Below are 57,671 nucleotides of genomic sequence, written 5' to 3'. Positions count from 1 at the left end.
GGTCGCCGGCAGGGTCTTCCCGCCGCTGGCGACGAGCGCCTCGCCCCGGCCGACCAGCACGGTCTCCGGGATCGGGTTGCCCGCCGGGTCCACTCCCCCGGTGGTGACGACCTGGACCCGGAGCACCACCACGTTCGCCGCCCCCAGCCGGGCACCGTCGGCCTCCACCGCGGGGGTGCTGCCCTCCGCGCGCAGCCACCGGGCCTCCGGCGCGCTCCAGGTCCACTGCGGGCGGCTGACCCCGGAGAGGGTCAGCGACAGGGTGGTCGCCGGGGTGCCGGCCAGGACGGCGCCGGCCTGCTCGGCGGTGGAGGCCAGGTCGAACTGCGGCGCCGGGTCGGTCAGGTGGGCGGCGTCGGCCTGGGCCAGCAGGGCGGCCGGGTCGGCGTAGACGTTGTGCGGGGCGCGGCGGGTGGTGGTCCGGGCGAAGCCGTCGTCCCCGGCGTCGAAGGTGAGCACCTGCAGGCCGGCGTCGGCCACGTCGCCGACGTAGGCCGCCTGACCGCCGGAGGCGGCGAACAGGCCGCGCAGCGGCGCGGCGATCGCCGGGTCCATCGGCCGGACGGAGCGGATCGGGCCGAGCTGGGGCGGCAGGGTGGAGTGGTAGACGGCCACGTACCGGGAGATGCCGCCCTCGACGACCTGCTCCCAGACGACGTCGGCGGCCCCCAGCCCGGTCTGCGGCCGGGCGTCGACGGAGTTCTCGATCTTCACCGCCAACGCCGGCCGGGCGGGCACCGCACCGCTCTCCAGCCCGGTCAGCGGCCAGTACACCGGTGGCGGTGGCGGCGGCGGGGTGGCCGACGGCGGTGGTCCGGCGGTGGCCGCGACGGCGGCGTCGGAGCCACCGGCGCAGGAGACCGTGCCGCTCAGCGCCAGGCCGACGACCAGCGCCGCACCGACCCGCCGACGCACCCGGCCCGGGCGGGGCCGGGTGCGCGCGGCGGTGCTGCGGGCAGCGGGGAGAGGACGGGCCACGGCGGCGCTCCTGCGGGGGCGAGGGAGGTGACCACCCGGCTGACGGCCGGCGCCGACGCTAGGTCGGTGCGGCCCCCGGCCCCGGCCGCCGCACCGCGCCCGGCCGGGGCCGGTCCACCCCGGCGTCCCAGCCGCCCCATCTGCCCCGGGGGTCAGTCGCCGGTGTAGGCGGCGACGCCGAAGTGCTGCTCGCCGTCCTCGTCCTCCTGCACCAGCACGGTGTAGGCCTGGCCGCTGATCACGGCCGAGCAGGTGTCGCCGTCGCACTCGACGGTCTCCACCGCGGCACCCTGTCCGGCGACCATGGCGGTGAACGCGGCCTCGGTGTCGGCGTTGCGGTCCTCGACGCCGGAGCGGTAGTACGTCAGCCCGGCGATCGCCAGGGCGGCCACGATCACCGCGACCATCACCGTGATCAGCAGGGTGGTGTGCCGGGTGACCCAGCCGGGCTCGGTCCCGGTGCCGTCCGCGGTCGGGGTGTCGGTACCGGCGGCACTGCTGCCCTCGGGGTACCCGGTCGCCGCGGTCGGCTCGCTGCCGAGCTGGCCCGTCGTCGCGGTCGACGGCGTGGGCTCGGTCGGCGGGGTGGGGTCGGTGCTGCTCATCGCGTGCGTGCCTCGTTCGTGTCCGGGGGTGGGGAGCGCGCGCCGGCGACCGTGCGCGGCGCGGGTGGGGTGGCCGGACGTCGATCGCGGTGCGGCCCGGAGGCCGCCCCGACCGTCCGGTCGCTGGTCCGACAGTGCCACAACGAGCTGACCGGGCGACCGAGGCGGCCGGGTGCACAGCTGACCGGCGGGCACGGCCGCCGGGGTGTCGCGCCCGGCGTGTCCCGGCCGGCGGCACACTCGGCGGTGACCCACGACACACGGGCCGACCAGCGGGGATGCGGATCGGGTCCGCACGCAACGGCCTGGTCGGCCGTCCGGCAGCCCTCGACGACGCCGCACCCGGCTGCCTAGGTTCTCCGCACCCGCCGCAGGGACGGGACCTGCGGCTGCCCGACGAGGGGACACCGATGTCACTCCGCACGCGCCGAACCGGCTTGGCCGTCGCCACCGCGGCCACGTTCGCCGGCTCCGTCCTGCTGGCTGCTCCGGCGAACGCCGGCGGCCCGGACCTGGAGGAGTTCGCCACCGAGGTGAAGACCCGGGAGGTGGTGGAGCACCTGGAGGAGTTCCAGGAGATCGCCGACGAGAACGGCGGCAACCGGGCCAGCGGCACGCCGGGCTACGACGCGTCGGGGGACTACGTGCAGGAGGAGCTGGAGGACGCCGGCTACGAGGTGGAGCGGCAGTACTTCGACTTCACCTCCTCGACCACCCGCACCGAGACGCTGACCGTCGGCGGCGCCCCGGTCGAGGTGCAGGCCCTGGAGTTCTCGCCGTCCGGCTCGGTGTCCGGGCCGCTGTCGACGATCGCGGCGGGCGACGCGACGCCGGGCTGCGAGGCCACCGACTTCACCGCGGCCACCGCCGGGACGGTGGCGCTCGTGCCGCGCGGCGCGTGCACCTTCGCGCAGAAGCAGCAGAACGCCGCCGCGGCCGGGGCGGTCGGGGTGCTGGTCGTCAACAACGTGCCCGACGAGCCGGTCAACGGCACCCTCGGCCAGGGCGCCACCGGCATCCCGGTCGGCGGGGTGACCCAGGCCGTCGGGACGACGCTGCTCGGCCAGCTGGGCCAGACCGCGGTGCTCGACATCGTCGTCGACGTGGTGGAGACGACGACCTTCAACGTCATCGCCCAGACGCCCTGGGGCGACCCGGACAACGTGATCATGCTCGGGGCGCACCTGGACTCGGTGCCCGAGGGGCCGGGCATCAACGACAACGGCAGCGGCTCGGCGGCGATCCTGGAGACCGCGGTCGAGCTGATGGACGAGGACCCGACCCGCAACGCCGTCCGGTTCGCCTGGTGGGGCGCCGAGGAGTCCGGGCTGGTGGGCTCCACCGAGTACGTGGCGTCGCTGACCGAGGCCGAGACCGCCCAGATCACCGGCTACCTCAACTTCGACATGGTCGGCTCGCCGAACTACGTCATCGGGGTCTACGACGCCGACCAGTCGACCTACGAGGCCCCGGTCGAGGTGCCGGAGGGGTCGGCGACGCTGGAGCAGGTGTTCACCGACCGGTTCGACCGGACCGGGCAGCCGTGGGTGGACACCGAGTTCTCCGGGCGCTCGGACTACCAGGCGTTCATCGAGGCCGGCATCCCGGCCAGCGGCCTGTTCACCGGCGCCGACGACATCAAGACCGAGGAGGAGGTCGCGCTCTTCGGCGGCACGGCGGGCATCCCGCACGACCCGAACTACCACACCCCCGAGGACGACCTGGGCAACGTCGACCGGCGGGCGCTGGAGATCAACAGCCAGGCGATCGCGTACGTCACCCTGGCGCTGGCCTCCGACCCGACCCCGCTGGACCTGACCGACAACGGCAAGGGCCACGGGAAGGGCCACGGCAAGGGCCACGGCAAGGGCTCGGGCCACGGGCAGCGCAACGGCCACGGCGGCGGGGACGACGTGGGGCACCACGCGGCGGGCTGACCGCAGCACCTCGGGACAGCGGGGCCGGGCACCGACCGACGGTGCCCGGCCCCGCTGCCGTCCGCGGCGGTCAGCGCGCGGGCACCAGCCCACCGAGCCACTCGTCGAAGGTGACCCGGCCGTGGTCGGCGTCCGGGCCCGGCACGAGGCTGCCGTCCCGCATCCGCCGGCCGGCGGCGCCGGGCAGCGGCACCCGGAGCACCCGGCGACGCCGCCCGGTCGCGGCGAGGTACCGGCGCACCAGGTCGGCGAGCTCGGCCTCCGCCGGCCCGCCCAGGTCGGCCACCCGCCCGCGCGGGGCGCCGGTGGCCAGCTCGACCAGCGCGTCGGCGACCTCGCTGGCGGCGACGGTCGCCGCCCGCATAGCCGGGACGACGACGAACGGCCCGACCGCCGTGCGGCGCACCAGTTGCGCGGCGAACTCGTGGAACTGGGTGGCCCGCAGCAGCGTCCACGGCACCGGCCCGGCGGCGACCAGCCGTTCCTGGGCGACCTTGCCGGCGTAGTAGCCGCTGGTCTCCCCGTCGATGCCGACGATCGACAGCGCCACGTGGTGCCCGACGCCGGCGGCCTGCTCGGCGGCGAGCAGCTGCTCGGTCGCGCGGGTGAAGAAGTCGACCGACTCCCGGGTCCGGGTGGTCGCGACGCTGGTGACGTCGATGACGGCGTCGGCGCCGGCCAGCGCCGCGGGGAGCCCGGCGCCGGTGACGACGTCCTGGCCGGTGCCCCGGGAGAGCGGGACGACGGTGTGCCCGGCCGCGCGGGCCCGGGCGACGACGTGCTGCCCGACCACACCGGTGGCCCCGGCGATGGCGAGCGTGAGCTGCTGCGGAGGTGTCATGCCCTCCTGACGACGCAGCGGGCACGGATGTGAGGTCGGCGGCTGGCAGGCTGCCCGCGTGACCGTGATCGACCACCGGCAGCACCTGACCGGCGTCGCGTACCGGATGCTCGGCACGACGGCCGACGCCGAGGACGCCGTCCAGGAGACCTTCGCCCGCTGGTACCGGCTGAGCGAGACCGAGCGGGCGGCGGTCGACCGGCCGGCCGCCTGGCTGACCCGGGTGCTGAGCCGGGTGTGCCTGGACGTGCTCGGCTCGGCGCGGGCCCGCCGGGAGCGCTACGTCGGCGAGTGGCTGCCCGAACCGGTGCCGGCCGACGCGGTCGACGACCCGGCCGAGCGGGCCGAGCTCAGCGACTCGGTGGGGCTTGCCCTGCTGGTCGTGCTGGAGACGCTGACGCCGGCCGAGCGGGTCGTGTTCGTGCTGCACGAGGTGTTCGCCGTGCCCTTCGGTGAGATCGCCGAGGCGGTCGGGCGCAGCCCCGCGGCCTGCCGCCAGCTGGCCACCTCCGCCCGCCGCCGGGTCGACGCGGCCCGCGCCGGCGCACCGGCGCGGGCCCGGCGCGACGAGGTGGTGCGCGCCTTCGCCGCCGCCTGCGCCGGCGGCGACCTGAGCACCCTGGTGGCGCTGCTCGACCCGGACGTCGTCCTGCGCTCCGACGGCGGCGGCCTGGTCAGCGCGGCCCGCAACCCGGTGCGCGGCGCGGTGCACGTGGCCCGGTTCCTGCGCGGACTGCTGGCCAAGAACCCCGACGTCGTCCTCGAGGAGGTCACCACCGGCGACGGCGTCGGCTACGGGTGGCGGGACGAGAGCGGCATGCGCGGGGTGCTGACCCTCGGTGTCGCCGGCGACCGGCCCACCGACGTGTGGATCGTGCTCAACCCGGAGAAGCTGCGGCACTGGCGGTGAGCCGGGCGGGCGACCCTCCCGCCTCAGTCGTCACACCCCCGCCGAGGCTCCCGCGCACCGCGGCTCCGCGGAGGTAGACAGGCCCCATGGGCGACTCCCCGTGCCCGCAGCACGCCGCGGACGCAGACCTGCGGGTCTCCGTGGTGCTGGACTGCGTGCCGGTGGTCGGTGAGACGCTCGCCCGGGCCGGGGTGCCGGTGCTGGCGGGGGTCAGGCTCTCCGGCGGACCGGTGCGCGAGGCACGGGTCACCGCGACGGTCACCGCCGCCGACGTCGTCCTCGGCGCCCCGGTCGAGCGGGTCGTCGACGTCGTCCCCGGCCGGAGCACGGTGCTCACCGACCTGGTGCTGCTCGACCCCGCCGTCCTGGCCGCCGTGCGTTCGGCCGGCAGCGGCACGGTCGAGGTGCGGGTCGAGCACGACGGGGAGCTGGTGGGCCGCGGCTCGGCGGCGGTGCGGGTGCTCGCCGCCGGGCACTGGCTGGCCGCGCCGGTCCCGCTGGGGTTGGAGCTGCTGGCCGCGCACGTGCAGCCGGACTCCCCGGCCGTCGCGGGGCTGGTCGGCGCGGCCGCCGACCTGCTCCGCCAGCGCACCGGTGACGCCGCGGTCGGCGCGCCGCCCGGCGGTGTCCGGCGGATCGACGAGACGGTCGCGGCGGTCGTGGAGATGGTGCGGCGCCGGGCGGTCCGGCCGCAGTCGCCGACGACCAGCTGGGCCGACGTGCCGCAGCGGGTGCGCACGCCGGCGGAGGTGCTCGAGGAGCGCGTGGGCAGCAGCCTGGACACCACGCTCACCCTGGCCGCGGCGCTGGAGCACGCCGGCGTCCGGCCGCTGGTCTGGGTCGCCGCCGACGGTGGCAGCTGCCCCGGGCACGCCTTCCTGGGCTACTGGCGCACCCCGCGCTGCGCGGACAGCACGGCCACCACCGAGGTGAGCGGGCTGGTCGAGCTGGTGCACGCCGGCGAGATCGCCCTGATCGAGACGACGATGCTGGCCCACACCGCCGAGCCGGCCACCTTCGGCGACCTGCACCGCACCGCGGCCGCCGCCTGGCTCGCCGGCGACCTGCACCGGGTGCTCGGGGTGACCGACGTGCACCGGGCCCGGTTGGACGGCGTCGCGCCGCTGCCGCTCCCGGAGCCGCTGACCGGCCGCCGTCCCGCCCGCGACACCGCGCCGCGCACCAGCGGGACGACGACCGCCCTGCTGGACCTGGACCGGCACCGGGAGGCGGCGTTGCCGCTGACGGTGCCGCCCGGCCGGCTGGCCGCGCTCGCCGAGACGCTGGACCGGGGCTCCGCGCTGACCCTGCTGCCCACCGACCAGCTGGGCGCAGCCGCCCGGCGGCGCGGCATCCGCTCGGCGCGGGACCTGCCGCCGCACCAGCTCGGCGAGCTGCTGCTCGAGCACGGTGGCGTGTACGCCGACGTCGACTCGGCCGAGTACGCCCGCCGGCTGGGGCTGGTCGCCGACCGGGTGCGCGAGCTGGCCGACGGGGCCGGGGAACTGCACCTGGCGCTGGGCTCGGTCGGCTGGGAGGTCGACGGGGAGGCGGTGCGCTCACCGCTGCTGCTGGTGCCCGTCGTGCTCACCCGGGTGCCCAGTTCCGGCGCCTACCGGCTGAGCGCGGACCCGGCCGGCGCGGTCGGCCCGAACGGCTGCCTGCTGGCCGAGCTGCGCCGGCGCACCGGGGTCGCCGTGGCCGGCCTGGACGACGGCAGCGCCGTGGACGTGGCGAGCGCGCTGCCCGCGCTGCGGCAGGAGCTCGCCCAGCGCGGGCTGCCGTACCGGGTCGAGCCGACCGCCGACCTCGCGGTACTGCCGGCGGCGGCCCATCGGGTGCGGCAGGACGCCGAGCGGCTGGGCGCGGGCGCGCTGCGCAACCCGCTGGTGCCGGTGCTGCTGCGACCCGGTCAGCCGTTCGCCGACCCCGGCCCGGCCGACGCCGACCTGGCCGAGCTGAGCGCGACCCTGCCGCTGCCGGCCGACACCGACCAGCTGCAGGCGATCGCCGACGCCCTCGCCGGCCGGACGTTCGTGCTGGAGGGCGCGCCCGGCACCGGCCGCACCCAGACCGTCGCCGACCTGCTCGTCGCCGCAGCCGGCCGAGGTCAGCGGGTGCTCGTGGTGGCCGGCCGGCCGGAGTCGCTGGACGCGGTGTCCCGGCGGCTGCACGACGTGGTCCGGCTCGCCGCCGAGGCGCCGTCCACCGCCGACGCCTCCGCCGGCGACAGCCCGTCCCGAGCAGACGCCGTGGCCACCGCGGGCGGGGTCGCGCACGCCGGCCCGGACCCGTCGCCGGGAGGCCCGCCCACCGTCCCGCCGTCGTTCGCGGACGGCGCGCCGGAGGCGGGCGAGCACAGCGCCGCCCCCGCCGAGCTGCGCGCGGCCCGGCACGCGGTCGCCGAGCACGTCACCCGGGTGCACGCCCCCAACTCCGCCGGCCTGTCGCTGGCCGCCGCGCACGCCGGGGTGCTGTCGGCCGCCCGGGACCTCCCGACGCTGCCCCTGGCTCCCGCGTTCGTCGCCACCGCCTCGGCCCGCACCACCGCCGCGGTGCGGCAGCTGCTCGGCGCGCTGCCCGAGGTGGCCGACCGCGCCCGCCCCCGGCCGGGTCACCCGTGGGGCTTCGTCGACTCGGCCGACGCCGACCCGGTCGCCGTCCAGGCCGGCGCGGTCGCCGTCGACACCGCGCTGCGGGCGCTGCCGCCCGCGGGTCCGCTGGCCCGGGTGGTGGCTGCGGCACGGACCCCGGCCGACCTCGACGCGGTCGCCACCGTGCTCGCCGGCCCGGCCGTGCCGCTCGCCGACCTCGACGCGGTGCGCAGCCCCGAGTGGGCCGACCAGGTCACCGAGCTGCTCACCGACGTGGCGGCGTTCACCTCCGCCGTCCACCCGGTGTTGGACGTCGCGCTGCCGCAGGCGCTGGACCTGCCGCTGGCCGGCATCGCCGACGACGCCCGGCAGGCCGCCGCGTCGGGCCGGTTCGGCCGGGTGAAGCGGCTGACCGCGGTGCTCACCGAGCTGGCGCCGGCGCTACGCCCGGACGCGCACGTGGAGCCGGCCGATGTCCCGGTGCTGGTCCCCGAGCTGGTGGAGCTGCAGGCCACCGCCCGCGAGCTGGCGCTGCGCTGCGCGACGATCGCCGGGCTGGCGGTGCCGTGGAACTGGAACCCGCTGCTCGACCCGGGCCTGGTCGAGCGGGAGGTGACGGCGGTGCGCCGGGTCGCCGCGGCGCTGGACGGCGCACCGGCGTTCACTCCCCCGTTGCGCCGTTTCCTGGACACCGCCCCGCCGGCCGACCCGGCCCGCGCGGTCGCGGTGCGCCGGCTGCGGGCGGCGCTGGCCGCGCTGCCGCGGGCCTGCCAGGGCTCGCTCGAGCAGCTGGTCGCCTGGGCCGGCGACGACGGCCTGGTGCGCCGGTGGGAGGAGACCCAGGAGGAGCGGGCCGTCGAGCAGTTCGGCCTGCCCTCGCTCGGGCACTGGCTGGACCTGCTGCGGCACGTGCACCTGCTGGACGCTGCCGGCCTGACCGAGGCGCGCGCGGCCCTGCTGTCCGGCCGCGTGCCGGCGGCGGATGCGCTCGCCTCGTTCGACCGTGGCGTCGCCGAGGCCTCGTTCGCCGAGCGGTCCGCGGCCGGCGGGGCTGCTGCTGCGGCGCCGGAGGAGGCGGTGCGCCGGTCACTGGCCGCCGCCGCGCGTGCCCGGACCGAGGCGGCGGTGCGGGCCGCCCTGCCCGCCGACACGGGGTTGCCGGCCGGCTGCGTGCTGGCCACGCCCGACGCGGTGGCGCGGCTGCTGCCGCCGACGGCGGGTTCGTTCGACCTGGTGGTGGTCGACGACGCCCAGTCGCTGCGGGTGGCCGATGTGCTGGGCGCGCTGGGTCGCGGCACCGCGGCGGTGGTCGTCGGTGACCGCGGTCAGCTGCCGCCCCGGGGTGCACCCGACGAGCCGGCCGACGAGGGCCTGCTGGCCGCGTGCCTGCGGGCCGGGGTGCCGCGGCGGGAGCTGACCTGGCACCACGCCGGCCGGGACGAGGCCCTGATCGCGGCGACCGTGCACGGCGGCCGGCTGCGGACGGTCCCCGGCGCACCGGCCGGGCCGGCGGTCTCGCTGGTACGGGTGGACGGGGACTTCCTGCGCGCCGGGGAGCAGCGGGAGACCAACCCGGTCGAGGCCCAGGCGGTGCTCGCCGAGCTGCGGCACCGGTTCGCGGCATCGCCGGACGACGTCCCGTCGGTCGCCGTGGTCACGCTGCACGCCCCGCAGGGCCGGCTCATCGAGGGCCTGCTGCGGGCCGACGGCGACCCGCGGCTGACCGCGGCGCTGGCGGACGGCGCGCTGCTGGTGCGGGACGTGGAGTCGGCGCAGGGCGTGACCGCCGACGTCGTCCTGCTGTCGCTGGCCTGCTCGGACGACGAGCACGGGCGGCTGCCGCTGGACCTCGGCCCGCTGAGCCGGGCCGGTGGCGAGCGCCGGCTGACCGTGGCGATGACCCGGGCGCGCCGGCAGCTGGTGCTGTTCGCTTCGTTCACCCCCGAGCTGCTGCGGCCGGAGGTCACCGGGCAACCGGGCGTGCGCCGGCTGCGCGCCCACCTGGACCTCGCCGAACACGGCTCGGCGGCGCTGCCCTGGGCCGGCGGGCAGGCGCCGGCACCGGACCCGTACCGGGAGGACGTCGCCGCTGCGCTGCGCGACCGCGGTCTGGTGGCGCGGACGGACGTCGGCCCGTCGTCGTCCACGGTCGACCTGACGGTGGCCCGGGCGGATGCGCCGGAGCAGCCGCTGCTGGCGGTGCTGCTCGACGGCGCGGCGTGGGCGGCGCAGCACCCGGTCGACCGCGAGCTGACGTACCTGGAGCTGGAGACGGCGCGCGGGTGGCCGGCGGTGCAGCGGGTGTGGCTGTCCGAGTGGCTGGCCGAGCGCGAGGCGGTGCTCGACCGGCTGGTCGCTGCCGTGGCCGGCGCCCACCCGCCGGTGCCGCTGCTGAAGCCGCTGGAGGTGCCGGTCACGCCGGTGGCCGAGCCGATCGCCGAGCCCCTGGACCTCGACGACGAGGACGACGGGCCGGTGGGTGAGCCGGTGCGGGTCGCGGCGCTGCCGGTCGTGACGCCGGCGCGGCTGCCGGGCGAGGAGCTGTTCCGGCCGTGGACGCCGAAGCCGGTGGGTGAGCCGACGACGCTGCGGCAGCTGGCGAACCCGGAGGCCGCGCGGCTGGTGCGCCGGCTGCTGACCGCGGGGGTGGCGGCGGAGGGGCCGGTCCACCGGGAACGGCTGGCTCGGGTGACCGCGGCGGCCTGCGGGGTGCCGCGGGTGAACGCCGCCCGGATCGAGTCGATCCTGGCGCTGCTGCCGGGGGGTGATGCGGAGTTCCTGTGGCCGGCGTCGGTGGACCAGGCGTCGTGGACCGCGTTCCGCCGGCAGACGGCGAGCACCGAGCGAGCCCTGGAGCACGTGCCGCCGCAGGAGGTCGCCAACGCGATGGTGGCGCTGTGCCGGTCGGCGGCCGGGCTGACCCGCGACGAGCTGTTCTCCCAGACGCTGGCGGTGTTCGGTCACCGCCGCCGGCACCCGGTGCTGATGCCCCACCTGGAGACGGCACTGGCCCAGGCGGTGCGGGCGGACCGGATCACCCGTGGCGGCTCGGGCCAGCTGCTCACCGCGGTGACGGACGACGCGGCACCGGGTGAGCTGGTGGTCCCGGTGGCCGGGCTCCCCCAGGTCCCCGTGGCTGCGGCGCCTCCGGCCCTCGTCGATGCGCTCCCGCATGTCCGTGAGGACCACACCTCGCCCGATGCCCCGGCCTCCCGCGAACCGGCCGCCACGGCTGGGTTCGGCCTCTTCGGCGTCGGTGGCGTCAGCCCGGCGCGTGCGGCGGCTGACCCGGAGGACGCGGGTGATCTCGCCGACCTGGCCGGCCGCAGCGAGACCAGCAGCGTGCCCGAACCGCGGGCAGCCGTGGACGAGCCCGTCGTCGGCTGACCCACGGCTCTCACCACCCGAGCCAGCAGGGCTCGGGTGGCGAGGACAGCTGCCCGCGATCACACGAGCAGCGGTGGTCCGATCAGGATCTCGGTGCCGTCGGGTCGCCAGGTGCGCCATCGCCCACCGGGATCTCGTTCGACCCGGAACCCGTGGTGGACCTTGGTGTGGTGCCGTTCGCAGAGAAGCGCTGAGTTCTCCAGCGACGTCTCGCCGCCGTGCAGCCAGTGGATGAGGTGGTGCACGTCGCACCACCACGATGGGGCGCCGCAGCCGGCGAACACGCAGCTCTTGTCACGGCGCTCGACGGCCTTGCGCAGGCCCGGGGTGACCACCCGGTGGTCCCGCCCCAGGTCCAGCGGCACACCGTCGGGGCCCATCACGATCCGGGAGATGCTGCCGTCGCAGGCCAGCCACCGGGCCCGGGCGGCGGAGATGCTGGCCCCGAACCCGGTGCGCGCAGCACCCGGGCCAGTGGCCGGGTCGACCGCATCGTCCAGGCTCAGCTGCAGCACCACGTGCGGCTTCACCGTGCGCAACGTCGGCAGACCGCCCGAGGCCAGCTGGTTGTCACACAACTGCACGAGCGCATCGGCGTTCTGCTGCGCCCGGGTCCGGGTGTCCCCCTTGGGGCGGCCGGCCTGCACGATCGACTCGATCGCCGCCTGCACCTTCTCCCCACCCACCGCGTCAAGATCGAACCGACCCGTGATGCTGCCGTCAGCGTGCTTGGCGATCGTCAGCCGCCTGCCCTCAGTCGGATCGGGCTCGATGCCGTCGGGGTCCAACGCGTCCTCGAAGGCCCGCACCGCCACCGCCAGCGACTGGTGCGGTGACCCCACCGCCACCTGCGCCCACACCCGATCGAACGCACCCAGGTCCACGTCCTGCTCGGCCGCCCGCGCTCGCTCCGGCTCACCCACCGCCGACGCCACGACGTCCATCTGTGCCGCCGTCACCGCACCCTCGGCGAACCCCGCCGCCAGCGCCGGGAAGTGCTCCAACGCCCGCCCCGACCGCACCACCCGCGACGCCTCTGCCGCCGAGAGCCGCGCGTGCCCGATCAGCCACGACCGCATCGACTTCAACCCATCGTGCTCAGCGGCCTGCGTGGTCTCCCCGTGCCGCACCGTGCGGGTCAACTCCGCCGCCACCCGGTTCTGCACCGCCACCAGCAACGCCGTCCGGTCCAACACCCCACCGTCACTCAGACCGTGCAGGTCATCGGTCGCCAGGGCGTCCAGAGCCGACATCAACTCGCTCACGACACCTCCCGACCGGTTCGAACGTGTGTGCGAAGAATACCGGCTGGGGAACCGCCGAACAACCCGAATCCGCAGGTCAAAGCCCTGTCCACAGATGTGACTCACGGCTTGACAAGAGCCGATCGGGACGTCGGCGCACCTCCGAGCACGTGCTCGCGACCCGCCGCCGTCGGCCAGGCAGGTGACGCCCGCCCACCAGCACGGCGTCCGAAGTGATCGGACCGCCCAGCAGCCCGACCACAACTCGTCAGACGCCCTACGGCGGCGCCGGTTCCTCGGCCAGGGTCGAGCGCCGGAGCGCCCTGCGGCGACGCCGGATCCTCGGCCAGGGTCGAGCGCCGACTGCCCACCGGCTCTCCGGGGGACCCGGGCCAGATCGCCCGCCGTCCACCCAGGAGGCCCGGGCCGGGTCTCGGCGCCGCCCATCGGCTCAGCGAGCGCACGACCCAGAGCGGGTCGGGCGCCACTGATCGCCTCGGCGAGCGGGAGCAGCCGGCGCCGGACCTGGCACCGACGGCCGGCTCAGCCCTGCGCCGCCAGGTCGACCGCCTCCCCCATCGGCAGCCACCGGACCCGCTGCCGCACCTCGTCCGGCGCCCCCGCCAGCGCACGCTCGACCCCGGCGCGGCCCTGCACGAAGTGACTCCAGCCCTCGTAGTGCACCGGCACGACGGTGCCGGCGTCGAGCAGCCCGCACAGTCGCACCGCCTGCCGGCCGGTCATCGAGTACCGCAGCGGACCGGTGACCGGGAAGCGCACGCCGCCGAGGTGCAGCACCGCGGTGTCCACCCGGAGCCGCTGCGCCACCTCCCGCAGCCCGCGGAACAGCACGGTGTCCCCGGTGATCCAGAGGCCGCCGTCGTCCTGACCGGCCGGGCGCACCAGGAACCCGACGACGTCCCCGGCGACCGGCCGGCTCAGCGGCGGTCCGTGCCGGGCCGGCGTCGCCACCACCTCCAACGACGGCCGGCCAGGCCCGGTCAGCACCGTCGCCTCGCCGGGCCGCAGGCCCCGCGCGCCACCACCCAGCCGCGCGGCACCGGAGGCGGTCGTCACCACGACCGGCACCGAGGGGAGCAGGGCCCGACCGGCGTCGTCCAGGTTGTCGGCGTGGTGGTCGTGGGTGAGCAGGACGGCGTCCACGGCCCCCAGCTCGCCCGCCGGAACGGCCGGCCCGGTCACCTTCCGCGAACTCGTGCCCCAGCCGAACCGGTAACGGCGACCCGGCGGGTCGAAGGTCGGGTCGGTGAGCAGCCGCCAGCCGTCGACCTCGACCAGCAGGGTGGGGCCGCCGACGTGGGTCAGCCTCACTGCGCCCCGGTGGCCATCGTGCGCGCCCCGCTCGCGTGCGCCAGCGCCCAGTCGAGCACCTCGTCGGCGATCTGCTGCCAGCCGGGCTGGGCCGGCAGCAGGTGGGCGTAGCCCGGGTACTCGCGGTGCTCGGTGACGGTGTCGCCCTTGTAGTGCGCGGCGTTGGAGCGCTGCACGGACGGCGGCATGATGTGGTCCTCGCCGCCGGAGACGAACAGCAGCGGCGGACGCGCGGGGTTGCGGTAGTCGACGTGGGCGTCCTGCGGTCCGGGCATGAAGTTGGCGAGCACCGAGCTCCACAGGATCGAGCCGGGCGCCGGGATGGCGTAGCGCTGGTAGAGCCGCCGCGACTCCTCGGCGTCGAAGGTGTTGGTGAAGGCGTAGTGCCACTGCTCCTCGGTGAGCGGGACGGCGCGGTGCCGGTTGGCCGGGTTCTTGAACGCCGTCCACGTCGAGCGCAGCTGCGACAGCGGCAGCACCCGCACCCCCTCGGTGGGCGCGGAGTTGAGCGCGACGCCGACCGCGCCGAACCCGCGGTCGAGCAGCAGCTGGGTGATCGTCCCGCCGGCGGAGTGGCCGATGAGCACCGGCGGGCGGTCGAGCGCGCCGATCACGCCGGCCAGGTGCTCGACGATCTGCGGGAGGGTCACCTGCGCGATCGGCGTCGGGTCGGCGTTGAGCGCCTCGACCTCCACCTCGAAGCCGGGGTAGGCCGGGGTGAGCACCCGGAGGCCGCGTGCCTCGTAGTGCGCCTTCCACTCCTCCCAGCTGCGTGGGGTCACCCAGAAGCCGTGGACGAGGACGACGATGTCAGGTGCGGACGGCGCGGTCATGGCGTTCTCCTCGCGGTCGGGTGCGTGGTGCCAGCGACCCTGGCAGCGCGCCGCCACCCCGGATCGGCCGTGTCTGCACGCCTGTGGTCCCTGCGTGCCAGGGCGCCTTCCCGACCGCGCGCCGCTCTGCCACGCTCGACCGCGACCCGATGGGGACGCGCCGGCCCTGGGAGCCGTTGATGCTGCTGCTCGACACCCGCGACATCGCGTGCACCGACCGCGTCGAGGCCTTCCGCGTCGCCATGCAGGAGGCCTCGGTGCCCTGCCGCGTGCAGCAGCGGACGTCCCCTGAGCGGATGTACGCGCGGATGCACCTGTTCCCCCTCGGCCGGGCGGCGGTCTTCACCACCGATGCCTCGGCGTTCCGCCTGACCCGCACACCGCGCCACGTGCGCCGGGAGAGCCCGGCGGTCGTCGCGCTGGCCTTCCAGGCCCAGGGCTGCGGCGAGTTCAGCCAGCTCGGGCACGAGCAGCTGGTCCGGGGCAGCGACCTGATGCTGGTCGACCTCACCGCGCCGTACTCGTTCGGCTGCTCGGTGGGCGGCGGCTCGCGGTCGTTCCAGGTCCGGTACGAGCAGCTCGCCCTGCCGGTGGACGTCGTCCGGCGCGCGTCACCACGGTTGCGGGCCAGCCGGCTGCACGGCCTGGTCCGCGCCCACCTGGAACAGGTCTGCGCCCGCGTCGGAGACCTGTCGGGCGACCCCGGCGCCGCCGCCCTCGGGACGGCGACGGTCGAGCTGCTGCGGGCGCTGATCGTGTCGGCCGCCGGCGATGCCCGGCTCAGCGGTGCGGTGGGCGAGGAGACGCTGCTGACCCGGGTGCGGGCGCACATCGGCCAGCACCTGACCGACCCGCAGCTGACGCCGGAGTCGATCGCCGGCGCGCACGCGGTGTCGGTGCGCCACCTCTACCGGGTGTTCAGCGACGCCGGCCTGAGCCTGGAGCAGGAGGTGATCGGGCAGCGCCTGGAGCTGGCCCGCGCCCAGCTGGCGTCGCCCGCCGGCCGTCGCCGGTCGATCGCCGCGGTCGCGCGCGCCACGGGCTTCGTCGACCCCAGCCACTTCGGCCGGCGGTTCAAGCGGGCCTACGGCGTCACCCCACGGGAGTGGCAGCAGCACCTCCGGCGCTGAACCGGGCCGGCACGGGCGACGAGCACCGGGCCGCCGCGAGTGCTGCGACCTCGTGACGATCTCCGCCCACGCTTGACCCACTCGCGCCGCCTTCGGGAGGTTGGAGGGGCGAGGTACCACCCCTGACCGGCCGCCGCGCGGCCCGACGACGCGCTGCGCGCGGCCGGTCGGGGCACCCCGACACGAGAGGAACCTCCCCATGCTCACGTTGACCCCGCAGGCGGCCACCGCGATCCGCGGCATCCTCGACCAGACCGAGCTGCCCGACCAGGGCGGGTTGCGCATCGCCGACGACCCGAGCGGCGAGTCCCTGGCGCTGGGCCTGGCCGCGGTGCCGGCCGAGGACGACCAGGTCGTCGACCAGGACGGCGTCCGGGTGTTCCTGGACCCGAAGGCCGCGACGCTGCTCGGCGACAAGACCCTCGACGCCGTCCCGGACCCGTCCGGCAAGGTGCAGTTCGGGATCACCGACTCCCCCGGCTGACCACCCGCACGACTCCCACGACCGCCCCGTACCGGCCCTGCCGGTGCGGGGCGGTCGTCGTCCCGGGCGAGCATCCAGCGGTCATCACCCGCTCACGCACCGTTCAGGCACGCGCGTCGCGCGGCAGATCGCCAGGCCGCTGACCCCCGGGACGACACGCCGGAGGGCCCGCGAGCGCCGATCACGGCACCGCAGGTCGGCTCCGGCGAGTCGTGTCGCGGGCGGCAACGGGCGGTCTCGTTTCGGGCCTCGCAGGGCCCGATCCGGCCCCCAGCGGGCGACCGGGAGCCCGCTTACGGTCGTCCCGCCCGACGGGTTCGAGCCGTCACCGCTCCTGGTGACAGCCCGGCGGGCACCGCCGAACCGGGCGGCCGCCACGACACGGCGGCCGTGAGCCCGGGCCGGGGACCCATCGCAGTTCTGGGGTGAAGCGCGGGCCAGCACGGTCGCGCCGGGCGAGTTCCCCGCCCGAACCCGTCAGCTAACTCGGTAGGCGGTCGAGGAGAACCAGGAGAAACGTCGTCCATGACGACCATGCACAGCTCGTCCCGCCGTTCCCCCCGAGCCGGACGGCGGGCGTTGATCGCCCTGTTCGCCGGCGCCGGAGTCGTGCTCACCCCGCTGACCGCGCAGGCCTCGGCCGGCGGCAGCGCGCCGCCGGTGGCCGCTCCGGTGGCCCCCGTCGTGGCCCCGAACGTCGCGGCCCAGGTGGCCGTCGACACCGCGCTCGCCCAGCAGGGCAAGCCGTACGTGTGGGCCGGCGCCGGCCCGAACTCCTACGACTGCTCGGGCCTGACCCAGTACGCCTTCGCGGCGGCCGGCGTCTCGCTGCCGCACTCGTCGCGGATGCAGTCGACGATGGGCACGCCCGTCGACCGCGCCGCCCTGCAGCCCGGTGACCTGGTGTTCTTCTACCACCCGGTCGGTCACGTGGGCATCTACATCGGCAACGGCCAGATGGTGCACGCACCGACCAGCGGCGACGTCGTCAAGATCGCGAACGTCGACCAGATGTGGGGCTACCACTCCGCCCGCCGGCTGGTCTGACACCCGGAGGGCGGAGATGGCCATCTCCGCCCTCGTAGGACCGCTGGTGTCCCGGTTGCGGCCGGGGCACCAGCGGGGCCTCACCAGCGGTAGGTGCAGCTTCCGCTGGCGGTCTGGCCGGTCGCGTCGGTGACGACGGCGGTGACCTCGAAGCTGCCCTCGGCCGCGTACGTGTGCGAGAAGACGGCGGACAGGTGCTGGTCGTCGTGGGTGTAGACGTCGCCGTCGCCGTAGTCGATGGTCACCGAGTACGGCGCGGTGGCGGTGACGTCGTGGCCGAACAGCGGCGAGGCACCGAACCCGCCGGGGCAGGTGATCGCCAGCGTCGGCGCGGCCGCCACCGGAGCGGCCTGCTGCGCCTGCGGGGTGGCCGGGGCGGCGTCCAGCGCGGTGTCGGCCACCGCACCCGGGCTGCCGGCCGAGAGGACGACGGCGGCGCCCAGGGTCACCGCACCGACACCCAGCACGACCGCGCCGGCCGGCCGGCCGACGACCTGCAGGCGGGGGGCCTGGCCGCGCACCAGCGCGACCGCGCCGACGGCGGCGAGGACCACGCCGAGCACGCCGACCGCTGTGGGCAGCCCGCCGGCGACCGCGACCAGGACGACCAGCAGCGACAGGAGCGTGCCCGCGCAGACCAGCGTGCGGTCGTGCGCCGGCGCACCGGTGGGCGCCGTGCCGGTGGGTGCCGTGCCGGTGGGTGTCTGGGCCACGCCGCTCCTCTGCTCGAGCGCCCGGTGGCGCTGCTCAGGGGAGACTGCCGACCAGTGGACCGGCGGCGGGTCAGGCCGGCGGTGTCGCGCGACGCCTGCGTCGGACGGGTGCACGAGTGACTCGCGGGACGACGGTCAGGCGGCCAGCGCGACGGGGGCGGACGCTCCCCAGCCGGGCGGGAAGGCGCGGGCGCGGGCACCACCGCGGGCGACGAGGAACGGGCGGGCCAGCCGCTCCTTCTCGATCTGGTCCCAGGCGGCCAGCAGCTCGGAGACCCAGCGGGCCAGGGTGAGCGCGCCACTGGCGAGCGGGTCGCCGGCGGTGACCCGGGTCGGGCGCAGGGCCATCCGCGGCCAGCGCGGGGCGACCAGGCTGCGGCGGGACGACGGCAGGGCGGCCAGGTGCGCGGCGAAGGCGGCGTCCAGCGCGCTGGTCTCGGCGACGATCGCCATCGCGAGGGCACCGACGTCGGCACCGCGGCCGAACCGCGCAGCAGCCTCCTCGGTGGTGACCAGCACCCGGCCGGTCAGCAGCGGAGAGATCCGCGGGTCGTCGGCGGGGAGCACCCAGGCGCCGGCCATCGTCGACTCCAGGCCGTCACCGACGCTGACGTGCCAGCCCACGACCCGGTCCTCGACCGGCTGGTCGATCACGACGATCCCGCGCATGTCGCACTCCTCGTTCCCCGATGACCACGTTCCCCGGTGATCACTCGGGTGCAGACTGGAGCACAGCGAGTCGCGAAACGCGCACGGCGCGTGCCCGTTGCCGAGTCGTCACACCACCCGGCACAGCAGTCACACCCGGCTCAGCGAGCCCCCGCCCGGGCGGCCAGCTGTTCCGGGGAGAACGCCAGGTCGAGGGCCTCCCGGCCGGCGCCGAGCAGGGCGGCCTGCTGACCGACCCGGCTCACCACGATCTCCAGGCCATCGGTGATCATCGGCGGGCACTGCGCGTAGATCGCCGAGCGGACGCCGGCGACGAAGGCCTCGGCGCTGCTCAGGTGCCCGCCGATGACCAGCCGCTGCGGGTTGAAGAAGTTGAGGATCGTCGACAGCACCGTGCCGGTGCTGCCTCCCGCCTCGCGCAGCAGCTGGGTGGTCAGCGGGTGCGCGTCGCGGGCGAGGTCGAGCATCCCCTCGGTGCCCGACGAGGCGACCCCGCGCTCGGCGAGCTGCTCGACCAGCGCGGCGCCGCTGGCCACCGCGTCCAGGCAGCCGACCCGCCCGCACGAGCAGGGCACCGGCGGGGCGCCGGGCACGGTGGTGTGGCTGATGTCGCCGGCGAACCCGCCGCTGCCCCGGTGCAGCGCACCCCCGACGACGACGCCGCAGCCGATGCCCGAGCCGACCTTGACGAACACCATGTCCTCGGGCGCGGAGCCACCGGCGGCGTGCTCACCGAGCGCCATGAGGTTCGCGTCGTTCTGCACGATCACCGGCACGTCCAGCCACTGCCCGGCGATCGCCGCGACGTCCGCGCCGTTCCAGCCGGGCATCCGGGCCGGGGAGACCACCAAGCCGGTGCGCACGCTGACCGGTCCGGGCACGCCGACGCACATCGCGAGCAGGGGCGGGGCGGCGTCCAGCCCGGCGACGGCGTCGGCGATCGCCGTCGCCACCGTGCGCAGCACGACCTCGGGGCCGTCGGCGATCACGATCGGCAGGTGCTGCTCGGCGACCTGCCGGCCGGCGGCGTCCAGGACGGCGATGGCCGCGTGCCGCTCCCCCAGGCTGACCGCGGCGACCAGGCCGGCCGCGCCGCGCATCTCCAGCCGCCGCGGCGGTCGCCCGCCGGCCGACGGCCCGCTGCCGGTCTCCACCAGCCAGCCGCGCCGGATCAGCATCTCCACCCGGGCCGCGGCGGTGGTCGCCGACAGGCCCGTCTCCCGGGCGACGTCGGCCCGGGAGGTGGCGCGGCCGAGCCGCACCAGCGACAGCACCTCGCTCGGGGAGGTGGCCGACCGGTCAGCGGCGGTGCTGGACATGCCGGTCAGTGAAGCAACGGCCGCCGTCCGAAGCAACGGGCACTTACTCCGGAAGTGGAAATACTTGATGGACTTCTCGTTGTAACGATCGCCACTTAGCCTTCCCCCAACGTTCAGGGTCGATCGTGAGGAGCAGGGCGATGAGCACGCCGATGGTCAGCATGCGTGGCGTCGAGAAGCACTTCGGCGACCTGCACGTGCTGCGCTCGATCGACCTGGACGTCGCCCCGCGCGAGGTGGTCGTGGTCATCGGGCCGTCCGGCTCGGGCAAGTCGACGCTGTGCCGCACGATCAACCGGCTCGAGCCGATCGACGCCGGCGAGATCCGCGTCGACGGCGAGCCGCTGCCCGAGGAGGGCCCGCAGCTCGCGCAGCTGCGCGCCGACGTCGGCATGGTCTTCCAGTCGTTCAACCTGTTCGGCCACCTGAGCGTGCTGGACAACGTGATGCTGGCGCAGTTGAAGGTGCGCAAGGTGGCCAAGGCGACCGCCCGCGCCGAGGCGATGGCGCTGCTGGAGCGGGTGGGCATCGCCGACAAGGCCGACCGCTTCCCCGCCCAGCTCTCCGGCGGCCAGCAGCAGCGCGCCGCGATCGCCCGCTCGCTGGCCATGCACCCCAAGCTGATGCTCTTCGACGAGCCCACCTCGGCGCTGGACCCGGAGATGGTCAACGAGGTGCTCGAGGTGATGACCTCACTGGCCGCCGACGGCATGACCATGGTCGTGGTCACCCACGAGATGGGCTTCGCCCGCCGTGCCGCCGACCGCGTCGTCTTCATGGACGCCGGTCAGATCGTCGAAGAGGCACCCCCGGCGGAGTTCTTCGACGCCACCCGGAGCGAGCGCGCCCGCTCGTTCCTCTCCAACGTGCTGGCCCACTGACGGCCGAGCGCACCCCTGGGCAGACCCGCCCACCCCTCCGCCCGGCGCCGCTCCCCCGGCAGGGCTCACCAGAAAGGCAAGGCATGCGTGACATCCGCCTTCCCCGGCGTCGCCTCCCGCTGATCACCGCCGTGCTGGCCACCGCCTCGGTGGCGCTCGCCGGGTGCGGCTCGTCCGACTCCTCCGACGCCGTCCCCGGCGGTGGTGGCGACAACGAGGCCGCCGCCGGCCTGGACGCCGTCTACGAGGACGCGCCGGTCGCCGACGACTCGCTGATCCTCCCCGAGTCGACGATGGCCGAGATCAAGGAGCGGGGCGTGCTGCGCGTCGCCGCCGCGCTCGATGCGCCGCTGCTCTCGCAGCAGGACCCGAGCAACCCCGACGACGTCGAGGGCTTCGACATCGACCTGGCGAAGATGCTGGCCATCTACATCCTGGGCGAGCCGGCCATCGAGATCGTGCCGCCGGCGTCGGAGACCCGGGAGGCGCTGCTGCAGAACGGCACCGTCGACGTCGTCTTCAACACCTACACGATCACCGAGGAGCGGGCCGAGCAGATCAGCTTCGCCGGCCCGTACTTCACCTCCGGTCTCGCGGTGGCGGTGGCCGCCGACAACGACGACATCACCAGCGTCGAGGACCTCGACGGCAAGAACGTCATCGTCGGCGCCAACACCCCGGCCGTCACCGCCGTCCCCGAGGTCGCCCCCGGCGCCGAGGTGACCAGCTTCGCCACCGACCCGCAGGCGGTGCAGGCGCTGGTGCAGGGCCGCGGCGACGCCTACGTGCAGGACTACACCCTGCTGCTGGCCGCGGCCGACGCGAACGACGACATCAAGGTCGCCGTCCAGCCGTTCACCGAGGAGCCCTACGGCATCGGCCTGCCCCCGCAGGACCCGGACTTCAAGGACTTCGTGAACACCTGGCTGACCGAGATCCAGGACGACGGCTCGTGGGCCGAGATCTGGGAGGCGGCCCTCGGCACGGTCGTCGAGGGCGACGCCCCGACCCCGCCGGAGATCGGCTCGGTGCCGGGCTCCTGACCCGGTCGTGAAGCAGCAGCGCCAGCAGAGGACGACGACGTGAGTGCACTGATCGAGAACCTGGACCCCTTGCTGAGGGCGCTCGGGACCACCGTGCTGATCCTGGTGGTCTCCGCGGTCGGCTCCCTCGTGCTCGGGGTGCTGGTCACCGTGGCCCGGGTGAGCCCCATCCCGGTGCTGCGCGGGGCCGCGTTCGCCTACGTGCAGGTGTTCGTCAACGTCCCGCTGCTGGCGCTGCTGCTGCTGTTCGTCTTCGCGCTGCCCGACGCCGGGCTGCTCATGCCGCTGACCACCACGGTGATCGTGGTGCTCGTCGTGTACGAGGCGGCCTACGTCGCCGAGGCGGTGCGCAGCGGCATCAACACCGTCGCGCCCGGCCAGGTCGAGGCGGCCCGCGCGCTGGGGCTGCGGCTGTCGCAGACGCTGCGGTACGTCGTCGTGCCGCAGGCGGTGCGCGCCGTCGTCCAGCCGCTGGGCAACGTGATGATCGCGCTGCTGATGAACACCGCGCTGGCCGCCACGGTCGGCGTGGTCGAGCTGACCTCGGCGGTGAACAAGGTGAACCTGGTCGCCGCCCAGCCGATCCCGATCTTCACCGCCGCCGGCCTCACCTACATGGCGCTCGCGCTGGCCATCGGCCTGGCCGCCGGGCGGATCGAGAAGAAGGTGGCGATCCACCGATGAGCCACAGCGGTGCGTTCCTGTACGACGCCCCCGGGCCGCGTGCCCGGCGGCGGATCATGATCGGTTCGGTGGTCAGCGCGCTGGTGCTGGCCGGGCTGCTGGCGCTCGCGCTGGTGCAGTTCGGCTCGCGCGGCCAGCTCGACGCCGACCGCTGGGCACCGTTCACCGAGTGGCCGATCTGGTCGTACCTGCTGGTCGGGCTGCGCGGGACGGCGCTGGCCGCGGCCGTGGTCGCCGTGCTGTCCGGCGCGTTCGGGCTGCTGCTGGCCGTCGGCCGGCTGTCGCAGCACCGGCCGGTGCGCTGGCTGTCCACCGGCTACATCGAGGTGGCCCGCACCATCCCGGTGCTGCTGCTGATCTACCTGATGTTGTTCGGCCTGCCCGCCTACGGGATCAACCTGCCGCTGCTGTGGAAGCTGGCCGTGCCGCTGACCATCGCCAACGCCGCGGTCGTCGCCGAGATCGTCCGCGCCGGGGTGCTCGCCCTGCCGCGCGGGCAGACCGAGGCGGCGCTGAGCCTGGGCATCCGCCGCGGGCAGGCGATGCGCTTCGTCGTCCTGCCGCAGGCGCTGCGGCACGTGACGCCCTCGCTGATCACCCAGCTGGTGAGCCTGATCAAGGACACCTCGCTGGGCTACGTCGTGGCCTTCACCGAGCTGCTGTACCGGGCGCAGGTGCTGAGCGCCTACAACCGGCTGCTGATCCAGACCTTCCTGGTCGTCGCGCTGGTCTACCTGGTGTTCAACGGCGCGCTGTCCTACCTGGCCGCACGGCTGCGCACCCGGGTCCGGCGCCAGGTGGCGCCGCCGTCCGCGCCCACCGAGCAGGCCGCCGACCGTGAACTGGAGACCCCCGTTGTTCGCTGAACTCGCCGTCGTCCGCCGCTCGGGCCTGGTGGAGAGCCGGCACCTCGGCTCGCTGCTCGCCCTGGACGCCGACGGGTCGGTCGCGCTGTCCCTCGGTGACGTCGACGCCACGGTGCTGCCGCGGTCGACCACCAAGCCGCTGCAGGCGCTGGCCTGCCTGACCGCCGGCGCGCCGCTGACCGGGCCGGAGCTGGCGATCGCCGCCGGCAGCCACACCGGCGAGGACGCGCACGTCGCCGTCGTCGACCGGCTGCTGGAACGGGCCTCGCTGGACGAGTCGGCCCTGCAGTGCCCGGCCGACTGGCCCGAGGACGAGGGCACCCGCCACCGGCTGATCCGGGCCGGCTTCGACCGGAGCCGGGTGCGGATGAACTGCTCGGGCAAGCACGCGGCGATGCTGCTGGCCGCCGCGGTGAACGGCTGGGACACCGACACCTACCTGGACCCGGTGCACCCGCTGCAGCAGCGCGTGCGCGAGGTGACCGCGGAGCTGACCGGCGCGCCGGTGCGGCACGACGCGATCGACGGCTGCGGCGCCCCGCTGTTCGGCACCACGGTGCGTGGACTGGCGACGGCGTTCCGGTCGCTGTCGCTCGACGCCGGTGGGCCGGCTGCGCTCGTCGCATCCGCCATGCGGACGCACCCGTTCTACGTCGGGGGCACCGGGCACCAGAACTCGGCGGTGATGGAGCTCGTGCCGGGCACGGTGGCCAAGGGCGGCGCGGAGGGCGTGATCGGCGTGGCCGGGCCGGAGGGCCAGGCGGTGGCGATGAAGGTCGTCGACGGCAACCCGCGGGCCACGACGCTGCTGGCGCTGACCGTGCTCGGGGCGCTCGGCGTCGACGTGTCGGCCGCCAGCGCGTGGACGTCGGTGCCGGTGCTCGGCGGCGGGGTGCCGGTGGGCGCGATCGAGCCGGGCGCCGACGTCCGGGCCTGGCTGGCGAGCCGGTGACCGCGGTCGAGATCTGCATCGACGACGTCGACGGCGCCCCGATCGCCGAGGCGTGCGGCGCCGACCGGGTCGAGGTGTGCGCGGCGCTGTCCGAGGGCGGGACGACCCCGTCCATCGGGCTGGTGCGATCGGTGCTGGAGCGGGTGTCGCGGATCGGCGTGCAGGTGCTCGTCCGGCCGCGCTCCGGGGACTTCGTCTACTCCCCCGCCGAGGTCGACGTGATGCTCGCCGACATCGCCGCCGTGCGGGCGCTGCCTGCCTCCGTGCCGGTCGGGTTCGTCGTCGGCGCACTCACGCCGGACGGCGCTGTCGACGTCGACGTGCTGCGCCGGCTGGTCGCCGCGGCCGGGCCGTGCCCGGTGACGTTCCACCGGGCCTTCGACACGCTGCCCGACCTGCCGTGGGCGTTGCCGGTGCTGATCGAGGCCGGGGTGTCCCGGGTGCTCACCTCCGGTGGCGCGCCGACCGCCGCGGAGGGTGCGGACGTGCTGCGCCGGCTGGTGCAGCTCGCGGCCGGGCGGGTGCAGGTGCTGGCAGGCGGTTCGGTGCGCGGGTCGAACGTGGCCGCCCTCGTCGCGGAGACGGGGGTGCCCGAGGTGCACCTGCGGGCGGCCGAGCCGGTCGCCGCGTCGTCCGGTTCGGCGACCGCGGTCAGCTACGACGTGCCGCGGCTGGCGACCTCCGCCGGCCCGATCCGCGCCGTGGTCGAGGCGCTCGCCTCGTGAGCTCGGGAGCAGCGGTGCTGGCGATCGACGTCGGCGGCACCTCGATGAAGGGCGCGGTCGTCACCAGCGACGGGCGGCCGGTGGTGGTCGAGCGCTGGCCCACCGACCCGGCGACCGACACCGTCGGCGCCATCGCCGGCCACCTCCGTGCGCTGGCCGCCGTGGCGCGCGAGCACGACCTGGACGTCGTCGGCGCCGGCGTGGTCACCCCCGGGATGATCGACGAGGCGACCGGCACCGTGGTCTACGCGTCGAACCTCGACTGGCGCGACGTGCCGCTGCGGGCCGAGCTGGCCGCCGCGACCGGCCTGCCGGTCGTCACCGGCCACGACGTGCGGACGGCGGGCCTGGCCGAGCAGCTGCTCGGGGCGGCGCGCGGCGTCTCGGACTTCGTGCTGGTCACCATCGGCACCGGCGTCGCCGCGGCGCTGGTGACCGACGGCCGGCCGGTGACCGGCGACGGCGGGGCGGCCGGCGAGCTCGGCCACATCCCGCTCGTCCCGGGTGGTGAGGCCTGCACCTGCGGCCAGTTCGGCTGCCTGGAGGTGTACGCCTCCGGCGCCGGCCTGGCCCGCCGCTACGCCGCCCGCACCGGCGTCGCCCTGCCCGCCGAGGACGTCGTCGCCCGGCTGGGTGCCGACCCGGACGCCGACCGGGTGTGGGCCGAGGCGATGGCCGTGCTGGCCCAGGGCCTGGTGACCGCCACCCTGCTGCTCGACCCGACCACGATCGTGCTCGGCGGCGGCTTCACCGCCGCTGGTGACGCCCTGCTGGAACCGCTGCGCGCCGCCCTGGCCGCCGGCCTGGCCTGGCGCCCCGCGCCACCGGTCAAGGCCGCCGAACTCGGCAGCGAAGCCGGCTGGATCGGCGCCGCCGCCCTGGCGTTTCGCGCCACCGGCCACGCCGACTCCCTGCCGACCTGGACCCGAGCCGCCTTCCTGGGAGCCCCCACCCCCTGACGCCCCCAGGCGGCCATGTTCGCCAACATGTCCGCCTGGGGTCAGGCGTCGCGCACCCGAGGACGTGGCACATCCCCGTCGTGGACTCGGCGCCCCTGCCTCAGAGCAAGTACGTCAGGGCCAGCCGTCACGCCGACGGCAGGTGGTGGGCTAGATGGCGGACCAGCCTCTCCCGCGTCTCGACGTCCAGGTGACCCGGTCTGTTGAGCCGCCGGACGAGTGCTCGTCGACCCAGCATGGCGGTCCCGGCGATCTTCTCCGGCAGCAGCGGCAGATCCGCATCAACGAAGCACATGGCAGTGCTCAACTGGATGTGGGCGTGGTTCGGCAACTGGCTCATGAGCGCGCGCACCACCTGTTCCTGCTGACTCACGGAGACGAGCAGCCGCGTCTGGTCCCGACCGCGGATGAGCAGCTGCTCCTTCATCGGCTGGATCAAGCCTCCGGTACGTCGTACGCGCACCTTGGCACCCTGGTAGCGCTTCACGTCCACGATGTGCACCCCACTCGGCGTCACTGCCAGGACGTCGATGTCGCCGCTCCGCCCTCGCCTGCTCAGGCGGCGGTTGAACAACAACTCCACCTCCGGGCCGCAACGTCTCGTCAGGTACCGGGCGACACGGATCTCGGCCTCGGCCCCGCGACTGAAGTTGGCCGTGCTCGCAGGCTCGGACGAGAAGGCGAGGACCATGCCGCCGATCCGTGGGAAGCGCTGACGGATCCGTTGCTCCCGGGCAGCACGCCGTTGCTCGTATGTGCGCAGCAGAGTGCCGCCGGGAGAACCTCGGTCGAGGGAACGGTTGTCCACTTCGACAGTCCACCGGGAAAGCGCCTGCATCGCTTCCCCCAAGGGGTTCACCGGGGGTGGTCTGCGGTTACCGACCTGATCGTCGCGCGTGCACTCGGAAGAGGTGGCTCGCTGGTGCTCGGGGCCGCAGACCACAACGGCCCTCGACCTCATCTGTGGCGGTGTTCAGCCGCACCCCGAGTCTGCGGCAGGACCGCGCTGAAGATCTCGACAACGACTGGCGCGCCCTAGGGCCGGTAGCTGACGCAGTCGTCGGTGCGTGGTCTACGAGGTCTGGACGTCGAGGGCGCACTCAGTCGGAGAGCCCCCGAATTCCGTCCGGACGTTCCGAGCACACGGCCTGCCCTTCGTCCATCTGGCGTCGTGCCGCGGCGATGTCCTCCCGGACTCCGGCTGCGACAACCAGGGGATCGTCTTCTTCGACGAGTCGACATCCGGCGCGCCCATCAGCACGGCCCCTCACGACCATGCCGGGCGATCGTCACGATGCCGTACGTGGCCTCCGCCTCCTCGACCAGGCCAGAAGGCTTGACCGCGGCGTAGCTCACGACAGGGTCCACATGATCCTGTCTAGTCGAAAGCGGGCCAGCTATCTGCTTTGCCCACGGTCGCGGGAGAGCCGTCTCTGACGTGTCTCACCGAGTGGAGCCGGCCCACCGCGCGTGTTCTCTCGTTGAAGACCGTCAACGAAGCTGGGTGGTCCTCTACCGGCGGCGCCGTTGGACTTGGCCGGGTTGCCGTCGGGGCGGCTCGGGCAGCGAGCTCTCGGAGAACGGCGGACGCAGTGGCTGATACGACACAACGGGGCTCCCCACCGATGCGGCGGGAAGCCCCGTTGTGTCGTCCTCAGCTCACTGGAGGTCGACGGTCACTCCGCCGGAGAAGGCCGAGTCGTGCAGCTCGATCGCGGTCGGAGTGGTACCGGCCGGCACGTCGAACACGACCTTGCTGTTCAGCGAGTTGCCCGGGTTGATCTCCTCGTAGAGCGAGGAGGAGTCCGCCAGGTAGATCGCAGCCTCGGAGTCGGCCGAGAACTCCTGACCCTCCGCGTTGAAGAGCTTGGCGTTGTCACCGAAGAAGCTCTGGGCCTTGTCGCCGATGTTGCTGACCGTCAGGTCGACGACACAGAACTGCCCCTGCGCAGTCGTGCTCAGGTACTGGTCGCCGAGCTCCGTCGCGCTGCAGTCGACGCCGTTGACCACGAAGTTGAACTTGCCATCAGCGGCCGGCTCGCCGATGCCGGGGTTGCCGGACTCTTCCTCAGCCGGGGCCTCAGCCACCGGCTCCGCGGCGGCGTCGCCAACCGGCGCGGCTACATCTGCAGATCCTGCACCGCTGGCGGAAGCCTCCGTGGCGGCCTCGTCGGTGCCGCCGAGATTGGCGATGACGCCGATCGCGACGATCAGTGCCAGGACGATGAACCAGGCGCGCTTGTACAGCGGCTTCTTGGTCTTGCCCTGCGGCTGCTCCGCGGGCGTCTGCTCTGGCGCAGGTGCGTAGGTCATGTTCGTGCTCCCCGATTGTCTGTGACGCTTCTTTTCCGAAACTAGGTGGAGATGAAAGGTTTGCTCGGGTTCACAGTCGACTAAGTGAAGGCCCTGTCACTGGCACTAAACGCCGACCCGAACCGCCTCCGTCTCAGAGGTCTCACCCGCCTCGTCGACAGCTGTCGTGAGGGAGACGACCCTCACCGATCGCGCTGCTCAACGGGTGGACCAGAGCACCTCACACCCCGACGTCAACTTGACCGATGGCGTCGTTCTGCCGACATTGTCCGTATGGCCCTGATGACGACGCAGCAGGCGGCGGACCGCCTCGGCGTCTCCGCCCGCCACGTGCAGCGGCTCGTGGCGGGCGGTGATCTGACGGCGATCGGCACCGACCGCATCGACGCCGGCTCGGTCGCCCACTGGCTGGCCCAGCGCGCGGGGAGCCGGGCCCGCGCCTGGGAGGAGCCGACCGCGTGGGCAGCCGTCGCCCTGCTCGAGGGGCTGCCGGCGTCGTGGCTGGGTCAGGCGCAGCGGTCCCGTTTGCGTTCGACCCTGTCCGAGCTCGACGCAGTCGGGCTGGCAGCCCGCGCGCGCAACCGGGCGGTGGTCGGCAGGTTCCACGCCCACCCTCGTGCACTCAGCCGGTTGGCCAAGCAGGTCGTCGGCTCGGGCGCGACCCGGGGCGTCGGCGACCTCACCGCCGCCGACGACCGGCTCGACGGGTACGTCGCCGACACCGCACTGACAGGGCTCATCAACCACTTTCGGCTGGAGGCAGACCCCAGCGGCGGTGTGGTCCTGCGCACGACCGGGATGTCGTTGGACGTCGTGGCCGAGCTCGCCGATGGACGCCGGCGGGTGTTGGCCGGGCTGGACCTGGCCGGTTCGATCGACGCGCGGGAGCGCGCTACCGGCAGCCGTCTCCTGGATCGCGCACTGGACAGCCTGCGTGGCTGAGGTCCTACGACCGCCAGCACCGGCCGGTGGGTGGGCGCGCCCGTGGCCCGACGTCGCCGAGCTGGCCACCGCCGTCCCGGCCGATGCGTGGACGCTGATCGGCGGCCTGATGGTCCAACTGCACGCCGTCGCCGCGGGCCTGCCGATCGTGCGGCCGACCAACGACGTCGACGTCCTGCTGCACGTCGAGACCGGCCGAGGCCGGCCGGCCCAGATCGCTGCCGCGTTGGAGCAGCTGGGCTACCAGCTGCGACCGAGCATCGACCCGCGCACCGGCACGGCTCACCGCTTCGTCCGCGACGGCGCCGTCGTCGACCTGGTGACGTCGGTGGTCGACGTGGTCGCGGCCGACCACGCGCCGCCCCGGACGCTCGAGCGGTTCCGCGGCTACGACCTCGTGCAGGTCGAGGGCGGGACCCAGGCGTTACGGCGAACGATCTCCGCGAAGCTGGAGATCGCCGGCCCGGAGGTGACGACGATCAGCGTGCCCGACGCCTTCGGCGCGCTGGTGCTCAAGGCCGCGGCGCACATGACGGACGCCCGGGACCGCGACCGGCACCTGACCGATGCCGCCGTCCTGCTGGCCTGCGTCGACCCGTTCGCGGACCGGACCCCCTCGGGCAGCGACCGGTCGCGGCTGCTGCACCTGCGCGAACACCTGGCCGATCCGACGGCGCCGGCGTGGCTGCTGCTCCCCGAGGACGCCCGCCGCAACGGCCAGGCCGCCCTCGCACTGCTCACCGCCTGAGGGGGCAAAGTCGCGACTTTGGCCCCTCAGGGCGTCAGGACCAGCGGGGGTCGGCGGGGAGGCGCGGATTGAGCAGGTGGGCGACGAGCGCGGTCCAGCCGGTCTGGTGCGTCGCGCCCAGGCCCTCGCCGGTGTCGCCGTCGAAGAACTCGCTGAAGCTCGGGTGGTCCCGCCACAGCGGCGAGTCACTCGACTCGATGCGCTTGCCGTCGGCCGGGCGCTTGCCATCCACCGGGCGGAACAGCGCGGTGAGAGAGCCGTCGATGAGGTCGGCCGCCTCTACCAGGGTGCGGTGGTCGCCCGAGCCGGTCGGGATCTCGATGGTGAACGAGTCGCCGTAGTGCCGGCCCAGCGTGCGCAGCTTGTCGGCCAGCAGCACGTTCACCGGGAACCACACCGGCCCGCGCCAGTTCGAGTTGCCGCCGAACAGCTTGGTGCGCGACTCCCCCGGCTCGTACTCGATCGACACGTCCCGCCCGCCGACGTTGGCGAACACCTGCCCGGTCGACTTCGACAGCGAGCGGATGCCGAACGGCGACAGGAACTCCTCGCTGTCGAACATCCGCTGCAGGATGCGCTGCAGCCGCTCCTTGCCGACCAGCGACAGGATCATCTTGCGGCCCTCGGGCGTCGATCGGCTGCGCAGCGGGCCCATCAGCTCCGGACGGCGCTTCTGCAGCCACCGCACCCGCGCCGCGACGTCGGGCAGCTGGCTCACCCACTGCGGGATCTCGGTGGCCGCCAGGATCGGCAGCAGCCCGACCATCGAGCGCACCCGCAGCGGCTCCGACGTCCCGTCGGGGGCGACCAGGACGTCGTAGAAGAAGCCGTCGTCCTCGTGCCAGAGCTTGACCTCCTGCGAACCGAAGGCGTTCATCGCCTGCGAGATCGCCAGGAAGTGCTCGAAGAACTTGGTCGCGACGCCGTCCCAGGCCTGGTCGTGCCGGGACAGCTCGAGGGCGATCTTCAGCATCTGCTGGCAGTAGAACGCCATCCAGCTGGTCGCATCCGACTGCTCCAGCCGGTAGCCGGGCGGCAGCGGCGCGGAGCGGTCGAACAGCGCGATGTTGTCCATCCCGAGGAAGCCGCCCTCGAAGACGTTCGAGCCGTCGGCGTCCTTGCGGTTGACCCACCAGCTGAAGTTGAGCAGCAACTTGGTGAACACCCGGATGAGGAACTCGCGGTCGCGGTAGCCGTCGAGCCGGTAGACGTGCCAGGCGGCCCAGGCGTGCACCGGCGGGTTGACGTCGCCGAACGCCCACTCGTACGCCGGCAGCTGGCCGTTGGGGTGCATCGCCCACTCGCGGCACATGAGCAGCAGCTGCTCCTTGGCGAAGTCGGGGTCGACGTGCGCCAGCGGCAGGCAGTGGAAGGCGGTGTCCCACGCGGCGAACCACGGGTACTCCCACTCGTCGGGCATGGAGATGACGTCGGCGAGCGCCAGGTGCCGCCAGCCGGTGTTGCGCCCGCCGCGCTTCCTGCGCTCCTCGGGGGCCGGCTCGTCGGGACTGCCGTCGAGCCACTGGGCGACGTCGTAGCGGTAGAGCTGCTTGGTCCAGAGCAGGCCGGCGTAGGCGCGGCGGGCGACGTGCCGGTCGTCGGCGGGCAGGCTCGGGTGGATGACGTCGGCGTAGAACTCGTCGGCGTCGGCCTTGCGGGCGGCCAGGACGGCGTCGAACTCCGCGCCGAACGTCTCGTCGTCCGGGGAGCTGGGGCTCAGCCGCAGCTTGACGGTGACCGTCTCCCCCGGCTGGACGGCGTCCCAGCGGTACCAGAACGCGGCCTTGGTGCCGGTGTCGGCGGGGTTGACCGCGTCCCGGTCACCGTGGACGACGCGGCGGTTGATGCCGTCCTTGGGGTACTTGCTCGCGTTGCGCTGCGCGCCGAAGAGCGCGACGGCGTTGGTCTCGTTGTCGCAGCACAGCACCTCGGGGGCGCCCTCCGCGGCGAGCACGTACCGGCCGAGGTAGCCGTGCTCGGCCTCCACCGCCTCCAGGCCGTTGACCGTCAGCGTCGGGGCGAGCAGCTGGGTGAGCACGCCCTGGCGCTTGTCGCCGCCCCACGACCAGGTGTTGCGGAACCAGACCTGCGGCAGCAGGTGCAGCGGCGCGGCCTCGGGCCCGTGGTTGGTCGCGGTCACCACGATGCAGACGTCGTCCGGGGCGTTCTTGGCGTAGGTGACCTGGACGTCGAAGAACCGGTCGCCGTCCAGGACGCCGGTGTCGGCGAGCTCGTACTCGCGCTCGTCGCGGCTGCGCCGGGCGTTCTCCGCGCGCAGCTCGGCGTAGGGGAACTCGGCCTGCGGGTAGCGGTAGAGCCACTGCATCCAGGAGTGGGTGGGCGTGCCGTCGACGGCCCACCAGTACTCCTTGGCGTCCTCGCCGTGGTTGCCCTCGGCGTTGGTCAGCCCGAACAGCCGCTCCTTGAGGATCGGGTCGCGGCCGTTCCACAGGGCCACGGAGAAGTTCAGGAAGCCGTAGCGGTCGCAGATGCCGCCCAGGCCGTCCTCGCCCCAGCGGTAGGCGCGGGCGTTGGCGTGGTCGAACGGGAAGGACGCCCAGGCGTCGGAGTCGGCGGAGTAGTCCTCGCGGACGGTCCCCCACTGCCGGCCGGCGAGGTAGGGGCCCCACATCCGCCACGGTGCGGACATGTCGGCGGACTCGGCGAGCCGGGCGTGCTCGGCACTGCGCGGGGTCGGGGTGTCCTGGGGAGCGTTCTCCGGGTCCTGGACGGGGCCGGCGGGTTCGGCAGCAGACACGACCTCCACAGTGCCACGGCCGGGTTGCGTGCTCGTGTCGTACGCGGCCGTCCGAGACGCGACTCACCACCGGGCGCCCCGCCCGTCGCACCCGCCCCGGTGCTCAGCGCACGGAGGGGACGGCGCCGTCCACCGTCCGGGCGTCGAGCCATGCCGCCAGTTCGGTGACCGCCATCGGCCGGCCGTACAGCCAGCCCTGGGCGTACCGGCAGCCGAGCCGGCGCAGGGCGGCGTCCTGCTCGGCGGTCTCCACGCCCTCGGCGACCAGCCCGAGGCCCAGGTTGTCGGCGAGCGCCACGATGCTGGCCAGCAGCTGCTCGCGGCGCGCGGAGGTGGTGATCGTCGCGGTGAACGAGGTGTCGAGCTTGAGGTGCTGCACGGGCAGCACGTCGAGCCGGCTGAGCGAGGAGTACCCGGTGCCGAAGTCGTCGGCGGCGACGACCGGCCCCAGGCCCATGAGCGCCTCGAGGTTCTGGCGGACGACGGCGACGTCGCACTCCAGTTGGGTCTCGGTGACCTCGATCACGTGGTCGGCCGGCCAGCCGAACTCGGCGAACAGCGCGGTCACCCGGGGCACGTAGCCGGGGTCGGCCAGCTCGTGCACCGACACGTTGATCCCCAGGCGCAGCTGCCGCCCGGTCGCGGCGCGGAGCGCGGTCAGCTGGGTGAGGGCGGTGCGCAGCACGTGCTCGCCGAGCGCGGCGATGAGGCCGTGCTGCTCGGCGAGGGCGACGAACTCGTCCGGCGGGACGGCGCCCCGCTCGGGGTGCTGCCAGCGGGCGAGCGTCTCGACGCCGATCACCTGGTCGACGTCACCGAGCGCCATGACCGGCTGGTACGCCACGCCGAGCTCCCCGGCGGCGATCGCGGCGGCGAGCTCGGTGACCAGCCGGCTGCCGAGTGCGCCGTCGAGTGCGCAGCGGCCGCGGCCGGCGGCCTTGGCGGAGTAGAGGGCGGCGTCGGCGCGGCGCATCAGCTGCGCCCCGGTCTCCCCCGGCACGTGCTGGGCGACCCCGCAGGAGACGCCGGTGCAGAGGTCGGGCCCGGTGAGCCGCTCCACGAGGGCCAGCGCGGCGTCGCCGGTCAGTCCCGGCACGAGCAGCGCGAACTCGTCGCCGCCGTGCCGGGCGAGCACCGCGCCGGTGGGCAGCCGGGTGCCCCAGCTCTCCGCGGCCCGCACCAGCATCAGGTCGCCGGCCTCGTGCCCGTCGGTGTCGTTGACCTGCTTGAAGTGGTCGAGGTCGAGCAGCGCCGCGGACAGCGGTTCGCTGCGCCGGTCGGCGGCGGCGAGCAGCTCCTGCAGCGCGTCGTCGAACCCGCGCCGGTTGGCCAGTCCGGTGAGCGGGTCGCGGCTGGCGCTGGTGGCCCGCCGGGCCAGGTCGCGGGTGACCACGCCCAGCCCGAGCACGACCGCGACCAGCGCCAGCGCGGTGGGCACCGGGACGTCGTTGCGCAGCACGAGCACCGTGGTGACCCCGACCAGCGCGGCGCCCAGGTGCACCACCGCCGGCCCGGGCCGGAAGAAGAAGAACGCGTCGACCGCGACGAACGACACGATCGAGGCGATCGCCAGCGCGGTGAGCGAGTCCGGGGCCAGCGCGACGGCGGCCCCGATCAGGCCGGTGGCCGCAGCGACCGGCAGGTGGAACACGGCGCGCGGCCAGCGCGGCCCCCAGTGCCCGAGCACGGCAGCGGTGAGCAGCGCGCCGGTCGCGATCCCCGCCACCGCCCAGCTGTGGTCGGACTGCGGGCTCGCCCCCAGCAGGGCGAGCAGGCCGGCGACACCACCGAAGGCGTAGAAGACCGCGAGGACGCGGGCGGTCATCCGGGGCGTTGCCACCTCGAGCGCACCCGACCGGACCTGCCGCACCCGTTCGCCTCCTCCGCTGTCGCCTGCTCCGGAGCGGGGAGCCGCCTCAGCCACGGTAGGCGGCTTCGAGGGCGGCTGCCTCCGCGCCGGCCCGCAGACCGGCGAGCAGCTCGGGCAGCGGCACCGCCCGGCCGTAGTGCCAGCCCTGCGCGAAGGTGCAGCCCATCGCGCGCACGGCGTCCTCCTGCTCGGCGGTCTCCACGCCCTCGGCGACCACGTCGAGCCCGAGGCCGCGGCACATCGCCACCAGCGTCTGCAGCATCTGCGCGCGACGCGGCGAGGAGTGCACGGTCGCGATGAACGACCGGTCGAGCTTGAGGACGTCGGCCGGCAGGGTGTCCAGCCGGCTGAGCGAGGAGTAGCCGGTGCCGAAGTCGTCGATGGAGACCTTGATGCCGGCGGTCCGCAACGCGTTGAGCGTGGCGACGGCGGTCGGCGACTCCCCCTCCAGCAGGCCCTCGGTCACCTCGAGCACCAGGTGCTCGACGGGGAAGCCGGTGTCGGCGAGCACGTGCTGCACCCGCAGCGCGCAGCCCGGGTCGTTGAGCTCGCGCCCGGAGACGTTGACGCCCAGGGTGACCGGCAGCCCGGCCGGCGTGCGGACGTCGGCCAGCTCGGTGCAGGCGGTGCGCAGCACGTGCGCCCCGAGGGCGTGCACCAGCCCGCTCTGCTCGGCGACCGCGACGAACTCATCCGGCGGCACCGGACCGTGCTCGGGGTGCGTCCAGCGGGCCAGTGCCTCGACGCCGACGACGGCGCCGTCGGCCAGGTCGACGATCGGTTGGTAGTGCACCCGCACGTCACCCGCGGCGAGCGCGCCGGCCAGATCGCGGGCCAGTTCGGACCCGGTGCCGCCCTCCAGCTCGCACCGGCCGCGGCCGGCGGCCTTCGCGTCGTACAGCGCGCGGTCGGCCCGGCGCATCAGCTCCGCGGCGCCCTGGTCCGGGCGGAGCTCGGCGACGCCGCAGGAGACGCCGATCTCCGGGTGCTGGGCGGAGACGCGGTGCACGAGGGCGAGCGCGTCGGGGCCGGCGAGCCCGGGCAGCAGCAGGGCGAACTCGTCACCCCCGTGCCGGGCGAGGACGGCGGAGCTCGGCAGCTCCCGGCGCCACACGTCGGCGATCCGGCAGAGCACCCGGTCACCGGCCTCGTGGCCGGCGGTGTCGTTGACCTGCTTGAAGTGGTCGAGGTCGAGCAGGGCCGCCGACAGCGGCTCGCCGGTGCGGGCCGAGGCGGTGCGCAGCTCGTGCAGCGCGTCGTCGAAGCCGCGGCGGTTGGCCAGCCCGGTGAGCGGGTCGCGGCTGGCGCTGGAGGCGCGGATGACCAGCCCACGGACGACGGTGCCCACCGCGACGATGACCGCGTCGAGGGCCAGCGCGATGGACGCCGGGACGTCGCCCTGGGCGAGCAGCGCCACGGTGACCGCGCTGAGCCCGAAGAGCATGTGCAGCCACGCCAGCGGCAGGCTGAAGAAGAAGCAGGCGTCGACCGCGATGAACGCCATGATCGAGGCGGCCGCCATCGCGGTGGCCGCGTCGGGGCTGGCCGTCACCGCGAAGGCGACGAGCGCGGCGGCCGAGGCGACCGGCCAGTGGAACACGTGCCGGGGCCAGTGCCCGGCCCAGCGGAACGAGACCGCGCCGCAGGCGAGGGCGACCAGCGCGACGGCGAGGATGACCCAGCGGCCCTGCTGACCGGCGTCCGGCCCGAAGACGGCGAACAGCCCGGCGATCCCGGCGGCGACGTAGAACGTCGCGAGGATGCGCGCCATCATCCGCGGTGTCGCCACCGCGGGCGCCGTCGACCAGGTCACCCGGTCTTGGTCGGTCAGGTCGTGCACGAGGTTGATGCCGACGGGCGGACTGGCTGGTTCAGCTACCCCGCGCGGGTGACGTGCTGCTGCTGGCCGCCACACAGCACCCAGAAGCGGGCCCGCCGGGCACCGTGCTGCCCCTCACCGGGAACGCTGCGCAGCGCGCGGTCGATCCGCGACATCGCCGCCGGGTCGGCGAGCACTCGCGGCAGGTCCTCCACCCCGAGCACCCCGTGCGCCACGAGGATGCGGGCGAAGCGCAGCGCCGCCTCGGCCTTGGGCACGCCACCGCGGGTCGACGTCCGCTGCCGGTTCTGCGCCGCCTCCTCCAGCGCCTGCTCGTCGGGGAAGCGGGCGATCAGGCGCGGCAACGGGTGGCTGTCGGCGGTCGGTGCCTCGGTGGTGACCATCGGCCCGGTCGCCGCGGGGCCGAGCACCCGGTGCACCAGGGGGACGACGACGCGGTCGTGCGAGGTGCCCGGCGTCCAGACCACGTCCAGGATGAGCGCCGACAGGCTGGCCCAGCGGGGCCGTCCGGGCTGTGCGACGACCACCGGCTCACGAGCCGCGTCCTCCTCCGCCGTCTCGAAGTCGAGCATCGGCGCCCCCGCGTCCTCCACACGCACCCCCTGCCCGCTTCGCTGCGCCGGTCACAGCGAACCGGTCCAGCATGCCGTCGACGGGGCCCCGGGACCGGGAGACACAGCGACGTCCGGGCGGCTATCGGCCGAGCCGGGCCAGCTCCTCGTCCAGCCGGGTGACGTGGGCGGGCGCCCCCGCCTGCAGCCAGGCGGCCCGGGCGGCGGCCAGCGCGGCCCGCTGCAGCTCCGGCCGGCCCTGGTCGCGCAGCACCTGCGCCAGCAGCTCCCCGGTGTGCCCGACGAGCACCGCCCCGACCGCGGGCGCGACCTCCAGTGCGGAGCGGAGGGCGGTCTCGGCGCCCGCGAGGTCACCGGTCAGCTGCCGGGTGCGGGCCAGGCCGAGCAGCGCGTCGAGGCGGTAGCGGTCGCGGATGTGGTCGGGCAGCGTCAGTTCCGGGTCGTCGGCGCGGGCGAGCACGTCGGTGAAGGCGGCCTGCCCCTCCGCCACTCGGCCCAGGTCGCAGAGCACGTCCCCGGTGCCGGACACCGCGGTGAGGGCGCCGGCGCGGTCCGGGAGCAGGTCGAACAGCTCGACGGCCGCCCGGTAGTGCGACACCGCCGCGGCGCCGTCCCCGCCGAGGCGGAGCAGGTCGGCGAGGTAGTTGTGCGCCCAGGCCTCCTGGGCGCGGTCGCCGGCCGCCCTGGCCAGGTCACCGGCCCGCTCGGCCGCCTCCCGGGCCTCGGGCAGCCGGCGGTGGGTGGCCAGCGCCCACACCAGGTAGTTGCGGTGCACCGCCTCCAGCCGGTCGTCCGCCAGCCGGGCCGCGGCTGCGCTGGAGAGCTCGAAGACGTCGATCCAGGACCGCCAGACGTACCAGCGGTCGGAGAACCAGTGCATCGCCTCGGCGACGTCGACCACGAGCTGGTCCGCGCCCGCGTCGGCCGCCTCGCGCAGCGCTGCGAGCCAGTTGTCCGCCTCGGCGACCAGCCAGCGCTCGGCGGCGTCCAGGTCGGCGAAGGTGAGCCCACCGCCGTCGCGCGGCGGGCCGGGTTCCGGCTCGAACAGCCGGCCGGCGGCGCCCGCGGTGGCCAACAGCCAGTCGCGCAGCGCTGCGCCCGCGGCCTCGCGATCCGCGGCGTCGTCGTCGGTGGCGCCCCGACCGGCCGCGTAGTCGGCGACCAGGTCGTGGAAGCCCACCCGGCCGCCGGGCAGCGGCACCAGCAGGCTCAGCTCGACCAGCTCGTCCAGCAGGTGCTCGGCGCGGGACGCCGGAAGCCCGGCGAGCACGCCGGCGATCTCCGGGCCGGCCCCGGCTCCGGGCACCAGGGCCAGCCGGTGGAACACCCGGCGGGCGTCCTCGTCGAGCTGCTCGTAGGACAGGTCCAGCGCCGCGCTGACCCGGAGGTCCCCGGCGACCAGCTGGGCCAGGCGCCGCTCGCCGTCGGCCAGCCGCGCGGCGAGGTCGGGCAGGCTCCAGGTGGGCCGGGTGACCAGCCGGTTCCCGGCGATCCGCAGCGCCAGCGGGTAGTTGCCGCACAACCCGGCGACCGCCTGCAGGTGCGGGCTGTCGCCGGGGACGTCGGCCACCTGGGCGAGCAGCGTGGCGGCCGCGTCGTCCGGCAGGGGGTCCAGGCTCAGCCGCCGGGCGTGGGAGAGCCCGGTGAGCAGCCGCCGCGAGGTGACCAGCACGGTGCTGTGCCCGTCGCCGGCCAGCAACGGGCGCACCTGCGCCTCGGCGCGGGCGTTGTCCAGCACGACCAGGACGTCGTTCTCGGCGAGCAGCCGGCGGTAGAGCGAGGACCGGTCGGCGAGGTCACCGGGCAGCTCGCGCACGCCGAGCGCCCCGATCAGCCGGCCCAGCGCGTCGACCGGGTCCAGCGCGACCCGGTCCAGGCCGTGCAGGTCCAGGTGCAGGACGCCGCCGGGGTAGCCCTCGCCGCCGGTGTGTCCATTGCCGACGCGGTGGGCGGCGTGCACCGCCAGCGTGGACTTGCCCAGGCCGCCGGCGCCGGAGAGGACGACGAGCGGCGACCGGGTGTCGCGGCTGCGCAGGCGGTCGAGCACGGCGAGCTCGGGCCCGCGGCCGACGAAGTCCGGGACGTCGGGCGGGAGGCGGCACAGCTCGGGCGGGTCGGCGACCCGGCGCATCCGCCCGTCCCGGGCGGCGGTGAGCAGCTCAGCGCGGGCGGCGTCGACCAGGCACAGCGCGTCGGCGAGCGCCGCGGTGGTGCGCGCCTGCGGGCCCCGCGCCCGGCCTCGCTCCATGTCGCCGATCGCCCGGACGCTCACCCCGGAGGCCTCCGAAAGCGCCTCGATCGACAGCCCGGCCGCCCGGCGGTGCCGGCGCAGCAGCACCCCGACGTCAGCCACGGACACCCAGTTCTGCCGGTCGTTCTGCCTGGTCTGCCACCGCGGGCGCTGGTGGGCTGATCACGGGTCGGACGGTAGCGCCCGGCCCTCCCCGTCACGAAGGAAGAGGCCATGCCCGACGTCGTCCCCGTTCTCGAACCTGCTGCCCAGCAGTTCGTCGAGGCCACCGCCAACCCGCCGTTCCTGTTCCAGCTGCCGGTCGAGGAGGGGCGCCGCACCGTCGACTCGGTGCAGGACGGCGACGTGCCCGCTCCCGCCGTCGACGTCACCGACCTGACCATCCCCGGCGGCCCGACCGGCCAGGTCTCCATCCGGGTCTACCGGCCGGCCGGCAGCACCGGACCGCTGCCGGTGGTCCTGTACACCCACGGCGCCGGCTGGGTGTTCGGCAACGCGCACACCCACGACCGGCTGGTCCGCGAGCTGACCGTCCGCGCTGGCGCCGCGACGGTGTTCACCGAGTACGCGCTCGCCCCCGAGGCGCGCTACCCCGCGCAGATCGAGGAGGTGTACGCGGCCCTGGAGTGGATCGCCGCCAAGGGCAGCGAGCACGACCTGGACGGCACCCGGATCGCGGTGGCCGGTGACTCGGTGGGCGGCAACATGTCCGCGGCGGTGACGCTGATGGCCAAGGAGCGCGGCGGCCCGGCGATCACCACCCAGCTGCTCTTCTACCCGGTCACCGACGCCGCCTTCGACACCGGCTCGTACACCCAGTTCGCCACCGGGTACTTCCTCGCCCGCGAGGGGATGCAGTGGTTCTGGGACCAGTACACGACCGACCCGGCGCAGCGGGCGGAGATCACCGCCTCGCCGCTGCGGGCGTCGCTGGAGGACCTCGCCGGGCTGCCGCCGGCGCTGGTGATCGTGGCCGAGGCCGACGTGCTGCGCGACGAGGGCGAGGCCTACGCCGCCAAGCTGCGCGCGGCCGGGGTGCCGGTGACCGCCGTCCGCTACGGCGGGGTGGTCCACGACTTCGTGATGCTCAACGCGCTCAAGGACACGCACGCGGCCAAGGCCGCCACCGCCCAGGGCGGGGAGTTCCTCCGGGAGGCCCTCCATGGCTGAGATCCCGCGGATGACGGTGCCCGGTGAGCAGCGGCCGACCGTGGTGCTGGTGCACGGGGCGTTCGCCGAGTCGGCCAGCTGGAACGGCGTCGTCGAGCGACTGCAGGACGACGGGCTGACGGTGGTCGCGGCGGCCAACCCGCTGCGCTCGCTGTCCGGGGACGCCGCGGCCGTGTCGGCGCTGCTGGGCTCGATCACCGGTCCGGTGGTGCTGGCCGGGCACTCCTACGGCGGGGCGGTGATGTCGGCGGCGGCCGTGGGCCACGAGCACGTGCGGGCGCTGGTGTACGTCGCCGCGTTCGCGCCGGAGGACGGCGAGAGCATCCTCGACCTGTCGGGGAAGTTCCCCGGCAGCACGCTGGGCGAGACGCTGCGTGAGGTGCCGCTGGCCGACGGGTCGGTCGACCTGTACATCCGCGCCGAGCGCTACCACCAGCAGTTCATCGCCGACGTGCCCGCCGACGTCGCCGCCCGTGCGGCGTCGACCCAGCGGCCACTGAACAGCGTCGGGCTGAACCAGGCCGCTCGTGGACCGCAGGCCTGGCAGACGGTGCCGTCGTGGTTCGTCGTGCCGGAGCTGGACCGCAACATCCCGCCGGCCGCGCACCGGTTCATGGCCGAGCGGGCCGGCAGCAAGGAGACCGTCGAGCTGGCCGGCGCCTCGCACGCCGTCCCGGCGTCCCGGCCCGCTGAGGTCGCGGACGTGGTGCGCCGGGCGGTCGCCTCGATCTGACCGGCACCGGCGGCGCCCCGCTCCCCTGCCCCCGGGGGGGGCGCCGTCGACCGACGCGTCTGAGGTTCACCCCCGGCGCGTACGCCAGGCCGCGCCCGCCGCTCGTGCGACGCTCCGCCCGTGCCGCGTGGATGGACATCGAGTTGAGCGAGATCGCGCCGGGGATCTACGAGGCGCTGGTGACCGAAGAGCTGGCTGGCGCATTGACCAGCACGCCGGAGGAGCTGGTGCAGTACGAGCCGCTCGACCCGACCGACTCGCACCTCGCGCTCACTCGTCACCTGGCGAACCTCATCAACCGGTCACTGCAGTCGATCCCCGGATCCGATCACGGCAAGGTGGCCGCGCAGATCGAGCTGGCCAACCGGATCGCGGCCGCCGTCGGCGAGCTCAGCGCACCGGATGCCGTCCTGACCGGCGACCGGGTCGCCGACGCCGCCCAGCAGCTCTTCGCCGTCGCGACGCCCTCCCCCACCCCGGTGCCGGCGGCTTTCCCGGCGCGGCCAGAGGTGCCGTTGAGCACCAGCGCGCTACTGGTCAACGGCCGGGGGCAGCCGCGGATCGGCTACGAGGTGGAGCGCGAACTGGCGTCGGCGGACAGCGTCGACCTGCTGTGCGCCTTCATCACCTGGCACGGCGTCCGCGTGCTCGAACAGGCACTGCTGGACCTACAGCGGCGCGGCGTCCGGCTGCGCGTCATCACCACCACCTACCTGGGCGCCACCGAGCCGCGAGCAGTCGAGCGGCTGATCGCCGCCGGCGCCGACGTCCGGATCTCCTACGAGACCCGGACGACACGGCTGCACGCCAAGGCCTGGCTCTTCCACCGCAACTCCGGCTACTCCACCGGCTACGTCGGGTCATCCAACTTGTCCCGAGCGGCGATGATCGACGGGCTGGAGTGGAACGTCCGACTGTCCTCCATCGAGCAAGCACACCTGCTGCAGACCTTCGCCGAGACGTTCGACTCGTACTGGCACGACCCGGCATTCGAGCCCTACGACCCCGAGCGATTCACCGCCGCCATCGCCGTCGAGCGGGGTGGTCGCGCCGACGCCCCCACCGAGAGCACCTCGCTGGACGTGCGGCCGTTCGGCTACCAGCAAGAGATTCTCGAGGCACTGGACGCGGAACGACTCGTCCATGACCGCTGGCAGAACCTCGTGGTCATGGCGACCGGCACTGGCAAGACGGTGGTCTCGGCGCTCGACTACCGGCGGCTCCGCACGCAGGGACATGTCGAGACGGTGCTCTTCGTCGCCCACCGCAAGGAGATCCTGACCCAGAGCCGATCCACCTTCCGCCAGGTCCTGCGCCGCGGGGACTTCGGCGAGCTGCTGGTCGACGGCACCAAGCCCACGCAGTGGCGGCACGTCTTCGCCTCCGTGCAGTCGTTGGACCAGCTCGACCTCGCCACGCTGCGGCCGGACCTCTTCGACCTGGTGGTGGTCGACGAGTTCCACCACGCCGAAGCCAATACTTACCGTCGACTGCTCGACCACCTGAAGCCCAAGGTGCTCGTCGGACTGACGGCAACGCCCGAGCGGGCCGACGGCCGGGACGTGATCGCCCGGTTCGGCGGACGCTTTGCGGTGGAACTGCGGCTGTGGGAAGCACTGGAACAGCGCCTGCTGGCGCCTTTCCAGTACTTCGGCAAGCACGATGACGTGCCGCTGGACACGGTGCGCTGGCGGCGCGGTTCTGGCTACGACGTCGCGGAGCTGACCAACCTCTACACCGGCAGCGACGCCCGGGTGCGGCTGATCCTGCAAGCCGTGGTCGACACCGTTGCCGAGCCGATGCGCATGCGGGCGCTGGGTTTCTGCGTGAGCGTCGACCACGCGGTCTTCATGGCTGCTCGGTTCGACGCCGCGGGCATCCCCAGCCGCGCGGTGACGTCCCGAGACAGCGCCGAGGCCCGAGCGGCAGCCCTGAGGGCACTGAGAAGCGGCGAGGTGAACGTGCTGTTCACCGTTGACCTGTTCAACGAGGGCTTCGACCTCCCAGAGATCGACACGGTGCTCTTCCTCCGCCCGACGGAGAGCGCGACCGTCTTCTTGCAGCAACTCGGTCGCGGTCTCCGGTTGTCCGAGGACAAGCCATGCCTGACGGTGCTGGACTTCATTGGCACCCAACACCGCAGCTTCCGCTTCGACCTGCGGTTCCGGGCGCTGACCGGCACATCTCGACGTGGGCTGGAGCGGGAGATCAACCTGGGCTTCCCGACGCTGCCTGCCGGCTGCTCGATCCAGCTGGACCGGGTGGCGCAGCAGGTGGTGTTAGACAACGTCCGGCAGTCCCTTCGGCTACCGTGGCCGCAGCTGGCGAGCGAGCTCTCCGCCTCCCCTGAGGATGATCTGCCCACCTTCTTGGACGAGACCGGGCTAGACGTCGAGGACCTGTACCGCGGTGGCAACCGAAGCTGGTTGGACCTGCAGCGGGCGGCCGGCGTGGCCACCGCCGAGCCGGGACCGGACGACGTCCAGCTGCGTGGCGCGTTCGCCCGAATGCTGCACGTAGACGACGTCGAGCGGCTTGATCGGCTGACCGACGTGCTCAACGGCGGCGCCCTGGGGTCCAGCGACCGAGAGCGGCGACTGGCCGCGATGTTGCACTTTTCACTATGGGGTTCGCGGACGCCGTTCTCATCGGTGGAGAAGTCGCTGGACCGGCTGCTCGCCGACCGGGCCCGCTCGGCGGAGCTGGCCCAAGTGATCGGTGTGCTGCGGGAGCGCATCCATCGGGTGGCGCCGGCTTTGGACGGCGGCCCGCGGCCGCTGCACGTGCACGCGCGATACAGCCGCGAGGAGGCGTTGGCGGCGTTCGGGATGACCAACCTGGCCGGCACCTTTGGATCAGGGGTGCGCTGGGTTCCCGAGGAGCAGGCAGACCTGTTCTTCGTGACGTTGACGAAGACCGAGGGGCACTTCTCTCCCACCACGATGTACGCCGACTCAGCGATCACGCCGACGCTGCTCCAGTGGGAGTCGCAGAACACGACGACCGAGGCTTCGCCGGTCGGCCAGCGGTACGTGCGTCACCAGGAACTGGGGAGCTCGGTACACCTGTTCGTGCGGGAGACCAAGACGGCGGACGGCGCCCTCGGCGTGCCGCCGTACCTGTACGCCGGTCCGATGACCTACCAGTCACACACGGGCAACCGCCCGATGCGCATCCTCTGGCGACTCGACCACGCACTGCCCGGCGACGTCTTTCATGCCGCCAAGGTGGCTTGATCTGGTTGGCGCGTTCGTGTCCACTTGAAGGATTCGGGCTGCCACGATGACCCAGTGACGTCAACGGCCGCCAGTTTCGCTGACATCAACGACCTCATCGGCAAGCTGGCATGGCCACTGGTCGTGCTGCTCCTCGTTTTCATGTTCCGCCGCCCACTTAACGCCCTCTTGAGCCGCGACCACGTCGAGGCAACGCTTCCCGGGGGCATCAGTCTTATAGCCCGGAACCCGGCAGCCGCTGCTGAGGCTCTTCAGACCGCGACAGAACAGAAGAGCGACGGCGTGTCTCCCGACGTTGCTGAAGTGGAGATAGCAGCTGCTACTCACGACTTGATCGCTCTCGGCAGAGCTCCACGGCTTCTGTGGGTCGACGATCGGCCCAGCAACAACCGCTACGAAGCGACAGCGCTCGAAGCACTGGGGATCACAGTCGAGATCGCTCAGTCCACCACAGAAGCACTGGCCAAGATGTCTGCGCGAGGCCCGTTCGACGCGATCATCTCAGACATGGGGCGACCACCGGACCCACGAGCCGGGTACACGCTGCTCGATGCTCTTCGGCAAGCCGGCGACCTCACCCCCTTCGTCATCTACGCGGGGTCGAATCAGCCAGAACACTTCGACGAGGCCGTGCGGCACGGTGCGGTCGGGTCGACGAACCACCCCACGGAGCTCATCCGACTGGTCCGTAGGGCCCTACGTGCAGGGGCTGCGCGCTCGACCACCTCAAAGTGATGTTTGATCGGTACAGCGCTGCGAGGACCTTCCCGACTTTTCCGGGCACGTCCCGGGGGTGCGGTTCGAGCGGCACAACACCGTTAACGCAGTCGACCACGTCAAGCACTCATCGGCTCCCCTTGCGCCCGGCCGGATCTAGGCGACTCCACGGCGGCTGGCAGTATCGACCCCTCGACGCAACGGGGGTGGAGTGATGGCGCTGTGGATGGTCCGAAGCGGTCGACATGGCGAAGGTGACGAGCTTGCACTCAGCGCCGCGGTCGTGGGCATCGGCTGGCCGGAAGCTGGCGACCTGTCCGCCGTCACCAACACGGATGTGCTGCGCGACCGGCTGATGGCCACTTACCCGGACAAGAAGCCATCCATGATTGCCAACTGGGTGGGTCAGGTCGACGCCTTCCAGCGGAGAATGCAGATAGGCGACCTCGTCGCCCTGCCGCTGAAGTCGACGCCAGCCATCGCATTCGGGCGCATCGCGGGCGAGTATCGCTACGCGCCGGACGCACCTCCGTCGATGCGGCACCAACGGTCGGTGCGGTGGCTTCGGGAAGACGTGCCCCGGGACGCACTCCCCCAAGACATCCTCTACTCGCTCGGCGCCTTCCTCACCGTCTGCCGCATCCAGCGCAATGACGCCGAGGCTCGCATCAAAGACCTGCTCAACAGCCCGGCGCAGCCGCGACCGACCGCGCCACCCTCGGCTGCCGAGACAGCAGACGACACCGAGCAGCAGCCCGAGGTCGACTTGGTCGAGCTCGGTCGGGACCAGATCCGCCGCCGGCTAGCTGATCGGTTCTCCGGCCACGACTTGGCTAGACTGGTGGGAGCGCTGTTGGACGCCGAGGGCTTCTACGTCAACGTCTCTCCACCGGGCCCGGACGGTGGCGTGGACATCCTCGCCGGCGAGGGCGGCATGGGGTTCGACGGTGCCGGCCTCGCCGTGCAGGTGAAGTCCGGTGGCATCGTCGTCGACGCACCCACGCTCCGTGAGCTGCAGGGCGTCATGGCCAACTTCGGCGCTGCCCGGGGCCTCATGGTCAGCTGGGGCGGCTTCACCAAGAATGCGCGCACTGAAGCGCGGCGACTCTTCTTCCAACTTCGACTCTGGGACGCCGACGATGTGATCAACAAGGTCACCGACCTGTACGACCGGCTGCCCTCGGACATGCAGGCCGAACTGCCGCTCCGCCGAATCTGGACACTCGTCCCCGACGAGGTCGATTAACTCGTCAAGAGACCGCCCCAGAGCGGGGCTCGCCCATGTGCGGCTGGCCGGGGGGATCGCCGTAGGCCACCCCCCGCTCAGGCGCTCGCGGGCTCGTCGATCGCTACCTCGTAGAACGCGTCTGCCAGAGCGACGATGACACCGTTGATCCCGGGGCCGTCGCTCCAGAAGTAGTCAGCCATGGCGTTGTATGCGCCCTGATTTTCTGCGACCGCTTCGTTGACCGCTGCCTGGAAGTCGTGGGACTCCAAGAACTGCTTCTTGGAGTTCACCTGCGTTTGCTTGACCAGGTCGGGGTAGGCCAACAGTCGTTGCACGAGGCCCTCGACAAACCCTCGGACCTGGGACTCGGAGAACGACTCCGCCCCGAACAGGTCGTTCATCTTGTCGATGACGACCTGGAGGGCGACGTATTTGGGCTCCTTCTTCGTACCGGTGCCGGCGGCGCTGATGCCCTTGAGCTGTCCGTCGCCGGTCAGGGAGATGTCGACCGCGGCGCTCTTGGTGTGCTTGACCCCGACCAGGACCACGTCGGAGAGGTCGACCTCTGCCGCCCAGGAGGTGTCGTCGATGACCCGCTCCAGCAGGCGCAGGTAGATCGAGAGCATCTCCAGGTAGGGGTCGCCGTAGTCGACGATCTGGCTCATGAAATCGTAGAGCCGCACGTACGTCGAGACGTCCTTACGGAACAGGTCCAGCGCGTTGAGGGTGACCTTGTCGCCTTCCTCTAGCGCCCGGGCGTAGCGGCGCGCGAAGTCGTGCTGGGCCGGGCTGATCGCCGCAGAGAGAGCGTTGTTGCCCTTCCGGGTCACCCACAGCTCTGCGACCTGGCGGACCTCGTCCTCGGTGTAGATGCCGGCCTGGGCGAGCTTGGTCGCCAGGTGCACGACGACGTAGGGGTCGGTCTCGGTCTCCAGGGTGGCGTTCTTGAAGTACGGCTCGAAGGCGGCCTTGATGTCCTCGGGCTTGTTGACGAAGTCGATGACGAACGTCTTGCGCTTCTGCTCCCCACCGGCGGTGCGGTGGGTGCGGTTGAGCCGTGACAGCGTCTGCACCGCAGTCACGCCCGACAGCTTCTTGTCGACGTACATCGCCGAGAGCAGCGGCTGGTCGAACCCGGTCTGGAACTTATTGGCGACCAGCATGACCTTGTAGGTCTCGCTCTTGAACGCCGCCGCCAGGTCGGCCCCGGCGCCGGGGTTCATGTTCGCCTCGGTGAACTCGTCGTCCTTGCTCGGGGAAGGGCCCCAGTCCTCGCCCCAGACCTCATCCTCGTCCATGCGCACCGCGCCGGAGAAGGCCACCAGCGTGCGGTAGGTGTAGGAGGGGTCCTCGGCGGCCCGCTTCTCGATGTAGGCGTCGATCGCCTTCTTGTACTTCACTGCGGCCTTGCGTGAGTCGGTCACGACCATCGCCTTGGCCTTGCCCTCGAGCAGGTGGGCGACGTTGGCGTGGAAGTGCTCGACGATGATCTGCACCTTCTGGCTGATGTTGGTGGGATGCAACCGCACCCACCGCATCAGGCCCTTGCGGGCCGCCCCTTCCTCGACCTCGCCCTCGCTGTTGGCGTTGCCGGCGATCTTCAGCGCGGTCTCGTAGGCCTGGTAGCCCTTGAGGACGTCGAGGATGTAGCCCTCCTCGATCGCCTGCTTCATCGAGTACAGGTGGAACTCCCGCGGCTTGCCGTCGGGCCCCTTGCGCCCGAACAGCTCAAGGGTCTTGTTCTTCGGGGTGGCGGTGAAGGCCAGGTAGGAGATGTTGGGCGACTCGGCCCGCTCGGTCATCTCCGCGGCCAGGATCGACTCGACGTCGACCTCGCCGCCGTCCTCGATCGCCTTGAGCTCCTCCGCGGTCAGGACCTGCTTCAGCTTCGAGGAGATCTGCCCGGACTGCGAGGAGTGCGCCTCGTCGGCGATGACGGCGAACCGCTTGCCGCTCAAGCCGGCGTCGGCCCGGATCTCGTCCAGCGCGTGCGGGAAGGTCTGCACGGTCACCGCGATGATCAGCTCGCCGTTCTTCAACGCCGTCGCCAGCAGGCTGGACTTCGACTTCGCGCCCGCCTTGCGGACGTCCTCCGGGCTGATGGTGGCCACGATCTTGCCGGTGCCGTCGATCTGCCGGATCGCGTCCTGGAGCTGCCCGTCGAGCACCGTGCGGTCCACGACCACGATCACGGAGTTGAAGACCTTCTTGTTGTCCACGTGCAGCCGGGCCAGCCGGTGCGCGGTCCAGGCGATGGTGTTGGTCTTTCCCGACCCGGCCGAGTGCTCGATCAGGTACCGCTGCCCGACGCCCTCCTCAGTGACCGCGGCCACGACGTTGGTGACCGCCTCCCACTGGTGGAACCGGGGGAACAGCATGCTCGTACGACGCACGGAAGTGCCCGTGGCAACGTCCCACTCCTCCTTGGTCTCCACGAGCATCAGCCGACCGACGATAGTGAGCCAGGCGTCCTTCTCCCACACCCGCTCCCACACGTACGCCGTCGCCGACCGCCCATCCGCACCGGGCGGATTCCCCGCGCCGGCGTCGTAGCCGGTGTCGAACGGCAGAAAGTGGGTCTTCTCCCCCTCCAGCCTGGTGGTCATCGCCGCCCGGTCGTTGGAGACCGCAAAATGCACCAGCGCCCGGTGCCCGAACGACAGCAGCGGCTCCGGCCGGCCGTTCGTCAACGGATTGCGACTCTTGCGGTACTGCTGGATCGCCTCATCCAGCGACTGGGTGAAGTCCGTCTTCAGCTCCACCGTCCCCACTGGGAGACCGTTGACGAAGAACACAAGGTCGATGCTGCGCTGGTCGGCGGTCGAGAAGTGCACCTGCCGCATCACCCGCACGCGCATCATCGAGTAGTGAGCGTTCGTCGTCTCGTTCAGCGTTGTCTCGGGACGGAACTGCGCCATCTTCAACCGGCCGCCGATGTAATGAACCCCGTTGCGCAAGATGTTCAGCGTCCCGCCACCGTGCTCCAGCGGTAGGTCCAGCGCCGCGGTGAGCACGTCGAGGAACTTCGCCGGCGACCCGGCCGCCTTCAACGCCTTCTCATACGCCGCAGGCTGAGTTGCCTCCAACCACGCGAACAGGTCCTCCGGAAAGAGCGCCCGCTCCCTGTCATAGCCGGCGTCGCTCGTCGCGTACAGCCAGCCATGGGCAGCCAGGTGCTCGCAGATCTCGGTCTCGAGAACGACCTCGTTGTGGTCACCCATCACGCCACCGCCCGCACGTCGATCTGCCCCGTGACCGCCGCAGTGATCAGCGCCGACCGCCGCTCGCGAGCGAGTTCGATGAACCGCTCCGTCTCTCCGATCAGGGCGTCAATCTTCGCGGTTCGCTCGTCGAGGTAGTCCGCGATGCGGCGCTGTTCATCCAGCGGAACGAGCGGGATCGGCGTCCGCGCGAGAGTGCCGAGATTCAGACGACGGAACGTTGCTCCCATGATCTGGTAGTCCCAGTAATCGGCCGTCTGACGTGACAGCAATGCCCACACAACAAACCTTGTGTCTGCCAGTTGCGGCACAAGTGCGACGCGCACTGTGTCCTGCGTCAGGTTCGCCCCCGCCAGGGCGTCAGAAACCACAGCGACCTTCCCGTACGCAGGACCGATCGAGACAACGACGTCGCCACCAGCCAGGACGGACCGTCGATACGCGCTCGCAATCTCGGCTGAGGTCGTTCTTAGTGCCTCCCTTTTCGGGGAGGTCCCTTCACCCGTGATGTCCGACGGACCGATGTAGGGAACGCCACCGTCGATCGGCTCACCCGCTTGAAGGATTCCGTAGGTCATCGGACGCTGGCGGTCAACGAGCCGCCGAAGGGTGGTCCTGTCGTATCCCTCCAGCGCCTCGGCGACCGTCGCGACTCTTCGCTCGCGGAGCATTACGATGAGGCGCTGCTGCTCGTCGATGAGTGTGTCGATGCGAGCGGTCTCGCGGTCGAGGTAATCAGCGATGGCGCGCTGCTCATCCCGAGCGGGCAGCAGAATCGGCGTCTCCGCGAGTGGCCCCAGATTCAGTGCGCGAAAGGTCGCACCGCCAATGGATGACTCCCAGAAGTCGACAGATGTCTGCGACTGGAGCGCCCAGACCACATACCGCGTGTACACGTCGGATCGCACCGCAACCCGAGCTGTACCCTGCGTGAGGTTGGCCCCGTCGAGTTCCTTCGGAACCACCATTGTCTTGCCGAATGAGGGACCAATCGACACCACGACATCCCCCGGCTTCAGGGATGAGCGCGCGTAGGCGGCCGCGATGTCGACACTCGTGGTGCGGAGCGCGCTTGGATTGACACCGCGATGGCCGTCCATGTCGACCGGTCTGATGTAGGGCACTCCATCTGCGACGTCTTCGCCGGCTTGGACGATCCCATAGGTGATCGGGCGGGCTGGATCGACCAAGCGCTTGAGAGGCACGGCCATCACTGCTCGACCTCGCGTAGCAGGTCGAGGATCTTGGCGACCTGCTTCTCCAGGTCGGCGTCGATCTCGACGAGGGGGCGGGGTGGAATGTACTTGTAGAAGTGGCGGGTGAAGGGGATCTCGTAGCCGGTCTTGGTCTTCGTCCAGTCGATCCAGGCGTCGGGGACGTGTGGCTTTACCTCGGTGTCGAAGTAGGCCTGGATGACCTCCATCTCGCCGGCGGCGCCAGCGGTGGAGCCACCGTAGGCGAAAGGCACGTTCTCGGTGTCGCGCTTCTTCGAGTCGGGCTTGGGTTTGCCCTTGCGGTCGACGACCGGGTTGCCGGTCTCGTCGAGGAGGGGACGGTCGACGGTGATGGTCCAGTAGCCGAACTCATTGTTGGACAGGACCTTGGAGTAGTCGGGGTCGGCGTCGGTGAAGTCGGCGTACAGCTGGACGACTCTGGCGCGGTCGACGTCGCTTATCTCCCGGCCCTTGGAACCGAGGTTCTTGCGCATCTTGGTCCAGAACGACGTGCCGTCGATGAGCTGCACCAAGCCCTCACGGTCGGGGTGCTTGCTGTTGTCCAAGATCCAAATGTAGGTCGCGATGCCGGTGTTGAAGAACATGTTGGTCGGCAGCGCCACGATGGCGTCCACCAGGTCATGCTTCAGCAGCCACTGGCGGATGTTGGAGGGCCCCGACTCCGCGCCTCCGTTGAACAGCGGCGAGCCGTTCATGACGATCCCGACCCGGCCGCCGCCGTCTTCGGGAGCCCGCATCTTGTGGGCCAGGTGGAGCAGGAAGAGCATCTGCCCGTCGGAGGTCGCCGGGAGCCCTGGGGCGAACCGGCCGTAGGGGCCGGCTTCGTCGCGTTCCTTGGTGATGGCCTTGGCGTACTGCTTCCAGTCCACGCCGTAGGGCGGGTTGGACATGCAGAAGTCGAACTGGCGACCCTTGAACGCGTCGTCGGTGAGTGTGTTGCCGAAGGCGATGTTGGTCGCGTCGTGGCCCTTAGCGAGCAGGTCGGACTTGCAGATCGCGTAGGACTGGGGGTTGTACTCCTGGCCGTACAGGCTGAGCCGGGCGTCGGGGTTCTGGGCGAGCAGGTGCTCCTCCGCCAAGGAAAGCATGCCGCCGGTGCCGGCGGTGGGGTCATACAGCGTGCGGACGATGCCGGCCTCGGTCAGCGCGGCGTCCTTCTCCGCGAAGAGCAGGTCAACCAGCAGCCTGATCGCATCCCGGGGGGTGTAGTGGTCACCGGAGGTCTCGTTCGCGGCCTCGTTGAACTTCCGGATGATGTACTCGAAGGCGTCCCCCATGTCGGAGTTCGACACCCTGCCCGGGTGCAGGTCTACGGCTCCGAACGCCTTGACGATCTCCCGTAGAAGACCCGCTTTCTCCAGGCCGAGAATCTCCTTCTTGAAGTCGAAGTACTCGAACACGTCGACGTCGGCGGAGAACCGGTCGACGTAGTCGGTCAGGTTGTCCGCGAGCCCATCGGCGTCGGCCAGCAGGTTGACGAACGAGTAGTTCGAGGTGTTGTAGAACGGCCGCCCGGTGGCCTTGGTGACCTCGACTTTGAGCCGGTTCGGGTTGTCGTACTTCGAGGCCAGCTCGCGCACGGTGTCGCGATCGGGCTCGAGGATGCAGTCGAGACGTCGCAGGATCGTGAACGGGAGGATCACGTTCCCGTACTGGTTGGGGCGGTAGGGGCCCCGGAGTTGATCGGCGATCGACCAGATGAAGCTACCGAGCGTGCTCACAGAGTTCCTCACGACAGATGACGAGCGATCCTTGGCGAGTCTGCCGCACGGTTCCGCTGAGCCCGGGCTTCGATGGCTACGAGCCGACAGTGTCGTCGTTCCGACAGCCCGGCGTTGTCGTGGACCAGAAGCCGCGAGTCTGGCGCCCAGACTTTCGCCTAGTCCGAGTGCGAGTGCCTCGGGGCGCGGACGGGCGGGGTCCTTAGCCTGGCGCTGCCGCTGAGGTCGCTATGCACGTCGCCGACCACCAGGGGCACGCCCGCCCCGACAGCTGCTGGGCCATGAGCCGCATGACTCTGGTCGTGTCCCCGGCGCTATGCGGAGCCTTCCACCACGCGGGACGACGTGCTGTGCGACCCACGCCCGCTGCCTAGCGTCCCCGCCACCGGCGCGAGCGAGGGAGCGGACATGGCTGTGGGCTTCGAACTGATGGACCCGACCGAGCAGGCCAAGGACGAAGGCACGGCGGTGCTGCTCGCCGACCGTCCGGCCGACCTGCGGGGCAAGCGCCTGGTCCTGATGGACAACGGGAAGCACAACGCCCGGGAGCTGCTGGAGGCGGTCTTCGCGCTCGTCGAGCCCCAGTTGGCGCCGTCCGAGGTGATCTGGAAGACCGTCCCCGCCACTTGGCCGGCGCCCGACGAGACGCTTGACGCCATCGCCGCGGAGTGCGACCTGGTCATCGAAGCGGTCGGTGATCAGGGCAGCTGCAGCGCAGCCAGTGTGGCCGACGTCATCCTGATGGAGAAGCGCGGAATCCCGTCGGCAGCGATCTGCACCGACGCACTCAAGGCGAGCGCCGACGCCATGGCGCGCATCCAAGGCGCACCCGGCTACACGTTCGCCGTCGTCCCCCACCCGGTGAGCAGCCTGGACGCCGACGGCATCGCCGAGCACGCCCGGCTGGCCGCACCGCAGATCATGGCGATCCTGCGCGGGGAGGTCTCGTGACCGAGCAGCAGACCGGCCTCACCCCCGAGGACCTGATCGCCGCGATCGAGGAGTGCCACGCCAACGGCTGGACCGACGGCCTCCCCGTCGTCCCGCCCATCCCGAGCCTGGTGCACCGCTTCCTCGAGCAGACCGACCGCTCGCCGTCCGAGGTCATCTGGACGATGACGCAGGTCAAGCGCGGTTGCACCGTCCAGGCCGCGGCGATCAACGCCGCCATGGCCGGTTGCCTCCCCGAGCACTTCCCCGTCGTCCTCGCCGCGCTGGAAGCGACCATCGACGAAGGCTGGCCGGGCCTCGGCGGCTGGCAGAGCACCACCGGTGGCGGCCCGCTGCTCGTCGTCAACGGGCCCGTCCGCATCGAGCTCGGCTTCAACAGCAAGGGCAACGTGTTCGGCCCCGGCTTCCGGGCCAACGCCACGGTCGGCCGGGCGATGCGGCTGATCATCATGAACGCCTACGGCATCCGCCCGCACGAGCTCGACCAGGCCACCCAGGGTTTCCCCGGCAACTTCTCCCTCTGCATCGCCGAGAACGAGGAGGACAGCCCTTGGGAGCCGCTGTCGGTCACCCTCGGCCACGACGCCGGGGTGAGCACCGTGTCGGCGCTGCACACCCGCAGCACCGAGCACGTCGACAACCGCAACACCGGCGACCCGAAGGCCGTGCTCAACGACATCGCCGACACCTGCGGCCGGATCGGGTCGATGACCCGCCGGTTCCGCCGGGTCGGCGTCGTCATCGGCCCCGAGCACGCCCAGCTGCTGGCCATGCACGTCATGAGCAAGCAGGACGTCCGGGAGTACCTGGCCGAGCACGCCAGCCGGACGGCGGGCACGCTGCGCGCCGCCGGCCGGGGCGAGTCGACCGCCGTCTTCTCCAACACCCCGACCGCCTCGGCGTTCGACGAGGCCCAGGCCTCGGACATCGAGCAGATCCCGGACAACCACCTGGCGACCTCGCTGCGCACGCCGACGACGTCACCGTGGTCGTGGCCGGTGCCGCCAAGGCCGACATGTCCACGGGTCGTGCAGACGCTGGGCTTCCCGACCACGACGATCGGCGCCGCACTCGTCGGCCGGTCCCCTTGTCGCACGCCCCGTCGCTTTTCGGCAGAACGGCCGTGGAAGCATGAGCTGACACCACCGGGAACTACGGTCAGGACCCCGCAGGTCTCGCTGCGTCGCGCCAGCGCTTCCGGGCGTCCCGCACGAACGGGTACAGCGGGTGCGACTGGTTGTCGGCCTGGTTGAGCGGTGGCTCCAGCTCGGCGATCACCGGGGCCTCGACCGTCCACGGCTCCGGGTGCTCCGCCCACGTCAGCCGCAGCTTCTCCCCCATCCACTCCGACAGCCGCAGCTCGTCGGCGTTGACCAGCACCGGCCGCGTCGTCCACCGGCTGCGCCAGCCCTGCTGCTCGCTCAGCAGCGCGGCGAGCGACCGGCGGAGCGTCGAGGAGCCCGTCGTCCCGCGGATGTGGTCGCCCACCACCCGGCTGCGCAGCGTGGCCCGCGACGCCGCGCCGTTCGGCGCGATGCCCACGTACAGCAACTGCAGCGCGGCGTCCGGGTGCCGCGGCCCGGAGATGCCGGGCAGCGCACCGAACCGCCCCCACCAGGCGTGCACCCCGAGCGCCGCCGGCAGCTCGAGCTGGACCTGCTCCAGCGAGACCGGCTCCGAGTGGAGCGCGGCGGTCACGTCGTCCATGGCCCCAGTCAACGGCACGATGCGATCAGCCTGTGGACGACGCCAGCGGGAAGGGCCCGCAGCGCGGCAGAGTCCTCGGCCATGGACACCCGACTGCACCCCGACGTCCCGATGACCAGCGACGCCGAGCTCACCGCGCGGTGGCAGGGCCTGCTGCACCTGGGCGGGCCGCCGTCCCAGCGCCGGCTGTTCCTCGCCTGGCTGCGGAACGACGGCACGATGCTCCACCTGCTCATCCCGGTCGAGGAGCTCCCGGCCGAACCCGACCGCGTGGTGATCGGCGCGCTCGCCGACCTGCACGGCGTAGCGGTCGACAGTGAGCACGTCGACCGATCGGCACTGCACCTGGCGATGTGCCTGGAACGGCCCGGCCCCGCGGAGCCCACTCCGGACGACTACGCCTGGTGTGCTGCCATCGAGTCGATCGTGCGCGGGCGCGACGGCCTCGACTGCAGCCTGCACCTCCACGACGGGCAGACCGCCGTCCCGTTGCTCCCCCGCCGCGCGTGGCCCGGCGCATGAGGTGGGCGCGGCCCGGCTCATCCGTGCACGATCGACTCATGCCCGACTGCACCTGCGCGACGTTCCCGCCGAGGTGATCGAACGGTTGACCCGGTCGGCCGAGCGCGAGCACGCCTCGGTCGACGCAGTGGCGATCGGCGCACTGTCGGCTGTCGGCCAGTGCGGGGGCAACTCGAAGCTGCTGGCGGTCCTCCCCGACACCGGCACTGCCCTCGACGAGATCGTGGACGCCGTGCGGGCTGGCCGCTGACTGACGCTGCCGCGGCGCAGTCACCACCGACCAGGCTGTCCGTCGAGTGAACTGATGCCCCATCCGGGTCGGTAGCGAGCGAGCACATCCCGGCGAGCCCAGACCAGGTCGGTTATCGTCGGGGCGGTTCCTGAACGTCCCGTGTGTAACTACCTGCTTGCGGAGCAAGGCGGCACGCCCGATCCCCGCAGCAGAGGTCATGTTCGACACACGCCCCTCCGGCACCGAGCTCATCCGGCACGCCGGGTTCTCCTACTTCCCGCTGGCCTTCATCGCGCGGCTCCCGTTCGCGATGATGACCGTCGGCGTGCTCACCCTCGTCGTCGCCGAGCGCGGCTCGGTCACCCTCGGCGGGCTCAACTCCGCCGCCGCCGGCATCGGCACCGCGCTCGCCGGGCCGCTGCTCGGCGCGGCCGCCGACCGGTTCGGGCAGCGCCGGGTGCTCGTCCCGGTGGGGCTGGTCAACGCCGCCCTGCTCGGCGCCTTCCCGTTCGTCGTCGCAAGCCCCGCCTCCGCCGTCGCGCTGCTCGCACTGTCGGTGCTGATCGGGGCGTCGGCCCCGCAGATCGCGCCGATGTCGCGCACCCGGCTGGTCGCCATCATCAAGCGCTCGATCCGCCCGGCGCAGCGCGAGAAGGTGCTGAACGGGACGATGGCCTACGAGTCGGCCGCCGACGAGACCGTCTTCATCGTCGGCCCCTTCCTCGTCGGACTGCTCGCCACCGCCATCGCCCCCTGGGTGGCCATCGCCGGCGCCTCGGTGCTGACGTTCGTCTTCGTCACCTGGTTCGCGCTGCACCCCACCGGGCGGCTCGACCCGAGCACCCCGCACACCACCGAGCAGCAGGCGCCGGCCCGTGAGCTGGCCCGCTTCTCGCTGCTCACCGTGGTCGCCGGCACGCTCGGCATCGGCTTCTTCTTCGGCGCCACCCTCACCTCGCTCACCGGGTACCTCGCCGACGGCGGGGACGGCGATCGCGCCGGGCTGCTCTACGGCGTCATGGGCATCGGCTCGGCCGCCCTGGCCCTGGGGTCGGCGGCGTTCCCGGAGCGGTTCAGCCTGCGCGCGCGGTGGCTGGTGTTCGGGTCGCTGATGCTCGCCGCCGCGATCGTCTACGCCACCGCGCGCTCGGAGCTCACACTGGTCATCGCCCTCGCCGTCCTCGGCTGCGGCATCGGCCCCACCCTGGTCAGCCAGTACAGCCTCGCCGCCAAGCTCGCACCCGTCGGCCGCTCAGCCACCACCATGACGATGCTCGGCTCCGCGGTCGTCGTCGGCCAGGCGGTCTCCTCCGCGGTCACCGGCGTCGTCGTCGACCGGCTCGGCTCGGGCACCGGGCTGGCCGTCCCCGCGATCGCCGCCGCGTTCGTGGTCGCCGCCGGCGTCGCGCACACCGCCTCCACTCCCCGCGTCGCCCAGCAGCCGGAGCCGGTCCCCGCCTGAGGGGCCAAAGTCGCGACTATGGCCCCGCGAGGGGCGGCGGCGCGACTGCCCGAGTGGACGTGGAGGCCTTGAAAATGCCGCTGGGCGACACTCGCTACTCTCCCACCCG

General features: G+C 72.9%; 45 protein-coding genes and 1 riboswitch (1 of these 46 running past the window's edge). Of the genes, 25 read left to right on the top strand and 20 right to left on the bottom strand.

Annotated features, from left to right (window positions below):
- Together ACJTNH_RS15035 and ACJTNH_RS15030 are read right to left on the bottom strand one after the other, a co-directional pair.
- On the bottom strand, nucleotides 1–978 hold the 5' portion of the coding sequence (locus tag ACJTNH_RS15035) for a DUF3048 domain-containing protein (protein ID WP_458176991.1). It extends 129 nt beyond the left edge of the window; the window shows 978 of its 1,107 coding nt (coding positions 1–978); the start codon lies at nucleotides 976–978; its stop codon lies beyond the left edge, outside the window.
- Nucleotides 979–1,130: 152 nt separating this feature from the next.
- Entirely contained in the window at nucleotides 1,131–1,583 is a 453-nt protein-coding gene (locus ACJTNH_RS15030) for a hypothetical protein (RefSeq protein ID WP_458176989.1), read from the bottom strand.
- Between the two features lie 410 nt (nucleotides 1,584–1,993).
- Here ACJTNH_RS15030 and ACJTNH_RS15025 point away from each other — a divergent pair, with 410 nt between their 5' ends.
- Nucleotides 1,994–3,520, top strand: a complete 1,527-nt coding sequence (locus ACJTNH_RS15025) for a M20/M25/M40 family metallo-hydrolase (protein WP_458176987.1) — start codon at nucleotides 1,994–1,996, stop codon at nucleotides 3,518–3,520.
- A gap of 70 nt (nucleotides 3,521–3,590) precedes the next feature.
- Here ACJTNH_RS15025 and ACJTNH_RS15020 read toward each other — a convergent pair whose 3' ends face one another.
- Nucleotides 3,591–4,361 carry an SDR family oxidoreductase gene (locus ACJTNH_RS15020; protein WP_458176985.1) on the bottom strand — a complete coding sequence of 257 codons (771 nt, stop codon included), beginning with the start codon at nucleotides 4,359–4,361 and terminating at the stop codon, nucleotides 3,591–3,593.
- A 58-nt stretch (nucleotides 4,362–4,419) separates the two neighbouring features.
- On the opposite strand from ACJTNH_RS15020, the gene sigJ reads away from it, so the two are divergent.
- Together sigJ and ACJTNH_RS15010 are read left to right on the top strand one after the other, a co-directional pair.
- A complete protein-coding gene (gene sigJ / locus ACJTNH_RS15015) occupies nucleotides 4,420–5,271 on the top strand; it encodes an RNA polymerase sigma factor SigJ (RefSeq protein ID WP_458176983.1) in 852 nt (283 codons plus the stop codon).
- A gap of 86 nt (nucleotides 5,272–5,357) precedes the next feature.
- Nucleotides 5,358–11,252, top strand: coding sequence for an AAA domain-containing protein (locus tag ACJTNH_RS15010; RefSeq protein ID WP_458176981.1), 5,895 nt, complete (start codon nucleotides 5,358–5,360; stop codon nucleotides 11,250–11,252).
- Between the two features lie 59 nt (nucleotides 11,253–11,311).
- Here the strand turns inward: ACJTNH_RS15010 and ACJTNH_RS15005 are convergent, their stop codons facing one another.
- From ACJTNH_RS15005 to ACJTNH_RS14995, 3 genes are all read right to left on the bottom strand, one after another.
- The gene (locus tag ACJTNH_RS15005; protein WP_458176979.1) at nucleotides 11,312–12,517 is read right to left on the bottom strand and encodes a DUF222 domain-containing protein; all 1,206 of its coding nucleotides are present in this window, start codon (nucleotides 12,515–12,517) and stop codon (nucleotides 11,312–11,314) included.
- Nucleotides 12,518–13,039: 522 nt separating this feature from the next.
- Nucleotides 13,040–13,828: an MBL fold metallo-hydrolase gene (locus ACJTNH_RS15000; protein WP_458176977.1), complete on the bottom strand. Its 789-nt coding sequence runs from the start codon at nucleotides 13,826–13,828 to the stop codon at nucleotides 13,040–13,042.
- On the bottom strand, nucleotides 13,825–14,661 hold the full coding sequence (locus ACJTNH_RS14995) for an alpha/beta hydrolase (protein ID WP_458176975.1): 837 nt from the start codon (nucleotides 14,659–14,661) through the stop codon (nucleotides 13,825–13,827). Before ACJTNH_RS14995 ends, ACJTNH_RS15000 begins: the two co-directional genes overlap by 4 nt.
- Before the next feature lie 179 nt (nucleotides 14,662–14,840).
- Between ACJTNH_RS14995 and ACJTNH_RS14990 the strand changes: the two genes are divergently transcribed.
- The 3 genes from ACJTNH_RS14990 to ACJTNH_RS14980 all read left to right on the top strand — a co-directional run bounded on the left by ACJTNH_RS14990 (nucleotide 14,841) and on the right by ACJTNH_RS14980 (nucleotide 17,322).
- On the top strand, nucleotides 14,841–15,791 hold the full coding sequence (locus tag ACJTNH_RS14990; RefSeq protein ID WP_458176973.1) for a helix-turn-helix domain-containing protein: 951 nt from the start codon (nucleotides 14,841–14,843) through the stop codon (nucleotides 15,789–15,791).
- Nucleotides 15,792–15,990: 199 nt separating this feature from the next.
- Complete coding sequence (locus ACJTNH_RS14985; RefSeq protein ID WP_458176971.1) at nucleotides 15,991–16,275, top strand: HesB/IscA family protein; 285 nt, start codon at nucleotides 15,991–15,993, stop codon at nucleotides 16,273–16,275.
- 388 nt (nucleotides 16,276–16,663) lie between these two features.
- A riboswitch (cyclic di-AMP (ydaO/yuaA leader) is annotated at nucleotides 16,664–16,767 on the top strand.
- Nucleotides 16,768–16,800: 33 nt separating this feature from the next.
- Complete coding sequence (locus tag ACJTNH_RS14980) at nucleotides 16,801–17,322, top strand: C40 family peptidase (protein WP_458176969.1); 522 nt, start codon at nucleotides 16,801–16,803, stop codon at nucleotides 17,320–17,322.
- Nucleotides 17,323–17,402: 80 nt separating this feature from the next.
- Here the strand turns inward: ACJTNH_RS14980 and ACJTNH_RS14975 are convergent, their stop codons facing one another.
- The 3 genes from ACJTNH_RS14975 to ACJTNH_RS14965 form a co-directional block, all read right to left on the bottom strand.
- The gene (locus ACJTNH_RS14975; RefSeq protein WP_458176967.1) at nucleotides 17,403–18,035 is read right to left on the bottom strand and encodes a PKD domain-containing protein; all 633 of its coding nucleotides are present in this window, start codon (nucleotides 18,033–18,035) and stop codon (nucleotides 17,403–17,405) included.
- Between the two features lie 135 nt (nucleotides 18,036–18,170).
- On the bottom strand, nucleotides 18,171–18,704 hold the full coding sequence (locus ACJTNH_RS14970) for a hypothetical protein (RefSeq protein WP_458176965.1): 534 nt from the start codon (nucleotides 18,702–18,704) through the stop codon (nucleotides 18,171–18,173).
- 140 nt (nucleotides 18,705–18,844) lie between these two features.
- The gene (locus tag ACJTNH_RS14965) at nucleotides 18,845–20,023 is read right to left on the bottom strand and encodes an ROK family protein (protein ID WP_458176963.1); all 1,179 of its coding nucleotides are present in this window, start codon (nucleotides 20,021–20,023) and stop codon (nucleotides 18,845–18,847) included.
- Nucleotides 20,024–20,163: 140 nt separating this feature from the next.
- Between ACJTNH_RS14965 and ACJTNH_RS14960 the strand changes: the two genes are divergently transcribed.
- From ACJTNH_RS14960 to ACJTNH_RS14930, 7 genes are all read left to right on the top strand, one after another.
- Nucleotides 20,164–20,904, top strand: coding sequence for an amino acid ABC transporter ATP-binding protein (locus ACJTNH_RS14960; protein ID WP_458176961.1), 741 nt, complete (start codon nucleotides 20,164–20,166; stop codon nucleotides 20,902–20,904).
- An 83-nt stretch (nucleotides 20,905–20,987) separates the two neighbouring features.
- Nucleotides 20,988–21,947 (top strand): glutamate ABC transporter substrate-binding protein, encoded by a 960-nt coding sequence (locus ACJTNH_RS14955; RefSeq protein ID WP_458176959.1) that lies wholly within the window; start codon nucleotides 20,988–20,990, stop codon nucleotides 21,945–21,947.
- 39 nt (nucleotides 21,948–21,986) lie between these two features.
- A complete protein-coding gene (locus ACJTNH_RS14950) occupies nucleotides 21,987–22,631 on the top strand; it encodes an amino acid ABC transporter permease (RefSeq protein WP_458176957.1) in 645 nt (214 codons plus the stop codon).
- A complete protein-coding gene (locus ACJTNH_RS14945; protein WP_458176955.1) occupies nucleotides 22,628–23,497 on the top strand; it encodes an amino acid ABC transporter permease in 870 nt (289 codons plus the stop codon). The genes ACJTNH_RS14950 and ACJTNH_RS14945 overlap by 4 nt, the downstream gene beginning before the upstream one ends.
- Complete coding sequence (locus ACJTNH_RS14940; RefSeq protein ID WP_458176953.1) at nucleotides 23,487–24,449, top strand: asparaginase; 963 nt, start codon at nucleotides 23,487–23,489, stop codon at nucleotides 24,447–24,449. Before ACJTNH_RS14945 ends, ACJTNH_RS14940 begins: the two co-directional genes overlap by 11 nt.
- On the top strand, nucleotides 24,446–25,174 hold the full coding sequence (locus ACJTNH_RS14935; RefSeq protein WP_458176951.1) for a copper homeostasis protein CutC: 729 nt from the start codon (nucleotides 24,446–24,448) through the stop codon (nucleotides 25,172–25,174). The genes ACJTNH_RS14940 and ACJTNH_RS14935 overlap by 4 nt, the downstream gene beginning before the upstream one ends.
- Nucleotides 25,171–26,133 (top strand): ROK family protein, encoded by a 963-nt coding sequence (locus ACJTNH_RS14930; RefSeq protein ID WP_458176949.1) that lies wholly within the window; start codon nucleotides 25,171–25,173, stop codon nucleotides 26,131–26,133. The genes ACJTNH_RS14935 and ACJTNH_RS14930 overlap by 4 nt, the downstream gene beginning before the upstream one ends.
- 127 nt (nucleotides 26,134–26,260) lie before the next feature.
- On the opposite strand, the gene ACJTNH_RS14925 is transcribed toward ACJTNH_RS14930, so the two are convergent.
- Nucleotides 26,261–26,941 carry a nuclease-related domain-containing protein gene (locus ACJTNH_RS14925; RefSeq protein WP_458176947.1) on the bottom strand — a complete coding sequence of 227 codons (681 nt, stop codon included), beginning with the start codon at nucleotides 26,939–26,941 and terminating at the stop codon, nucleotides 26,261–26,263.
- 851 nt (nucleotides 26,942–27,792) lie between these two features.
- On the bottom strand, nucleotides 27,793–28,446 hold the full coding sequence (locus ACJTNH_RS14920; RefSeq protein WP_458176945.1) for a DUF4352 domain-containing protein: 654 nt from the start codon (nucleotides 28,444–28,446) through the stop codon (nucleotides 27,793–27,795).
- Nucleotides 28,447–28,530: 84 nt separating this feature from the next.
- Here ACJTNH_RS14920 and ACJTNH_RS14915 point away from each other — a divergent pair, with 84 nt between their 5' ends.
- Together ACJTNH_RS14915 and ACJTNH_RS14910 are read left to right on the top strand one after the other, a co-directional pair.
- Nucleotides 28,531–29,388 carry a helix-turn-helix domain-containing protein gene (locus ACJTNH_RS14915; protein ID WP_458176943.1) on the top strand — a complete coding sequence of 286 codons (858 nt, stop codon included), beginning with the start codon at nucleotides 28,531–28,533 and terminating at the stop codon, nucleotides 29,386–29,388.
- Nucleotides 29,381–30,136 (top strand): hypothetical protein, encoded by a 756-nt coding sequence (locus ACJTNH_RS14910; protein WP_458176941.1) that lies wholly within the window; start codon nucleotides 29,381–29,383, stop codon nucleotides 30,134–30,136. The genes ACJTNH_RS14915 and ACJTNH_RS14910 overlap by 8 nt, the downstream gene beginning before the upstream one ends.
- Before the next feature lie 34 nt (nucleotides 30,137–30,170).
- Here the strand turns inward: ACJTNH_RS14910 and ACJTNH_RS14905 are convergent, their stop codons facing one another.
- The 5 genes from ACJTNH_RS14905 to ACJTNH_RS14885 form a co-directional block, all read right to left on the bottom strand.
- Nucleotides 30,171–32,894, bottom strand: a complete 2,724-nt coding sequence (locus ACJTNH_RS14905) for an MGH1-like glycoside hydrolase domain-containing protein (protein WP_458176939.1) — start codon at nucleotides 32,892–32,894, stop codon at nucleotides 30,171–30,173.
- A 103-nt stretch (nucleotides 32,895–32,997) separates the two neighbouring features.
- Nucleotides 32,998–34,719: a putative bifunctional diguanylate cyclase/phosphodiesterase gene (locus tag ACJTNH_RS14900; RefSeq protein ID WP_458176937.1), complete on the bottom strand. Its 1,722-nt coding sequence runs from the start codon at nucleotides 34,717–34,719 to the stop codon at nucleotides 32,998–33,000.
- 91 nt (nucleotides 34,720–34,810) lie between these two features.
- Complete coding sequence (locus tag ACJTNH_RS14895) at nucleotides 34,811–36,604, bottom strand: putative bifunctional diguanylate cyclase/phosphodiesterase (RefSeq protein WP_458176935.1); 1,794 nt, start codon at nucleotides 36,602–36,604, stop codon at nucleotides 34,811–34,813.
- A 35-nt stretch (nucleotides 36,605–36,639) separates the two neighbouring features.
- The gene (locus ACJTNH_RS14890; RefSeq protein ID WP_458176933.1) at nucleotides 36,640–37,176 is read right to left on the bottom strand and encodes a hypothetical protein; all 537 of its coding nucleotides are present in this window, start codon (nucleotides 37,174–37,176) and stop codon (nucleotides 36,640–36,642) included.
- A gap of 121 nt (nucleotides 37,177–37,297) precedes the next feature.
- Nucleotides 37,298–39,529 carry an ATP-binding protein gene (locus tag ACJTNH_RS14885; RefSeq protein ID WP_458176931.1) on the bottom strand — a complete coding sequence of 744 codons (2,232 nt, stop codon included), beginning with the start codon at nucleotides 39,527–39,529 and terminating at the stop codon, nucleotides 37,298–37,300.
- A gap of 111 nt (nucleotides 39,530–39,640) precedes the next feature.
- Here ACJTNH_RS14885 and ACJTNH_RS14880 point away from each other — a divergent pair, with 111 nt between their 5' ends.
- From ACJTNH_RS14880 to ACJTNH_RS14860, 5 genes are all read left to right on the top strand, one after another.
- Nucleotides 39,641–40,597 (top strand): alpha/beta hydrolase, encoded by a 957-nt coding sequence (locus ACJTNH_RS14880; RefSeq protein ID WP_458176929.1) that lies wholly within the window; start codon nucleotides 39,641–39,643, stop codon nucleotides 40,595–40,597.
- A complete protein-coding gene (locus ACJTNH_RS14875; RefSeq protein ID WP_458176927.1) occupies nucleotides 40,590–41,330 on the top strand; it encodes an alpha/beta fold hydrolase in 741 nt (246 codons plus the stop codon). Before ACJTNH_RS14880 ends, ACJTNH_RS14875 begins: the two co-directional genes overlap by 8 nt.
- Nucleotides 41,331–41,473: 143 nt before the next feature.
- Nucleotides 41,474–44,566, top strand: a complete 3,093-nt coding sequence (locus tag ACJTNH_RS14870) for a DUF3427 domain-containing protein (protein ID WP_458176925.1) — start codon at nucleotides 41,474–41,476, stop codon at nucleotides 44,564–44,566.
- A gap of 54 nt (nucleotides 44,567–44,620) precedes the next feature.
- Nucleotides 44,621–45,301 (top strand): response regulator, encoded by a 681-nt coding sequence (locus tag ACJTNH_RS14865; RefSeq protein WP_458176923.1) that lies wholly within the window; start codon nucleotides 44,621–44,623, stop codon nucleotides 45,299–45,301.
- A 196-nt stretch (nucleotides 45,302–45,497) separates the two neighbouring features.
- A complete protein-coding gene (locus tag ACJTNH_RS14860) occupies nucleotides 45,498–46,529 on the top strand; it encodes a restriction endonuclease (RefSeq protein ID WP_458176921.1) in 1,032 nt (343 codons plus the stop codon).
- 77 nt (nucleotides 46,530–46,606) lie between these two features.
- Here ACJTNH_RS14860 and ACJTNH_RS14855 read toward each other — a convergent pair whose 3' ends face one another.
- From ACJTNH_RS14855 to ACJTNH_RS14845, 3 genes are read right to left on the bottom strand one after another with little or no spacing between them, the layout of a single operon-like run.
- Nucleotides 46,607–49,732, bottom strand: coding sequence for a type I restriction endonuclease subunit R (locus ACJTNH_RS14855; protein WP_458176920.1), 3,126 nt, complete (start codon nucleotides 49,730–49,732; stop codon nucleotides 46,607–46,609).
- Nucleotides 49,732–50,943 carry a restriction endonuclease subunit S gene (locus tag ACJTNH_RS14850; protein WP_458176918.1) on the bottom strand — a complete coding sequence of 404 codons (1,212 nt, stop codon included), beginning with the start codon at nucleotides 50,941–50,943 and terminating at the stop codon, nucleotides 49,732–49,734. The genes ACJTNH_RS14855 and ACJTNH_RS14850 overlap by 1 nt, the downstream gene beginning before the upstream one ends.
- A complete protein-coding gene (locus tag ACJTNH_RS14845) occupies nucleotides 50,943–52,688 on the bottom strand; it encodes a type I restriction-modification system subunit M (RefSeq protein ID WP_458176916.1) in 1,746 nt (581 codons plus the stop codon). Before ACJTNH_RS14845 ends, ACJTNH_RS14850 begins: the two co-directional genes overlap by 1 nt.
- Before the next feature lie 408 nt (nucleotides 52,689–53,096).
- On the opposite strand from ACJTNH_RS14845, the gene ACJTNH_RS14840 reads away from it, so the two are divergent.
- Both ACJTNH_RS14840 and ACJTNH_RS14835 read left to right on the top strand, forming a co-directional pair.
- Nucleotides 53,097–53,639, top strand: coding sequence for a UGSC family (seleno)protein (locus tag ACJTNH_RS14840; protein ID WP_458176914.1), 543 nt, complete (start codon nucleotides 53,097–53,099; stop codon nucleotides 53,637–53,639).
- Nucleotides 53,636–54,892: a hypothetical protein gene (locus ACJTNH_RS14835; RefSeq protein ID WP_458176912.1), complete on the top strand. Its 1,257-nt coding sequence runs from the start codon at nucleotides 53,636–53,638 to the stop codon at nucleotides 54,890–54,892. The genes ACJTNH_RS14840 and ACJTNH_RS14835 overlap by 4 nt, the downstream gene beginning before the upstream one ends.
- Here the strand turns inward: ACJTNH_RS14835 and ACJTNH_RS14830 are convergent.
- Nucleotides 54,798–55,346 carry a GIY-YIG nuclease family protein gene (locus tag ACJTNH_RS14830; RefSeq protein ID WP_458176910.1) on the bottom strand — a complete coding sequence of 183 codons (549 nt, stop codon included), beginning with the start codon at nucleotides 55,344–55,346 and terminating at the stop codon, nucleotides 54,798–54,800. The two genes, ACJTNH_RS14835 and ACJTNH_RS14830, sit on opposite strands and share 95 nt — an antisense overlap.
- 81 nt (nucleotides 55,347–55,427) lie before the next feature.
- On the opposite strand from ACJTNH_RS14830, the gene ACJTNH_RS14825 reads away from it, so the two are divergent.
- The 3 genes from ACJTNH_RS14825 to ACJTNH_RS14815 all read left to right on the top strand — a co-directional run bounded on the left by ACJTNH_RS14825 (nucleotide 55,428) and on the right by ACJTNH_RS14815 (nucleotide 57,562).
- Nucleotides 55,428–55,868 carry a hypothetical protein gene (locus ACJTNH_RS14825; protein ID WP_458176908.1) on the top strand — a complete coding sequence of 147 codons (441 nt, stop codon included), beginning with the start codon at nucleotides 55,428–55,430 and terminating at the stop codon, nucleotides 55,866–55,868.
- Between the two features lie 73 nt (nucleotides 55,869–55,941).
- Nucleotides 55,942–56,118 carry a hypothetical protein gene (locus tag ACJTNH_RS14820; protein ID WP_458176906.1) on the top strand — a complete coding sequence of 59 codons (177 nt, stop codon included), beginning with the start codon at nucleotides 55,942–55,944 and terminating at the stop codon, nucleotides 56,116–56,118.
- A 199-nt stretch (nucleotides 56,119–56,317) separates the two neighbouring features.
- Nucleotides 56,318–57,562 carry an MFS transporter gene (locus ACJTNH_RS14815; RefSeq protein WP_458176904.1) on the top strand — a complete coding sequence of 415 codons (1,245 nt, stop codon included), beginning with the start codon at nucleotides 56,318–56,320 and terminating at the stop codon, nucleotides 57,560–57,562.
- Nucleotides 57,563–57,671: the final 109 nt, after the last annotated feature.

The sequence above is a fragment of the Modestobacter lacusdianchii genome, assembly GCF_054177765.1.
Note: the sequence above shows the minus strand (reverse complement) of the source record. Positions and strands in the feature narration are given on the sequence as shown.

Coding starts and splice junctions, on each gene's coding strand:
- ACJTNH_RS15030 (WP_458176989.1), bottom strand. CDS start 1,583: ATGAGCAGCACCGACCCCACCCCGCCGACCGAGCCCACGCCGTCGACC.
- ACJTNH_RS15025 (WP_458176987.1), top strand. CDS start 1,994: ATGTCACTCCGCACGCGCCGAACCGGCTTGGCCGTCGCCACCGCGGCC.
- ACJTNH_RS15020 (WP_458176985.1), bottom strand. CDS start 4,361: ATGACACCTCCGCAGCAGCTCACGCTCGCCATCGCCGGGGCCACCGGT.
- ACJTNH_RS15010 (WP_458176981.1), top strand. CDS start 5,358: ATGGGCGACTCCCCGTGCCCGCAGCACGCCGCGGACGCAGACCTGCGG.
- ACJTNH_RS14995 (WP_458176975.1), bottom strand. CDS start 14,661: ATGACCGCGCCGTCCGCACCTGACATCGTCGTCCTCGTCCACGGCTTC.
- ACJTNH_RS14990 (WP_458176973.1), top strand. CDS start 14,841: ATGCTGCTGCTCGACACCCGCGACATCGCGTGCACCGACCGCGTCGAG.
- ACJTNH_RS14985 (WP_458176971.1), top strand. CDS start 15,991: ATGCTCACGTTGACCCCGCAGGCGGCCACCGCGATCCGCGGCATCCTC.
- ACJTNH_RS14980 (WP_458176969.1), top strand. CDS start 16,801: ATGACGACCATGCACAGCTCGTCCCGCCGTTCCCCCCGAGCCGGACGG.
- ACJTNH_RS14970 (WP_458176965.1), bottom strand. CDS start 18,704: ATGCGCGGGATCGTCGTGATCGACCAGCCGGTCGAGGACCGGGTCGTG.
- ACJTNH_RS14965 (WP_458176963.1), bottom strand. CDS start 20,023: ATGTCCAGCACCGCCGCTGACCGGTCGGCCACCTCCCCGAGCGAGGTG.
- ACJTNH_RS14960 (WP_458176961.1), top strand. CDS start 20,164: ATGAGCACGCCGATGGTCAGCATGCGTGGCGTCGAGAAGCACTTCGGC.
- ACJTNH_RS14955 (WP_458176959.1), top strand. CDS start 20,988: ATGCGTGACATCCGCCTTCCCCGGCGTCGCCTCCCGCTGATCACCGCC.
- ACJTNH_RS14945 (WP_458176955.1), top strand. CDS start 22,628: ATGAGCCACAGCGGTGCGTTCCTGTACGACGCCCCCGGGCCGCGTGCC.
- ACJTNH_RS14920 (WP_458176945.1), bottom strand. CDS start 28,446: ATGACCTACGCACCTGCGCCAGAGCAGACGCCCGCGGAGCAGCCGCAG.
- ACJTNH_RS14900 (WP_458176937.1), bottom strand. CDS start 34,719: ATGACCGCCCGCGTCCTCGCGGTCTTCTACGCCTTCGGTGGTGTCGCC.
- ACJTNH_RS14890 (WP_458176933.1), bottom strand. CDS start 37,176: ATGCTCGACTTCGAGACGGCGGAGGAGGACGCGGCTCGTGAGCCGGTG.
- ACJTNH_RS14880 (WP_458176929.1), top strand. CDS start 39,641: ATGCCCGACGTCGTCCCCGTTCTCGAACCTGCTGCCCAGCAGTTCGTC.
- ACJTNH_RS14875 (WP_458176927.1), top strand. CDS start 40,590: ATGGCTGAGATCCCGCGGATGACGGTGCCCGGTGAGCAGCGGCCGACC.
- ACJTNH_RS14860 (WP_458176921.1), top strand. CDS start 45,498: ATGGCGCTGTGGATGGTCCGAAGCGGTCGACATGGCGAAGGTGACGAG.
- ACJTNH_RS14855 (WP_458176920.1), bottom strand. CDS start 49,732: ATGGGTGACCACAACGAGGTCGTTCTCGAGACCGAGATCTGCGAGCAC.
- ACJTNH_RS14850 (WP_458176918.1), bottom strand. CDS start 50,943: ATGGCCGTGCCTCTCAAGCGCTTGGTCGATCCAGCCCGCCCGATCACC.
- ACJTNH_RS14840 (WP_458176914.1), top strand. CDS start 53,097: ATGGCTGTGGGCTTCGAACTGATGGACCCGACCGAGCAGGCCAAGGAC.
- ACJTNH_RS14830 (WP_458176910.1), bottom strand. CDS start 55,346: ATGGACGACGTGACCGCCGCGCTCCACTCGGAGCCGGTCTCGCTGGAG.
- ACJTNH_RS14825 (WP_458176908.1), top strand. CDS start 55,428: ATGGACACCCGACTGCACCCCGACGTCCCGATGACCAGCGACGCCGAG.
- ACJTNH_RS14815 (WP_458176904.1), top strand. CDS start 56,318: ATGTTCGACACACGCCCCTCCGGCACCGAGCTCATCCGGCACGCCGGG.